Below are 57,671 nucleotides of genomic sequence, written 5' to 3'. Positions count from 1 at the left end.
TAAAGCTTGCCGTCAGGCATTTCATAGCGCTGTGCGAACTCGTAGAAGCAGCTTGGAATTGCAACAGTTTCGTCGCTAAACGCTACGTCAGCACGGTCAGCCATGGTTGACGATTGGGCTAAAAATACGTCTGGACCACCTTTAATTTCGCCGCCTGAGGTGTTTAGCACAAAGCCTGCTTCTTTAAGCAATGTGTTTACGTCGGTAAGCTCGTCAGTACGGGTTAAGTGGTTAACACTTACCGTAAAGTGGTTAGCACGGAAGCCCCATGCCGCCATCCACGCCGCGTATTCTGATTCGTTGAGCAGTGTGTCGTATTCTGCTTTAGTGACGTCCCAATGCTTACCCGAGTACAAGAAGTTATCTGCATCCACTACAGTCTCAGGCATTTGATCAACCATCTTTTTGATAATAGCTTGAGCAGTTTCAGAAAGCTCGTTTACACGAAGCTCGCTAATAAATACTTTTGGTTTAGTATCGTCAGGGTGCTCAAAATGCTTTGCAGTCAGCTTTTTCGCTTCAAAGTCATAGTCGCCTTTAGCTTCATAGCCCAATGCTAAGAAGTGTGCAGCAAGCTTGTCTAAGCGGGTTTTATCAAGCGCAAAAGTTCGAAAAGCTACATGGTCGTTAACGATGTCGTTCGTGTTTTCTTCACCCGCTAACAGAGCATGAATTTTATGTGCAGAGGGAGTGATGGTAACGTAATCGTCCCACATGTTGCTAAACAACGTATCGATGTTGCTATGCATGGTAGTAGGGTCCTTTGTGTCGTTGACTATTTTGAAAGAATAGTTCGTATAGGGTTGGTTCTAAACTGGCCGACACAAACCTCGCATCGGCCTTTTTATAACGTGAAAAACTCAAGTTACATCGACAAACCAGGGCTTAATTTACCTGGCATGGTAACTTTATCAAGTTCAACTGATGCAACTGGGTATGCACAGTAGTCGGCTGCATAAAACGCGCTTGCTCTGTGGTTACCACTGTCGCCCACGCCACCAAATGGCGCAGCGCTGCTTGCACCCGTAATCGGTCTATTCCAGTTTACGATGCCTGCGCGAATACGCGCGAAGAAGTAGCGATAATCTTCTTCGTTGTCACCCAGAAGACCTGCTGATAAGCCAAAGCTGGTGTTATTCGCTTCTGCGATAGCTGCGTCAAAATCGCTGTAACGAATCACTTTAAGTAGTGGTCCGAAATGCTCTTCGTCGGGCAATGAAGCGAGCATGTCAGTAACATCGATAATACCTGGTGTTGCGAAACCTTTGTTTTCGTCTTTTTGTTCAAGGCGAACCAGTACTTTACCACCAAGGTTTTCAAGCTCTTGCTGCGCTTTCACCATAAGAGAAGCTGCATTGCTTGATATCATTGCGCCCATAAATGGTTGATCTTCAGCGTCATAATCACCCACCTTAATATTTTTGGTCACTTCGATTAAGCGAGCAAGGATTGCATCACCCTGTGCATTGGCTGGTAAGAATAGGCGGCGTGCACACGTACAGCGCTGACCGGACGTAATGAAAGCAGATTGAACGATGTCATGTACGGCAGCATCAACATCAGCCACATCTTTAACAATGAGTGGGTTGTTACCACCCATTTCAAGAGCCAAGATTTTACCTGGGTGACCTGCGAACTGCTCGTGCAGGATTTTTCCTGTGCGTGAGCTACCCGTAAAGAAAAGACCATCGATGTCGTTATGCGACGCCAATGCCTTACCAGTTTCAACTTCACCCTGTACTAGATTGAGTACACCAGCTGGCAGGCCAGCAGCATCCCACAGTTTCACCATTTCTTGTGCAACCATAGGCGTCAAATCGCTTGGTTTAAACACAACCGTGTTTCCTGCAATAAGGGCTGGAACAATGTGTCCGTTTGGCAGGTGGCCAGGGAAATTGTACGGGCCAAATACGGCAACAACGCCGTGAGGCTTGTGACGAATGAAGGCTTTACCTACAGGCATTGGGTTTTCAACGTTGCCCGTGCGCTCAAAATAGGCTTTTTCGGAAATACCAATTTTGCCCATCATGGCGCCAACTTCAGTGGCGGTTTCCCACTCTGGTTTGCCTGTTTCTTTGGCCATCACCTTAGCAAGATGCGCTTTAGCTTCTTCTAGCTTAGTGCCATAAACCTTTATAATTTCAAGACGCTCTTCAACGGTTTTCATGCTCCACGCTGGAAGTGCAGCACGAGCGGCGTTAATTGCGTCATCAATTTGAGAGGCTGTCGCAGACTTACCTTCCCAAATCACTTCGTTTTTTGCAGGGTCAACTGACGTTAAGTCATGACCTTGTCCGGCAACCCATTCACCGTTGATAAAATGTGTATGTAGCATAGTGGGTGTCCTTTTAATCTCTGAATGTAACGGGAGCGAAGCGTACGTGCTCTCCCTCTTTGACATTCAATGCAGCAGCGGCTTGGCGAGATAGTACGGCAACTTGCTTTTCTTCGCTTACCGTCATCTCGGTGGCAACTGCACGAAAATCAGATACTGATGTATTAATGATGTAATGCGTTTGGCCTTGGGCAGCAGCGCTATCGTCAATCACTACAGGCAGTTTTAAACTCGACTGAGCCGTGCGGATGTGGCTCAAATTCGCCTCTACCGTCGGGCCAGCGTCGAATATGTCTACGTAGCCGCGGCAAGAAAAGCCTTCTTCTTCAAGAAGTTGAAGTGCAGGACGAGTTTTTTCATGTACTTCGCCAATAACCTCTTGCGCTTCTTTGCTAAGCAGATTTACGTATATCGGGTACTTTGGCATAAGTTCAGCAATGAATACTTTGTTACCAATGCCGGTTAAGTAGTCGGCAGTAGGAAAATCCATCGAGAAGAAATGGGTTTCCAACCACTCCCAAAACGGTGAACGCCCTTCTTCGTCACTTACACCGCGCATTTCAGCAATAACAGTCTCAGAGAAACGTTCTCGGTGCTCCATCATGAACAAGAATCGAACCTTTGAAAGGAAGCGGCCGTTTATACCGCCACGGGCTTGTTCGCGAAGAAACAGGGTACATATCTCAGTAACGCCGGTGTAGTCATTACAAAACGTTAGAATGTCCACTGTATTGTGAATGTTCAGCTCGCGCGAAGCGTGCACGACTTTGCTTAGGTGGTAATGATAGAACGCATCGTCTATACCGACAGCCGCTTCAATACCTGTTGTTCCGACTACCTGCCCGGTAGTGGTATCTTCCATTACAAACAAGTATGACTCATCGCCAGGTTCGGTTACGTTTGGTTTGTTAAACGCAATTTCTGCACGATCAATTTTACGCTGTAGCAACTCGTCGTTGACAGGTAAAGACGTAAAGCCAATACCTGATTCAACGGCGATTTCTTTAAGCGCGTTATAGTCGGCCTTCGTGATAGGGCGAATGATATTCATGTTCGCTACTCGTGTTGTAATTATTCGGCGTTTACAACGGCAGCAACGGCGCGTTCAAAACGTGCAAGACCTTCTTTAATGTCTTCATCAGGAATAACCAGTGAAGGTGCAAAACGAATAACGTTCATGCCAGCAACAAGACACATAAGGTTCTCTTTAGTTGCAGCCATCATGAAGTCACGCGCACGGCCCTGATACTTTTCATTTAACGCACAACCTAACAGCATGCCTTGACCACGTACTTCTTCAAATACGTTGTACTTTTCATTAATAGCACCTAGAAGTTCACGGAAAAGGGCTTCTTTCTTAAGTACACCTTCAAGCACTTCTGGCTGGTTCACGATATCTAACGCTTTTTCCGCAACAGCACAGGCCAGTGGGTTACCACCGTAAGTACTACCGTGGGTACCTGGTTTAAGGTGTGCAGCGATTTCTGCTGTGGTAAGCATGGCTCCAATTGGGAAGCCGCCACCAAGCGATTTAGCAGTTGTTAGGATATCAGGTGTTACGCCAAGACCCATGTAGGCATAAAGGTGACCAGTACGACCAACACCTGACTGAACTTCGTCAAAAATAAGTAATGCGTTGTGCTTGTCACAAAGTTCGCGAACGCCTTTTACGAAATCAACGTCAGGTGGAATAATTCCGCCTTCACCCTGAAGCGGTTCCATCATTACCGCGCAGGTTTTGTCAGAAATGAGTGCTTCAAAGGCCGCTAAATCGTTGTAGTCACAGTGATCAACTGCGCCAGGCTTAGGACCAAAACCATCAGAGTAAGCCGCTTGACCACCTACTGTAACAGTAAAGAAGGTACGGCCGTGGAAACCTTTGTTGAAGGCAATGATTTGGCTTTTATCTTCACCGTGGCTATCAAGAGCCCAGCGACGGGCTAGCTTCAATGCTGCTTCGTTCGCTTCTGCGCCTGAGTTTGCGAAGTAAACTCTATCTGAAAACGTTGCGTCATTTAGCTTTTTAGCTAAACGAAGGGCTGGCTCGTTAGTGAACACGTTGCTTAAGTGCCAAAGCTTGCTGCCTTGTTCATTAAGGGCTTTCACTAGCTCTGGATGACAGTGACCTAAAACGTTTACTGCAATACCGCCTGCAAAGTCGATGTACTCAGCTCCATCTTGATCCCATACGCGTGAACCTTCACCTCGAACAGGTACCATACCTGCTGGGTTATAGTTAGGAACCATTACATCATCAAATGTAGCGCGAGTTACGTTCATCTTTGTTACCTCTGCGTTGGGCGCCTATCACACTGTGTGAATTTGCTTGTCGAATCGATGAGCACATTTTAGTACTACTTTGGTCGATAAGCGTTAATTGGGCGCATAAAAACTAATCGTATTTGTTCTACAGTATGCCATTTTTTTTAACATTTGTCTTCTGTGTAAAGGGCTGTAGCCCTTTATTTATAAGGACTGTGGCTTAATTTGCAGGAAAAGTGAATAACTATTAACTACTGGACTATATCAATAAGTAATAATCATTTCTTACGCTGAGAAGAAGGCTGTGTGGTGATTTTATCTCACATCGTATTAGTAAGAACGCGTAAATGAATGTGGGTGTTTCACCTTTTCAGTGTACTGATAGACATACAAGGCGTCGATCAATCAGCAATATCTAACAGAGGAATATACTCAATGTGATATAGGTGCATAACGAGTGCATGAATATCCACAAAATTTTTTAAATCTTGTCGGAGTAAATTGTATGAAATTCAGTCCAAATGATCCTTTTACAGTCCTATTTAGCACTGTGAAAAAACGTCATGTTTATTTTTTCGGATCATTAGGTATTGCCCTTTGAGACCTTTAACATGTTAAAAAACGCCTCAAGGGTTTAGTGATTTTCTTCGTTTTTCACCAAAAGCAGAGTGAATATATCAATCTCTTTAAGCTTTTCGAGTGCACCAGCAGGGTAGTTTTGCTCAGTTAACAGAGGCTTTACTTCCTTCATTTCAACCAGCTTTAATTGATGCAACATCCGAATTTGCGTGTACGCTCGGGCTTGATGAAGCACTTTGCTTAGCGTTTTTGACTGTGACGGTATGTTATCAGCACACGCTCGCATGGGTTCTGCCACCGATAAACGTGTTAAACGCATCCACTCCATAATGTCCGCACTAATTGCATCGGCAAATTCCTGCTGTAGGGCAATAAGGTGGTTAGCTGACGGAGCCACTCTAAGAAGGGCTTCATATCGCTTTTGTTCTTTGTCTTTTTGGCATTCTTGCAGCAAGTGTAGCTGAATTTTATCAAACAATTTGAAGTACAGTCTTGTAACTACGCACCGCCCTAAATTACTTAGCATAGCAAGGGTATAAGCTTGGTTTTTGTTTAAATCCGTGAGCGTAGCAAGGCGTTTCGCCGTTATAGCAACGCCAGTCACATAAGACGTTAGCTTTTGTTTAATCAACGGGTAAGGATCGGTAATTTGTGGCATGGCGCGCTTTATTATGAGCGACGGTATTAATGTGCGTAAATTCTCAATACCTAAAAAGCTCAATGCCGAGCGCAGCGATTCTACCACAATGATACGTCCACGGGAGTCTTTTCGCCTAAATCTGGGCGTATTTACAACGGCTATCAGTTCTTCATAAAGCCATGGCATGGTCGCGGCAATTGGCTCTAATTTTGAAACAGAGCAGGCTTTAACAGAGAGCGCGTCAAGAAGTTCACCCACATTTTCAGGTAAGTTAAGCACATGTTGAACGAGTTCGCCGGTGTAGCGCAGCTGCTCTGTTAATTCACCAAGTAGGATCTCGTGAAGATAGTGGTTAACTGATTCAATATACGAAGCTTCGGTTTTCTCTTGAAGACGCTTGTTTTCAATAGCCACTTTTTCAACATGAAGGAGCCTCCTACGGGCATGGCCTTGTTCTGATTGCTCGAAGCTTACTACTCCCACCTTGCCTCGTCCTAGCATTTTGAGTACTCGCTCGGGTGAAATGAGCATATTTTCAAAACGATCATCTATAGTGGGCGGTGTGATTGCCCCCATTGTCATATTGAAAGTACTCTTGGTCATAACTTTCTGGTGAACGGCGATATTATCGTACATCAAGGGCCTTTATTACTTTCGCTAAAGAAATGAACAAATTAGTAGCTACGGCTTGAAAGGAGCTTTATTACCCTGCGATGATTGATATTGTGCACGCGACTTTCCACCTAATGCTTATTCAGCGAATCGGTTAAACCGAATTATTAATTCTGAAAATTTAAACGACACATCGGTGAACGGCGAGTAATTTTGGCTCTCAAGTGTAACCTTCTACGCTATTAAAAAGCGTATCGGCATTAACCACATTAACTTAAGCTTTTAAAATGAAGGAAGGCTTCTAGTACGCTGTGACCGTGTTCGGTAAGCAGTGACTCGGGGTGATACTGTACGCCCCAAATAGGGTAGTCTCTATGAGAAATCGCCATTATCTCTTTTGTACCCTGTGCAGTTTCACACCAAGCATCAACCGTCAGTGTGGGCGGTAGCGATGCGGGGTCTAGCACTAATGAATGATACCGTGTTACGTTAAACGGGTTAGGTAGGCCTTTGAACAGGCCTCTGTCGCGGTGCGTTAGGCATGAAACTTTTCCATGCTTTATCTCTTGCGCACCCACTACTTTAGCGCCAAACACTTGCCCTATTGCTTGATGACCTAAACATACACCCAGAATAGGGACTTTGCCGGCGAAATGTTTAATTGCAGATAAACTGATACCCGCCTCGTTAGGTGTGCATGGTCCTGGAGATATAACTAGCTTTGAGGGCGCTAAGTCCGATATATCACTAATAGTTAGGGCGTTATTTCGCACGACTTTAACGTCTACGCCAAGCTCTATGAAATACCGAGCGAGGTTATGGGTGAACGAATCGAAGTTATCAATTAACAGCAACACAGCAGTGCTAATCCTTGGTGAATCTAAGTTGCAAAGGTTGCAACCATGAAGGATTAAACGTATCCCTCATGGCTTTAGAGCAAGATGTAAGAACTTGGTTGCTATGGCTTAGGAATGAAGCCAACTGCTTTATATACCTTAGCTAAAGTGTCCGCCGCCCGCGCTGATGCTTTTTCAGCGCCCTGACGCATTACGTCGTCAAGATATGCTCTGTCTGCGCGAATTTCAGCATAGCGCGCCTGAATAGGTTCAAGTAGCGCAACCACAGCATCTGCTACATCGCCTTTAAGGTGGCCATACATTTTGTCGGTGTACTCAGGTTCAAGTTCTTTAATGGGTTTGCCTGTTGCCAGTGAAAGCAGGGTCAGTAAGTTTGACACGCCAGGCTTTTCAGTTGGATTGAAATAGATATTAGCTTGTTCGTCAGAGTCAGTGACTGCACGTTTTATTTTCTTAGCCAGCTTTTTAGGTTCTTCCAATAAGCCAATGAAGTTATTTGGATTGTTGTCCGACTTTGACATTTTCTTTTCCGGCTCTTGTAGGCTCATGATACGAGCACCAAACTCTGGAATGTAGGGATCTGGTAAACGAAATACGTCGCCGTACAAGTTATTTACTCGTGTTGCGATATCGCGTGTTAACTCAAGGTGCTGTTTTTGGTCCTCACCTACGGGGACTTTATCCGCTTGATAAAGCAAGATATCGGCTGCTTGAAGCACGGGGTAGCTGTACAAGCCCACATTAATATTATTTTCGTTTTTTGCAGACTTATCTTTAAATTGTGTCATGCGATTTAGCTCACCCATTTGGGCATAGCAATTTAAGACCCAAGATAACTGGGCATGTTCTGGCACGTGCGATTGCAAAAACAGCGTACTTTTTTGTGGATCTATACCACAAGCAAGATAAAGAGAAAGGCCGTCTAAACAAGCTTCAGCTAGCTGCTTAGGATCTTGTCGAACGGTGATGGCATGCAAATCTACTATCATATACAGACAGTCGTGGTCGTCTTGCATGGAAACCCACTGTTTAAGTGCACCCATATAATTGCCAAGGGTAAGTTGTCCTGAAGGCTGACAGCCACTTAATACAACGGGTTTATTACTCATTTCTTTTTTACCTGTAATACGTTAAATACTGTGAAAATAAAGCTTGAGAAAATTAAGTTTCAAAAACTATGCTTTAGACAGCGACGCTAGTTCATTGCGCATTTGTTTAATGACATCGCTGTAATCGGGTTGAGAAAAAATAGCCGAACCAGCCACAAACATGTCCGCACCTGCTTCCGCTATTTCGCGAATGTTATCGACTTTTACGCCACCGTCAATTTCAATTCGAATATCGTAGCCACTTTCTAACACACGCTGCCTTACAGCGCGTACTTTATCTAAGGTGCTTGGAATAAACTTTTGACCACCAAAGCCAGGGTTAACCGACATAATAAGAATGTGATGCAGCTTGTCCATAACGTGGTCAAGGTAATGGAGTGGCGTAGCTGGGTTAAATACGAGTCCCGGCTTGCAACCTGCATCGATAATAAGCTGTAGTGAACGATCTATGTGCTCTGAAGCTTCTGGGTGAAAGCTAATATAACTAGCCCCTGCATTCGCAAATTTCTCAATGAGATCATCGACAGGTTTAACCATGAGGTGTACGTCGATAGGTGCGGCAATGCCGTAGTTTCTTAACGCCTCGCAAATCATTGGCCCAAACGTAAGGTTGGGTACATAGTGGTTATCCATTACATCGAAATGCACTACATCAGCACCAGCCTCTAATACCTTTTCTACGTCTTCGCCAAGTCGAGCGAAATTGGCCGATAGTATCGATGGAGCAATTAGGAATGGTTTCATTGCATGTCCTTTCATTCTAAAAACAACAGAGTGCGTTGCCACTTACGTTTCACCTTTGCGAAAGTTTACCCAAATCCGTGCTTCTTTACTATGCGAAGGGGGAAACAGCGTTAATTTCACAAAAATTTAAGATAAACAGACTTTCTCAGTGTATTGCCCAATTTTGGTGAGTGTGCGTTACATTGGTGCATTTTTATGCAGTGCTTTTTAGTCTTTATAAAAGTCTGTTGATTTCATTAATTAAAAAATTTATTTTATTTCAATTGGTTATTTTGTTTTTCGTGAACTTTTTTGATGAACCATAAATGGGCATCAACTTTGCGTTATCCAGTCCAAAAAGAAAACACAGACAGAAAAAACGAATTACAACAAGTTTGAATTTGACTGGAGAACACACATGAAAACATCTACAAAAAGAACAATACTTGCCGCTGCTATTTCTTCAGCGTGTCTGTTAACAGCCATGCCTAGTTATGCAGAAGGCGCATTTACAGCGAATGCGAGCGCCACGAGTAACTACATTTGGCGTGGTCTAACACAAACAACCAACGAAGCCGCAGTACAGGGTGGTATCGATTATGCGCATGAAAGTGGTTTTTATGCGGGTACGTGGGCATCTAACGTTAACTACGGAGCAGGTGACGAATATTCATACGAGCACGATATGTACTTCGGTTTCTCAGGTGAGTCTGACGGCATTGCTTATGACTTTGGCTACCTCTACTACAACTACGATGACGAAGCAAACTTCGATTTTGCAGAAGTTTATGGCTCTGTAGGTATGGGCGGGTTGAGCCTAACGGTTTACCTGCTAGCACACACTGAAGCCGATGAACCTGAAGGGAAAGACTTTGGCTTTGCACAAGCGTCTTACACATCGCTTGATTACAGCATGGAAATTCTAAATGGCACAGAGCTTGGCTTCCACGTAGGTTACCACGAAGGTGACTTTGCAGAAGCGTTCAACACTGTTGAAGGCTACGTTGATTACGGTATTTCACTGTCGAAAGATGGCTTTAGTTTCGCTATTACAGGTACCGATCTAGACGATATGGGTGGTGACGACGAATTTGATAACGACGCAGTTAAGTTCACAGTGGCTTATTCAGTAGACTTCGAACTATAACTACCTTGTAGAGGCCATTGGATGGCCTTTAATAAAACGTTGTGTACTAAAAGCCTAATGTGACTTCATTAGGCTTTTCATATCATAAGCAACGCAATTTTAACTTGTTCATAACCTACTTTTGATTATAATGAGATGGATTTTTAACCGAGTGTAAGGAGTATTCAGGATGAAAGTTCTCCCCTTTTTTGCGATTTGCGGAGCGGTAGCGCTTTTTAGTGTTGCAGTTACAAGTACGCCAAATTCTCACTCGTCAGTATGTGAATTCCAGCCTGTTACGGAATTCAACCCCAAGTTGCCCGCAAGCCATATTCAAAACCAGTGTGCCCGCCATCAAGAGGGTGTTGAAGAAGTTAGCTGGCTGTCATGGATTGCAGGGAAATCTTTATCATTTCAATTTCACTTTTTAGATTTGCTTGAGTTGATGCACAACGACGAAAGTAATCGCGATTTCACTTCACCCGCTAACGACGCTTAGGGGAAAGTGATGCAATCTGGCACTGGTTTTTGGTCAGTACTAGGTAGTGTAATCGCTAGCCTATTCGGTGTTCAAAGTCATAAAAACTACGAACGAGACTTTACCAAAGGCACTTTCATCAGTTTCGCCGTGATTGGCGTACTCTTGGTGGTGCTGTTCGTCGTGTCGCTCTTTATATTTGTAAAATGGTATACGGGTTACAGCGCATAGCGTAACGCATGTAAAGTAAGTGGTGTGCCAGCTAGGCAGAGATTCCCAACAGATGTCTTTCAGATATCAATCACTAGCGTGAAGGGTGTGGACACGTCTTCTTTTTACGAATATTTCGCTTTGGTACTACTTTAGCAGGGGGAAAGTAAGCCAAAATCTCATCTACGGGGAGACGCTTCGCGCCGTTTTGACTTATAGAGCGCTTAACTGACAGCATACTAAAATCTGCGCCGTGATAAAGCGATCGAGTCAACGGTAAATCGTGGTTAGAGATGAGAACTGGAATACCTCGCTTTTTAGACGCGCGGGAGGCGAGTTCAGCCAGCTTTTCTTGTGATTCTTGTCCGAAGCTTCGCGCAGCGTAGCTGGTAAACGCTGCGGTTTTACTGATAGGAGCATACGGTGGATCACAATATATAACGTTACCACGTCTGGCTCTAGAGAATACTTTTTCAAAGGGAAGGCAGGTAAACGTCGCTTTTTGTGACTTTTCAGAAAATACAAACATCTCGTCTTCTGGAAAGTAAGGCTTCTTGTAGCGACCGAAAGGTACATTAAAACGGCCTTGAAGGCTGTAACGACATAATCCGTTGTAACCGTGGCGGTTCAAATAGAGAAAAAGAATGGCGCGGTAATATTCGTCTTCTGTGGCATTAAACTCTTCCCGTAACGCGTAATACATTTTTTCTTCATTGCGCTTTCCGTCGAAGAATGTGCGTGCATCATTAATCAGTGCGTCGGGTTGTGCTTTAAGAAAGTTGTAGAGATTAATGAGATCTGGGTTGATGTCATTAAGCAAGTAGCGTTTATATTGCGTATTCAAAAATACAGATCCGGCACCAACAAACGGCTCTATCAGTTTATTGGCTTGCGGTAATCTGGCCTGAATATGCTCAACCAAGCTGTATTTGCCACCGGCCCATTTTAAAAAAGCCCGGTTTTTTTTCTGCATCATGCTTAAACGTTACTACCTAGACGGAATGAAGACGGTGGTTTTTTTCGTGCGCCGCCGTTCCAAGGGAAAGGGTCGTCTTTCTACTTTTATGTTGAACAGTATCAGATATCACCACGCTAAAAATAGATTGTAACTTTCATCAGTAAAACGGACAACCAACAAGTGCCGCAAGAACAGAATTTTGCTCATTTACTGGAAATATTATGGCCACCCGGTTGCAAAATGACTTAATTTTGCGCTTTACTCATCTCCGAGAGGATTTGGTTTCCTCGCTTTATAAAAGCATTTTGTTTACCTGGATATTCGGGTAAATCTGTTCGTGCTTGTTGCGCTTGAGATAGCGAAGCAAAGATTCGCTTGTCAACGACCACGAACCACTCGCCACCATAACGCATAGTTTTATAAATTCGTGTTTGCTCAGTAAGCTTGTTTTCGCGTAGAAATTCATTAAGCACTGATTCATTCTTCATGGCTAATAGTTGTATAGCGTAGTCATTCTCACCAATCCAGCTTTCCTGATCTTGTGTACGGACTACCGAACTTGGCGCTACGTTGTCATTGGCGTCTGAGGTACTAATTTGTGTCCCTTGAGCCGGTTCCTGGGGATTTAGTGCGCTGTTGCTAGCGACCGTGGTGCCGCTGGAATCAGTCGCACTACTTTCAATTGTGGCAATTTCTGACTTGTTCTTGTCTTCCTGTGCTAAAGACGGCGTGGCTTCATGCAGGGATGAAACCGCACTTTCCCAGTTGGTAATCAACAGCCCCTCTTCTGGCAATTCGCTTTTTAGGGGCTCCCCCACTTTTTCTTCGTTATCATTTGGCGAGGAAACAAGCTCTACGTTACTTATTTGGCTGTTAGGTTGAATCGTTGCGTTTGATGCCACAGCTATCTCGCTCTCTTCTGGTTCACCACTGCCTATAAGCTTGCTATAAGCAGAGCCAGGCTCAACTTGCGTTGTCTCAGCTTCCGGTAAGGACTGGTTAATAGGTGCAAAAATCGATGCTAATTTATCACCGTACTGCCAGTAAATAAGGCCAGAAAATGTAGCGAGAAATACACATATAAGAGTGATATAAAACCACTTTGTCTTTAACGGGTTAACAAAGGTTTGTGTGTTTTCACGTTGTCTATTTTCTAGATGAGCCTGAAAAGCTTCGCGACGTGAGGCAATCATTTTGTCGAGCTCTGACTCGAAGTTAGGCTGTTCGCTAATGACTGACTGACTGCTAATTATAAGTGGGGTTTCTGTATTCTTTGCAGGAAGCCACTGCTTGGCGCGCTCTGCCCACTCGTTATTTGCAAACAAAAGTACATTTAGATGCTGTTTGTTACCAGCAAATCGGCTTTGAAGCACCAGATCCCATAGCTCCTGCAACAGCGCATCGGGGAGATTATGAGCTTGCGTGATGGCTATAAGAATTGGACCTTCGTGGCTATTTAGATCTGAAAGTAGTTCGTTTAGAGGCCTAACGAAGCTACCTACTACTTGACCTAGAAGCTGCCGACAAAGCTGTCGACGGTAGTCGGAGGGCTCCATATTTTCTTGCGCCGTTAAATACGCGATCTCGGTATCATCGTGCTGCTGGAAGACAAAGGCTTCAAGGGTCTTTTGTTGTTGAGCAATAGACTCACCGCTGACAAAAATCAGCTGAGAAGAGTAATTGACCAAATATTCCAAACGTTCATGCAGTTCACTTTGCATGGGAGTTTGCCCTTATTCACCGTTGCTTTAAAAAATTGTCCTGCAACGCACCGTTTCATGATTTCAATTAACGTAGGAAGTCAAGATAGACGCGTTGCTTGGTTGTCGCGAGGGCTAAAGACTAAGAGAGGATGTCAGTAAGAATCGCGTCCGTGACGTCTTTGGTAACAACCGCTTTGCCTATGCCTTGAGGAAGCACAAATCGAATACTGCCTGCTTCCACTTTTTTATCGCGTTTCATATGCTTAACGTAGTCATCCTTTGCCATACTATTTGGACCTGCAACAGGTAAAGCAAATGCTTCAAATAGCGAAGATACGCGTCGTGTTTCTGACGCTTCAAACCACGTTAACGCTTCAGCAGCTTTACAAGCAATTATAGTACCAGCGGCCACCGCTTCGCCATGCAGCCAATTACCGTAGCCTTGTTCGGCTTCAATAGCGTGACCAAAGGTGTGCCCAAGGTTAAGAATGGCGCGTAAACCACCCTCACGTTCATCCTTTGCTACCACATCTGCTTTGATTTCGCAGCAGCGCGAGATGGCTTGGGTAAGGATTTCAGTATCAAGCGACGTAAGTGCGTCAACGTTATCTTCAAGCCACCTAAAAAACGGGGCATCGTAAATGATGCCGTATTTAATAACTTCTGCCATACCGGCAGCAAACTCTCTTGCGGGTAATGTAGCGAGGGTATCAGTATCAATGGCCACGTAAACCGGTTGGTAAAACGCACCAATCATGTTTTTACCGAGCGGATGGTTTACTGCGGTTTTCCCACCAACCGATGAGTCTACCTGAGAAAGCAAAGTCGTAGGGACCTGAATGAAGGGCACGCCGCGTTGGTATGTGGCCGCAACAAAGCCCGTAAGGTCACCAATCACGCCCCCGCCAAGTGCGATAAGCGTTGTATCTCGTGCTGCATTTAGTTCGAGAAGTCGTGTCATGACTACTTCGAATTGTTCTAAGTTCTTATATTGTTCGCCGTCAGGTAAAACAATGGTTTCAATTTGAACATCTCCACACGCTGCCTTGACGGTTTCTAAATAAAGTGGGGCGACAGTTTCGTTAGTTACAATAACGGCAAGTGGGCCTTTTATATATACACTAAAAAGGCCAGGTTGCGAAAGCAGCCCAGCCTCTATCTGTATAGGATAGCTACGTTCTCCAAGTTCCACAGTTAAGGTTGACATTGGCGTAGCACCTCCTATTACATATTTAATTTATAAACCAATTTTACTGATAATCTGATTTGCCACAGCACGCGCGCTTTGGTCGTCTGTATCAACGATATAATCAGCGACTTCTTCGTAAAGCGGGTTGCGCATTTCTGCAAGATCGCGAAGTACTTGTTCTGGATCTTCGTTTTGCAGCAAAGGACGACGTTTGTCGCGTTGTGTACGGGCAACTTGCTTATCGATTGTCGTTTGTAAATAAACAACAATACCACGGGCAGATAAACGATTACGCACTGCTTTAGTTACAATAGAACCGCCGCCAGTAGCAAGTACAATACCTTGCTTATCTGTCAAATCGTTAATGACATTTTCTTCGCGTTTACGGAAGCCGTCTTCGCCTTCGATATCGAAGATCCATGCAATGTCTGCACCCGTGCGGCGCTCAATTTCCTGATCCGAATCAAAAAAGTCTAGGTGAAGTTCGTCTGCCAGATGTCTACCGATGGTACTTTTGCCAGCACCCATTGGGCCAACTAAAAAGATATTACGTTTTTCAGCCATATTTGCTTATATCACAACTTAATCATGTTAGGGGCAGTGCACTGTTGCCTTACCAGCCTACCCATTGACTCGTGCCTATTTAGTGTCCAATAAGCACCACTCCTTAAACCTCGCTTAAATTTCGAGGCGGGGATTATCTCAGTTTCATGCAAGTCGTTGCAAGTTTTGTTACCAACAAATAGCGTATACCTGTAAATTTAGTTACAAAAAAGGGCTGAAAACCCAAAAAAGCGCACCAAGATGCGCTTTTTTGAAAGTAAAAAATGAAGATTAAGGTCTTTCAGTGACTATCTTGGGTGTAACAAAGATAAGCAGTTCTCGCTTTTGCTGAAGCTGTGACGAGTTCCTAAATAAGGCCCCAACGACAGGCAAATCACCAAATAAAGGCACTTTTTTCACACCATCTGAGCTGGTTTGTTGGAATATTCCACCTAATACAATGGTTTCACCGTTTTCTACTAAAACCTGCGTTTTAATTTCTTGGGTATCAATAGCAACAGCATCACCTGTAGATGTGGAAACGGTTTCGCCGCGGGTGTCTTGGGTTACAACTAAGTCTAAGATGATGCGATTATCAGGCGTAATATGCGGCGTAACTTTCAGTGACAACACGGCTTTTTTGAACTCTACCGAAGTCGCACCGCTTGACGTTGCTTGCACGTAGGGTATTTCCGTACCTTGTTCAATGTAAGCTTCATGCTGGTTAGCAACCGTAATTCGAGGGCTGGCTATAATTTCGCCTTTGTTTTCTGATTCCAACGCAGAAAGCTCAAGGTCCAATATAGTGCCGTCTACAAGACTCGCAATTTGAAAACCAATGCTACCGGCGGCGCTGGTAACAGGGAGATTTACGTTGAGGCGATTATCAATACTAGGCACTACGCCACCGGCTATGGTGTCAGCACCCTCAATGCTACCCGACACACCATTATCGTCTTGACGGTCGCTGAACCCCCAGCGGACCCCAAGCTGCTCGCCAACATCGTCAAGTACAGTAACCATTCGGCTCTCAATTAGCACTTGTTTTACTGGAATATCTAAGGCATTGATGGTTTTTCTTGCTTCATCAATAGATGCTAACGTGTCGCGAATAAGTAAAGTGTTGGTTCGCTCGTCTACGGTAACACCGCCTCGTTCAGATAAGATCCCGCCCTCCGTCGATTTCAAAATCGTGGCCAGTGCAGCAGCTTTTGCATAGTTAACAGGAATATTGACTGTATGAAGAGGCGCTAAATCTGAAACTTGCTTTTTAGACTGGAGGGCTTGGGTTTCACGAGCCGATAGCTCTTCAGCCGGTGCAATTAATAAAATATTACCCTCTAATCGCTTGTCCAGGCCTTTAACGCGCAGAATCATATCAAGTGCTTGGTCCCATGGAACGCCTGACAAACTTATCGTTACGTTTCCTGTAACTGTATCGGTAGTAACCAAGTTAAAGCCATTAACCTGTGCAATTATCTGTAGAACTTGTCTTACAGGTACATCTTGAAAATCAAGAGAAATGGGATCGCCTGTGTATACCTTTTCAGCTTCCAAGGCATCTTGCTGCGCACTGTCCATTGGCGTTATCGCCATGCGTATCACGCCGTCCTCGACGGTATTTTGAACCGTTACGGGTCCGGAATAATTAACTTCAATACGAGCGCCATCTTCATCTTCAAATGTTTCAATGGTAGAAACTAAGGTGCCGAAATCAGCAACGTTAAGTTCTACCAATTGATTTTCACCAAGTTCGGTGTCGGGCAAGGTTAGCGACACTTTTCCCTGTGACTCAATAAGCTGTAGTTTTGGATCTTGGCCCTCGAAACTTACGAGCGTTACGGCGGTATTGTTAGCCGCTTGAGTAAAGTCGATGTTTGTGACTGTAGTAAAAGCTGTTGAGGCATTTCGTTTGCCATCAGGGTCGACTAATAAAGGCTCTTGAGCTTTCAATGGCGAGACAAATAAAGTAAACGAAAATACTGTAGCCACAGCCAAGGCTAGCCAATACCATCTAGGCGTTCTACGATTCAGAGATTTTTTAAATATGTATCGTTCGGCCATGCTTACTCTCCCGCCTTCGATGCTGTAGTCATTGTTGTTGTTTTCCTTTGCCAGCAGCCTGCACCATCAGGTAATAACTGTTGAATAGTAATTGAGTTGGTGCTAATTTCCATAATTTTGCCATAAAACAAGCCGATTCGACTCCCTACTTTGGCTTTGTGTAGTACGCCATCGTTACTTTCCAATAATGCCCACTGCTCTCCTTTAACGGCAAAGTTTCCGGTTAACGCAAGGGCGTCCACACCATAGGCCTCCAAAGCGTCTTTAGGGCGTTGGAAGTTTGGTTGTAAACAGTTTTCTACCCGTGCTTTTACGACTGGTGCGGTATTATTTTGTGGACGATCAAAAGGACTTCTCAACGCGCTGGCCGAATAGCTAAAAGGGGGGTGAGCTTTGAATTCTGGATACGGCTCAATTTGAGGCTGAGCGCGTTCTTTAACACTTTGAGTATACGCCTGTAAATCGTCGAGTTTAGGGGAACAGCCCGTAACAAGTAATATAGTGAAAAGAGATAAAAACGAACGACTCATTATTTATCTCCTGCAATGTCTGATGAATTTTCCGAACGATAGGTTTTCGCTTGAAGTTTCAGCGAAAGACCACTTGCTTCACGCTTTATGTCAAAATCGTGAAGTGTGACGATACGAGGTAAATCCGCCACCTTAGAAACGAACTCGCCAAAGTTGTGATAGTCCCCACTTACTTCCATTTCGATAGGCAGTTCCGTGTAAAACTCTTTGGGTATTTCTTGTTGCCAATTAAGCAGCTCGAACGTGAGTCCTGACGAGGTACCAACATAGGTTATATCGTCAAGCAATCCCGGCGTTTCGTTGCTGGTTGGCAAACTTTTTAGCATCGATGAGAAGTCTTTTTTGATTTGTGCAAGCTGCGCTTGGTAGGCTTCTAAATTAGCGGCAATACGGTACTTAGCTTCAAACTGTAGTTTGAGCTCTTGCTCTTTTAGTTCAGCGGCATCTTTAATAGGTAACTTGGCGCTTATTAACATGTAGTAGCTTAACGCGCCTACTACTATTGCGACAAACGCAGCAACCACGATGCGAACTTCGTTTGGCCAAATAGCAATTTGTTCAAAATCGAGTTCATTCAGTTCTTTAAGTTTAGAAACGTCAAACTTCATGATTATTGCGCCTCACTACTTTGAATTTCTAAGGGAGCAACATTGGGATTTATCGAAAAAGTAAGAGTAAAGTTGCTTACAGCTCTTGCTGCACTACTGTCAGACTTAATAGTAGAAAGCTCTGCAGCAACAAATACTTTCGAATTTTCTAGTGCACGCATAAAGTCGGAAAGGCGATTGTTTGAATCACTTGTACCTTCAATTTTAATGCGATTATTGCTTCTGATCATAGATTCGAAAGACACACCGGGAGGGACAAGTCTGACAAGTTCATCAAATACTATAGGGGCCACGTTGCGGCTTGCTTGTAGTTGCTCAATTAATGCCATGCGCTGTTCAATGGCATTTTTGCTATCTTTAACTTTCTTAATCTCAGCAATTTGCGCATCTAAAACCGCAATTTCTCGTTCAAGATATTGGTTACGTGAATTTTGATTGCTGATTTGCTGGTCAATGGCTTGACCAATAAACCAAAAGATTAATCCTACGATGGCGGCTACAGCAAGTAAGCCTGCTAAGTATTGTTGTTTCTGATGTTGACGCTGTTTTTCTCGCCAAGGTAGTAAATTTACATGTGCCATGGCATAAAGCTCCGGCTTGCTAGACCTGCGGCTATCGCAAGCTGGGGTGCAACTTTGCTGAGTCTTGTGACATCAAGTTTAGGATTTATCGACATAGTGCTAAAAGGATTAAAGCAATCAACTTCAAGGTCTAGATCTTGTTTTAAAATGTCGACCAACGGCGCAATAGTTGCTGCACCGCCGCTAAATAGTATTTTGGTCGGACGCTGTGCATGTAGTGTGCTCATGTACATTTGAAGTGCACGGTTTATATTTTGTTGAAGATTGGCGGCAAAAATGGGAAGCGTATCTTCCACCCAATTTCCAGAAAGTGTGCCATCAATTAGCTGTCGCTCTGCGCTTTCACGCTCAACCATATGGATAGCGCTGATGTCGCTAATCAATTGATTAAGTCCAAAAGCGTGCTCTTTTGTGTATATAACATCGCCATTTTTTACTACGCATATCTGAAGAAGAGAAGCCCCAACGTTAATGCAGCAAAGTGGCACGTCTTCAGCCTGAAGCGAATGGAAAAAGTTGATGGCGTTGCCGATGGCATAATTTTCTATATCAACAATCTTAGGTTCGAAGTTGGCTTCTCTTGCCAGTAACAAGCGGCTCTCTACCAAGTCTTTATGCGCAGCGGTAAGCAAGACATTCACTTTACCAGTATGAGTAGCACTTGGCCCCATTTCTTCAAAATCCAAATACACTTCTTCAATGGGATAAGGAATGAGACTGTCTGCCTCAATTTCAATTTGATTTTCCAACTCATAATCGCTTTGCTCTGGGTCCATATAGACCACTTTACTGATCACAGAAGTACCAGCGACAGCAACATTTGCCAATTTCAATTTTGTTTTTAACGATTTTCGAATTTTTTTGAGGGCAATGCTTACTGGCTCATAATCCTTTATATCACGCTCAGAGAAAGCAATTTTGTTTATTGGCTCACAGGCATAGCCTTGAAGGACAAACCCGTCTTTCGATTGCTCTAACCACACCGCTTTTATTTGACGCGTGCCTATATCTAAGCCCACAATGGGAGGCAGCTTTTTCTTAAACAGCGATTTCATGTGCAAGTGTCCAGTTTCAAAGGTAGTTGCTCTAAAGTACAATATTACTCTATTAGTATTGTGCGTATGGTTCTACAGATAACACATACGTATAGAATATACGTCATTTCAACAAAATGTCTTGGTATCCGTTACAGTGAAGTACATCAAACCACTTATTTTATTTAGTTTTCTATCAGGCCTTCTTGGTTTTGCTGCACTGGTAGGTATTTACTTTTATATCAAACCAGACCTACCCACCGTAACTGTGCTTAAGGATGTAAGGTTGCAAACTCCCATGCAGATCTACACCAAAGACGGAAAACTTATTTCGCAGTATGGAGTTAAACGGCGGATCCCTGTAAAACTTGAGGAAGTTCCGCAAGAATTAATTAATGCCATTCTTGCAACCGAAGATAGTCGCTTCTACGAACACCACGGTATTGATCCCATCGGCATAGTGCGTGCTGCGGTAAGTTTAGTGCTAACAGGCGAAAAGCGTCAGGGGGCGAGTACGTTAACCATGCAGTTAGCGCGAGGGTTCTTCCTTACTCGAGAGAAAACGTATATTAGAAAGGTCAAAGAGATCTTTATAGCACTGCACATGGAGCAAGAGCTTTCTAAGCAGGAGATTCTTGAGCTTTACCTCAACAAAATTGAATTAGGCCACAGAGCCTTTGGATTTGGTGCGGCCGCGCAAGTGTATTACGGAAAACCGCTCAACGAACTTTCGCTAGCGCAAATCGCGACGATTGCAGGCTTACCCAAAGCCCCTTCTTTGCTAAACCCCATTAGTGGACCACAGCGTTCGGTCGAGCGTAGGCGTGTCGTGCTTCTTCGTATGCTAGATGAAAAGTATATTACTAAAGCGCAATTTGATGAAGCCGCCAATGCACCGATTACGGCTAAAAAGCACGGTGCCGAAATTGAAGTTGATGCACCGTACTTGGCTGACACCATTTACAACGAAATGGTCGAAATATATGGCAAAGAAGAAGCAGAAACGGGTGGCTACCAAGTATTCGCAACAGCAACATCGGACCTTCAACTAGCCGCACAGCGAGCGGTAGTGAGAAATCTTCACGACTATGATGAGCGTCATGGTTATAAAGGCGCGTTGGGGTACTTATGGGATATGCCGAAGCAAGAAGGCAAAGATGACGTAATTCCCCAACTTTCGCTAAGCGTTGACATAAGTAACAAAATAACACGAGAAGAATGGGATAATGATTCACTTATACAAGTACTAGAAGAAATCCCTCACATTAAGCCCCTGTTACCAGCGGTGGTTACAAAGGTAAATGAACAGTCAATTGATGTACTTGCCGTTGATGGAAGAGTCATTACGGTAGAGTGGGACGGCCTCGATTGGGCTAGACACTACATTACGGACTTTAGGCAGGGCAGTGACCCTAAGACCGCTTCAGATATCACTCAAGAAGGAGCGGTTATTTACATCAGGCAGCAAGAAGGACAATGGCGCATTTCGCAGCTTCCTGAAGTAAGCGGAGCCTTTATTGCGCTTAATCCAAAGAACGGTGCGGTTGAAGCGGTTGTTGGTGGCTACAGCTTCTATCAAAGCCAGTTCAACAGAGCAACGCAGGCCAAGCGCCAAGTGGGCTCAAACATTAAACCTTTCGTTTACTCAGCGGCGTTAGACAGTGGCTACACCCTGGCTTCTATTATAAACGACGCGCCTATTAACCAGTGGAACGCCGCTACAGGTGTAGCGTGGCGCCCTCAAAACTCGCCAGCAGAATACGATGGCCCAATCAGAATGCGTAAAGCCCTTGGTAAATCTAAAAACGTGGTGTCGGTTCGATTACTTCGCGGTGTTGGCCTCAGGGAAACGGCTGATTATTTAACGCGCTTTGGATTTAATAAAGAAGACATCCCGCTTGATGAAACCGTGTCCCTCGGTTCAAGTTCGCACACGCCGCTTGAAGTGGTAAGAGGCATGTCTGTCATCGCTAACGGTGGCTACTTGGTAAACCCTCACTTTATTAGCAAGGTACTTGACGAAAACGGTGATGAACTTTGGAAAGCAAACCCTGTTTGGGCATGCAATCGTTGTGAGAATCAAAGCGATCCGGAAATATTACCTGAAGACGAAGAAGCGGATATTGAAGCCTTACTTGCCGCTGAACTGAATCAAGATATTTTGCTTGGCGATACCAATGAAGATGAGAGCGAAGAAAAAGTGTTGGCGCCTCAGGTAATTTCAGCTCAAAACTCCTTTTTAGTGGCAGAGATGATGCGTACTGCTGTTCGAGCGAATGGAAACTGGAGTAAGAAGACATATTGGTTGGGCACCGGCTGGCGTGCTCGTAATATTCTTCAGCGTACTGACATTGCAGGGAAAACGGGTACAACTAATGACTCGCGTGATACATGGTTCAGTGGTTTCCATAAAGATTTGGTGGCAACAGCGTGGGTAGGCTTCGACAATATGGGGCGTCAGTTGGGGCGTGCCACACGTAATCAAAATTTGATTAACAAAGACCCCGAGAAGTTTAATTGGATAGGCAATGCCATGATTGGCATTGAAGATGGCGCTAAAGCAGCGGAGCCAGCTTGGATTAGATTCATGCAAGAGGCGTTAAAAGATAAACCTCACACGCCAATGCCTGTACCAGAAAATATCGTGCGGGTTCGCATTGATCGTACCAGTGGAAAGTTGACCCGACGGACAGACCATACGACACTATTCGAATATTTCCTGCAGGGCACTGAACCAACGACTTACGTTCGCGATGACGAAGTATTGGATCCGGCCACGCAGGATACGACTACTGCGCCTGAGCCAGAAGAAATATTCTAATTACTAACAGGCACGTTGTGCGCGTGCCGCTTCAGGCTTAGGTGATGTATTTGCCTGAACAAATTATCGGAAAACCAATGTCAGAAGATTCACAGCGATATCTTTATATTCCACATGCCGGCCCTTCATTGCTGGAAACCCCCCTACTGAATAAAGGCAGCGCCTTCACAGCGCGGGAGCGCGCGGCGTTTAACCTGACCGGTTTGGTGCCGCCTAGGTACGAAACCATCGAAGAGCAGGTTGAACGCGCCTACATGCAGTACAGCAGCTTCGATGAGGCGTTAAACAAACATATTTATCTGCGCGCCATTCAAGACAACAACGAAACCTTGTTTTACCGCTTAATTCAAAAGCACATCGATGAGATGATGCCCATTATCTACACCCCGACAGTAGGTGATGCATGTGAGCAGTTTTCTGATATCTACCGCAGTTCGCGTGGTTTGTTTGTGTCGTATGAAGAACGTCACCAGCTCGACGACATTGTCCGTAATGCCACTAAACGCAAAGTGAAAGTGATTGTTGTTACTGACGGCGAGCGTATTCTGGGTTTGGGAGACCAAGGTATTGGTGGCATGGGAATCCCTATTGGAAAGCTGTCGCTGTACACTGCATGCGGCGGTATCAGCCCAGCATATACTTTGCCTGTCATGTTAGATGTGGGTACTAATAACGAAAAGCTGCTAAACGACCCGATGTATATGGGTGCGCGCCATCCGCGTATTGGACAGGAAGAATACGACGAATTCGTTGATATGTTTATTAACGCGGTGAAGCGACGTTGGCCTGATGTCATGATTCAATTTGAAGATTTTGCGCAACCAAACGCTATGCCGTTATTAAACCGCTATCGCAACAACGTGTGCTGTTTTAATGACGATATACAAGGTACAGCAGCTGTCACCCTCGGTACTATATTGGCGGCATGTAAAACTAAGCAGCAAAAACTACGCGACATGAAAGTCGTTTTCGTGGGGGCGGGTTCGGCAGGCTGCGGTATAGCGGAAATGCTCATTCAACAAATGGTGTTCGAAGGCCTGACTGACGAGCAAGCACGTAAGCAAGTGTTCATGATTGACCGATTTGGCTTGGTAAGTGAAGGCATGGAAGGGTTACGAGACTTCCAACAAAAACTTCAACAGAAAAACGCAGACTTGGCTGATTGGACCTTCAGTGGAGATTACGCGTCACTGCTAGACGTTATGTACTGCGCACAGCCAGACGTACTTATTGGTGTTTCAGGCCAGCCAGGCTTGTTCACTGAACAAGTTATTCGTGCCATGAAACAAGGCTGTGAACTGCCAATCATCTTCCCGTTAAGTAATCCTTCACGCCAAGTAGAGGCGCGTCCTGAGCAAGTTATTGAATGGACTGAGGGGGAAGTGATCATTGCTACAGGTAGTCCGTTTAAACCTGTTGAGTACAATGGCAATATATTTCCTATCGCGCAATGCAACAACTCTTATATATTCCCTGGCATTGGTCTTGGTGTTGTTGCATCTAAAGCGAAGCTTATTAGTGATGAAATGTTGATGGCCGCAAGTAACGCTCTTGCTTCAGCGTCGCCATTAGTCAACACGGGGCAGGGTTCACTATTACCACCACTTGCTGCGATCGCAGAAATTAGTCGAGAGATTGCATTTGAAGTAGGTAAAGTTGCTATGGAGCAAGGGCTAGCGCTTGAGATGTCTGACGATGCACTGCGCGCCAGCATTGAGCGCAACTTCTGGAAAGCAGAATACCGCCCTTACAAGCGGGTAAGCATCTAGTATCCATTAACGTTATAAAAAGCAGGCTAAGCCTGCTTTTTTTGTACTTGTGAACAACGCTTTTACCACGACTTAAAACTCAAAAACCGAAGTAACCAACCGCCTAACCGCTCGAACTTCATCCATTTCGCGGCCGAACACCAATCAAATGTAATATGGTGTTACCTATGCGCAACATTTTCTTCGTATTAGTCACACTTGTTATCTTTGTTATTTGATTAAAGCTTTGATATTTAGAGGTTATTTTTAATTGGCACAATGATTGATATACCTCCCTATAAATACATCAGGGAGCAAGAGGTGTTGATGATGACCAAGTTAAAAAACAAGGCAAGTCCTTTCTACGCGCGAATTATTAAGCGCTCATTTTCTACGTCATTAGTTATGGCTGCTCTTACAACACTCTCTGCTTGTGATGCACCCAATGCGGAAGTTGCCGCACAAGATGAAGACGCCAATAAAACGGCAACTAATACGGTTTTACAAAGTTCAGCGGATGAGCGACGTGAAACGTTAACTTATTTGGATAATGTTGAGCCAATTGATACCAATAACGATGTTTAATTGATTCACGTCTCCCCTTTTTTACAGACTATCGATATTGCCATAATTATTGTTGGTAACCATTGAATAGTTCCAGTTTGCGGGCAATGGACTGCTCGCCTTTTATTCATAAGGCCGCGCTCTGGATAAAGCCAAAGCGCGGCTTTTTATGTTAATAAACGTATATCGCCGTTTATTAGTCGACACCGTTGAGCTATAAGTATTTAAAAGCTGTTCTTAGTAGCTATGTATTGCACTAACCTTAACGACAACGTTATTTAAAGGAATTGCTATGTCGACAGAAAGTAACTACACACCACCCGAAATTTGGACTCAGGCTGAGGATGATGGCAACAAGTGGGCCAGCATTAATCGTCCTGTGTCAGGCGCTACCCATGAAAAAACACGCCCTAATGGTGAACATGGTTTGCAGCTTTACTCATTAGCCACACCCAACGGCCAGAAAGTTACCATCATGCTAGAAGAGTTGCTGGCTGCTGGCGTGAGCGAAGCAGAATACGACGCCTGGCTAATTAATATAGGTGAGGGCGATCAGTTTTCTTCTGGGTTTGTTGACGTTAATCCGAATAGTAAAATTCCTGCTATGGTCGACACGACGACGTCGCCAGAAACCAAGCTATTCGAGTCGGGGTCAATCTTAGTTTACTTGGCGGAAAAATTCGGTAAGTTCATTCCGCAAGACGCCCATGCAAAGGCGGAATGTTTCAACTGGCTGTTTTGGCAGGTGGGGTCAGCGCCTTACTTAGGCGGTGGTTTCGGGCACTTCTACAGCTATGCGCCTTATCCAATGGAATATCCTATCAATCGCTTTACCATGGAAACTAAGCGTCAGCTAGATGTGCTAGACAAGCACCTAGCAAACAATGAGTTCATGGCAGGTAGTGAGTACAGTATCGCCGACATGGCTATTTGGCCATGGTACGGCAACTTGGTGCTAGGCAATTTATACGACGCAGCGACTTTCCTTCAGGTGCATGAGTACACTAATTTGGTCCGTTGGGCAAAGCAACTAGAGCAGCGAGAAGGCGTTAAACGTGGCCGCATCGTCAACAAGACGTGGGGTGACGATGGCCAGTTAGAAAACCGCCACAGTGCAAAAGATATCGACGACGCACTCACCAACACCTAAATAAAGGGGTCAGAGTACATTACTCAAATGACGGGGTCAGAGTACTTTAGTTATGTTAATCACTTTTTTGCATCGGAACGGCTAAAGACGGGCAACGATAAAAAGCGGCACCCAAAAGTACTCTGACCCCAATTTTTAGATGAGCTCAGCCACACTCTTTAAATAGGCTTGTTGAAGTGGAGTGAAATCCCGCTCATTCAGGGCCTCGTTGAATTCAAAGTTGCCCACGCGGCCTCGCCATCGTTCGGTGGGGGCAGCTGGCCAAGTTTTCATATACACGAGTTTTCCGTGAAGACAATGAAGCACCTCAAGCCCTGGCTGTTCAGTGTCGTTGTATGTTACATGCTCAGTGACAACTGCGCCTTCTTCGCAATCTTGGTCAAAAAATACAAAACCTCGATAGCCGCCCTTTTCGGTAATAGTCACGAGTGATGCATATTCTTTACTCTCGGATACTTTTCTCAGCGCAGGCAAATAGCCATCGACTCGCTTTATTTGAAGTCCCAGTGATTTGTCATGCCACTGCCAACCCGAACTGCCCATAAAAGTAAGCTCGTCATTTTTATCGTCGAAATGGCTTAATATTTCAAAGGTTTTCCAAGACGCAAAAGTGATAATGCACAGCATTAAAAAACCAGTAATGAAGGTGAGCGGCTTTGTCATCATTCAAACCTTATTAGTTTTTAACATTGATATGATTTGATTACGAACTAAGACTCATGCCAGACCTTAATTGCAAAAAAGTAATACGCCTTGTCTGGCCCTGTATGCTCGCTATACGCGCTTTAATAGAAAAGCCATACTGGTTTAAGCGCCCCGCAACCTATTAACCTCTGATGCTTATAATCTGCCTTCGAGCAGTAAATAATTGAGCGTGATTTAAAATCACGATTAGGACTATCTATTTTGTTAACTTTAATTGCTTAATCGAATCGGCGAGTATTCTTTTAAACGAAATACGTGATTAGTGAGGCTTCGTCAATCACGTATAAAGCCTAGTTTTAGCAAGGCTAAAAGGTGGCAGAGAAACAAAATAGAAGGAATTCGCAATGAGTAAGTGTCCATTTTCAGGTTCAGCTATAAACTCTACTACGCTAACGTCTAGCAATGGTGCGCCCGTTGCTAATGACAATCAAAGCCGAACGGCGGGTCCACGCGGGCCGGTTACTTTCGACAATCATTATTTGTTTGAGAAGCTCGCGCACTTTAATCGCGAGCGAATTCCAGAGCGCGTAGTTCACGCCCGGGGCAGCGCAGCGTACGGTACTTTTACGCTAACTAAAAGTTTGTCTAATTATACTATTGCTGACTTCCTGCAAAAAGAAGGGCAGCAAACCGATGTGTTTTTGCGCTTTTCTACGGTAGGCGGGGGACAGGATTCAAGTGATTACGCCCGTGATCCCCGTGGTTTCTCAGTGAAGTTTTATACCGAACAGGGAAACTGGGACATGGTAGGTAACAATACCCCAGTATTCTTCTTACGAGACGGTATCAAATTTCCTGACTTTATTCACAGTCAAAAGAAGAACCCGCGCACTAATTTGCCAGATCCACAAGCGGTCTATGAGTTTTGGGCGAACAACCCACAGTCACTACACCAATCAACGATTTTGATGTCTGACCGCGGTATACCGCTTTCCTATCGTCACGTGAATGGCTATAGCTCACATACTTTAAGCTTTTGGAATAACGCCGGTGAGCGCTATTGGGTGAAGTGGCACTTTAAAACGAACCAAGGTATCAAAACGCTTTCTAACGAAGAAGCAGCAAAAATGCCTGCCTTTGGTGCCCAGCAAGACCTGGTTGAAAGCATTGATAACGGTGATTTTCCATCGTGGACAGTGAACGTGCAGATTATGACCGAAGAGGAAGCACGTAATTATCAAATCAACCCGTTTGATCTGACCAAGGTATGGCCGCACAGCGACTTTCCGTTAATTGAAGTAGGACAGTTGGAGTTAAACCGCAATGTTGATAACTACTTTGCAGAAACTGAGCAAGCAGCGTTCGCGCCGAGCAATTTGGTACCAGGTATTGGTGCGTCGCCAGACAGAATGCTTCAAGCGCGACTAATTGGATATCAAGATGCACACAGATACCGTATTGGTGCGAACTACAATCAAATTCCGGTAAACGCGCCGCGTTGCCCTGTTCACAATTACCAGCGAGACGGCGCTTTTGCAGGGATTAACCCAGCACTTGCGGGAAGTGGAGCGAACTTCTATCCAAACAACCGCGCGCGAGTTGGAGAGCCTGCTGAAGCGCCAGAGGTCCAAGAGCCGCCGATGCCATTAGAGCAAGATGCATGGTTAGATATTTATGATAACCGTGACGAAGATAACTATTCACAAGCAGGTGACTTGTACCGCATTATGAGTGAAGATCAAAAGCAGCAGTTGGTAAACAATATCGCAGATGGCCTAAGCCAGGCTACGCAGGATGTCCAAGAAGCCATGTTCGTGCAATACGACCTAGCTGATAGCGACTACGGCGCACGAGTAAGAAAGGCGGTAGCCAGCGAATAGAGTAAATGGGGTCAGAGTACTTTATTAAAAAGTACTCTGACCCCGGTCTGCTACTGGGTAGCGACGAGAGCGTAAACGTGCAGTCGTATGGCCTGAAGCGCGCGTTCTTTCCAATTGTTCCAAGTAATACGGTTGCTAATTTCGTGCTGATTCAACGTAATATAACCATGATTTAGCGCCCACACCTGCATAGCCACATCTTGTTTTTCTTCAACAGACAGGTCCTTTTTAATTAACGCGGCAGTAAGCTTTGTCAGCGTGATAAACGCTTTTTCACCCGCCTCGATAGCTTCATCTGATGGCGTATAGTCTTTCAAATTTGAAGCAAAAATTAGCCGGTAATGGGCAGCATGGGTTTCTGAAAACGTCAAAATACGCTCGCAGCCATTAATCACTTTTTCTGCTGCAGTATTGCCATCTGCCGCCAGCATTTCACGCTCGACCAGTTCGAAACCTTCAATGTACAGCGCATCTAGAATACCTTGCTTACCTTTGAAATGGCTATAAATACCAATAGTTGACATACCTGCACCATCAGCAATAGCGCGCACGCTAAGTGCGTTCGTTCCGCCTTTCAAAAACAGTGCTGAGGCAGCGTCTAAGATCTTTTGTCGCGTATCTTTTTTCATTTACACATCATTTACATGTTGCGCAATATAACACCGTTATGTAAAGTGGTTTTATAACGCCGTTATATCTCTTGGTTTAACACTTAACCTGCCTGCCCGCAGGTTATTCATAAGGACACTATATATGAAAACTGAGCAATTAACCTGCGATTATTTAATTGTTGGTGCTGGCGCGGTAGGGATGGCTTTTGCTGATGTACTGCTTCACGAAACTAACGCTAACATTCTGATTGTAGATAAAAACGCGAAGCCCGGAGGGCATTGGAACTATGCTTATCCCTTCGTCACCCTGCACCAGCCTTCAGCTTTTTATGGAGTATGTTCAAAAGAGTTAAATCGTGGCGTTATTGATAAAACAGGATTGAATGAAGGCTTGATGGGGTTAGCTTCAGGCCAAGAAGTGAGTGCGTATTTCGATGCGGTAATGAACGAAACCTTTTTACCTTCAAACCGAGTGCAGTATTACCCGCTTTGCGAATATAAGGGCAATAAACAGTTTGTTTCAACCTTAAGTGGCAAGCACTATAACGTTACGGTTAACAAAAAAATTGTTGATGCCACTTATCTAAACACTAATATTCCGCTTACCCATACCCCAAGCTTTACCCGCGACGACGACGTTGCCTTTACGCCGGTTAATACCGTGGTTGAAAATATCAAAGGCTTTAACAACTATGTGGTTGTCGGCGGTGGTAAAACGGGGATTGATACCTGCCTATGGCTGCTCGAAAATCACGTCGCCCCGCATAATATCCACTGGGTAGTATCGCGAGATGCATGGTTACTAAACCGAAAAAATACGCAGCCTTTGGGTGACTTTTTCTTTGATTCTATTGGGGCACAAGCTAATCAGATGGAAGCTATTGCTGCGTCAAGTTGCTTCGAGGATATGTTCGACAAATTGGAAGAGCGGGGCGTTTTACTGCGTATTGATAAGAAAGTAAGACCCAGTATGTTTCACGGTGCAACGGTAAGCGAATTAGAACTTAAAGCCTTACAAACGCTTTCATCTGTCGTTAGACAAGGTCGTGTTAAACATATCAGCCGCGAAGAACTGCGTTTTAACAACACAACATGGAAGATGCCAGAGAACACGCTGGTTATTGACTGCTCTGCTTCAGCGCTAACTAACTTAGAGATGAAAGCGGTGTTCGATGGCGACACCATCACCCCTCAAACAGTGCGTGCTTATCAACCTGTTTTTAGTGCCGCACTTATTGCCCACGTTGAGGCCGCTTATAGCGATGAACGTCAAAAGCAAATGCTGACACAAGTGGTCCCGCTACCTAATCGCGACGTCGATTGGTTACCAATGACTGCCGCCATGTTACGAAACATGCAAATTTGGGGTGAAGACCCAGCGCTTAAAGCGTGGATCTACCAATGTCGACTAGATGGCTTTTCAAAAATAGTACACGGCGTGGCAAAGGACGATATGCAAAAAATGCAGGTGTTAGGGCGTTTGAAAGAAGCAGCGGTACCGGCCATGCAAAAGCTGATGACTTACATACAGGGCTTAAAAGCGAGCGGACAACTTTAAAAGGTTATAAATAACGATGAAACAGTTTCAAATAGACAAAATAAACCCAAACTGCTTTCGAATAATGCAGGCAGAAGGTAGCCCCGATAACGCGCAAATAGAGAATACTGAGAACACAAAAAGCATAGTAATCAAAATTGAAAGGTTCGCGTTTACTGCCAATAACCTAACCTACTATATGGTGGGTGACAGGCTTGGTTATTGGCAGTTTTTTCCAGCAATTAACACCAGCAGTAATGAAAATTGGGGTGTCATTCCAGTATGGGGTGTGGGCCAAGTAATAAGCTCAAATAATGATTCGGTAGAAGTTGGACGTCGTTTTTTAGGCTATTTCCCGCCCGCTGAGTATCTGGTTATGGCTAATACAACGATGACAAACAACAATTTAATAGACTGTAGCCCTCATCGCTTGAAGTTGCCCCAAGGTTATAACGTCTATCGCCCTCTTCCTGCACATGCGGCCGATGCTAGCGCTGAAGTTAACGCCAAGCAGCACGAGCAAGAAAACTTTCAGATGTTGTTGTGGCCGCTCTATGCAACGTCTTACTGTTTATCAGAAGAGGTCGATACTATACCTGCGTCACAAAGAGAACAGTTATTAGTACTAAGTGCTTCAAGCAAAACCAGTTTAGGGCTTGCTTTTGCGTTAAAAGAAGCCGGCATGAAAGCAATAGGAGTAACCTCTGAAAAGCGTATTGCATCCCTAGAAACGTTGGGTGTATACAGCACCGTTATTAGCTACGAACAACTGGAAACGTTGCAATTGAAAAGCACTGTTGTGGTCGACATGTCAGGTAGTGCACAGGTCAATGCATCAATCAAACATAGACTTGGTGCGCATCTAACAAGATACATCAACGTTGGGCTTACACATTGGCAGGACGTTAAGCCCTCAAGCGACGAGGAATTCTTCTTTGCTCCTGCTCATATACAGCGGCGTATGTCTGAGATTGGGGCTGCTGAGTACCAGAAATTGAGTAGCGGCTTTGTATCAAAGGCCATTGCGTGGAGCGCAAGTTGGTTGAACGTGAAAGAGCGTGAAGGGTTGAGCACGTTACAAGATGACTTTAGCCAGCATCAACAAGGTCAAATCCCCTCAAACGAAGGAAGAATTTATACACTCGTTTAGTGTGTAACCCAGGCACTTGCATTGAGTTCGAGCGCTTTGAAAAAAGCGCTCATTCGAAGGCGTTTTCACACGTATTGCTTGAAATACTCGGTAACTTTGGGCCATAGGTGCTGACATTTTCGTGAGAAAAACTTCATGTGGCCTATTTCTTTTACGTTATGGGCCTGTGGGTCTAGTTCCTCAACTTCTGCTTCCATATTGGGGAAAACGCTGATCATATCGTGAACGTTGCGAATATTAGCAATGTCGTCGTCGTTAGCGAGTAACCACTTAGAAGGAATCTGAATGGTGTTGTAGTAATGCTGGTTGACATCGCTGCCAAAGCCTGTTTTTACATAGCCTTTACCGTTACACCATTTCTGCCATTGGCGCGCCACTTTTTTAGGTAGTGGCTCTCCCATGCCTACCCACTGAGATTTAGTATGACCAAATAGCAAATTACTCATGGGAATATAAACATTCATAAAGAAGTGAGCTTTAAGCAGATAGCTTTGACGCATGTTTCTGAGGCTACCTGATGAACTACCAAAATTACAGAAGGCAGTGAGGTCTTGGACATTGTGCATTAAACCCAGCAGCTGACCACCAGCACTATGACCAACAAGAAAATACGGCACATTAGGGAAGTGAATCTTTAGTGTTTCGAGCACCGCTGGCATATCTTGCTCGCCCCACGTCACCAACGACGCATCACTTTGTTTAACACTGCCTCTAATTGAACCGCCAATACCTCGATTATCGAAGGTGATTACGCCGTATCCTTGCTCACATAAATAAGTGGCAAATGCACTGTAAAATTGACGTTTAATACCTGTTGCGGGTCCAACCATGACTGCCGCTATGGCAGGGGATTGTGATGTGTAGAGTGAAGCTGTCAGATGAGTGCCATCTTCACAAACCACTTGAATGTCCTCTATTATAGTCTTGCTCACAAGGCATACCTTAATTTACATTGTGCGTCTGGTCATACCAGTAAAGCGACGATTATTAAGATTTGCAATAGTATGACTATTTCAATTTTTGATAATTACGCATGATTGAGTGCGAGTCATTATTTTGATGTAATTAGGCGAGAGCTTTTGAGGTCTCAACCCAATGTTCAATAGGTGCTGGTTTTCCAAATAGATAGCCTTGAAAAATAGTAAACCCCATATCTTTTAGTACATGTAACTGCGCCTGTGTTTCCACACCTTCTGCAATGGTCTGCATTTCTAAACTCTTAGCAAGGTCTAAGGTCATCTTAACAATTTTGCGATGCCGCTCAGATGTTTCCACACTCTCAACAAACTCTCTATCTACCTTTATAACGCTGGCAGACATATCAATAAGCTGTGAAAGTGAAGCGTGGCCGGTTCCGAAATCGTCAATGATAATGGTTGCCCCCACATTTGCTAACGACGTTAAGCGTCGTTTAGTTTCATTATGGCTGGCTAATACAGATGTCTCTGTTAGCTCTAATTTAAGGTGATCACCGAGTTCTGGAGTCTCTGAAAACCGACGTAAGAGCTTTTCATAAAAGAGGTCGCTGAGTAATTCTGGCCCTGACAAGTTAATCGCCAAAGGAACTTTTGCTAGGTTGCTAGGCCACTTGTCTAAAAGTGCCAAGGTGCCATCGATAATTTTTTGCGTGAACAGTACTTCCCATTTGTTTTCTTCAACCAAAGGCAGGAACTGATATGGTTGAAGAATTGTCCCGGATGTTGGCTCTATCAATCTAGCCAGTACTTCGTAGCCCACAGTAATACCAGAGAGCGACACCTGAGGCTGCAAATACAAGGCAAGGCATCCGTTATCAAGAAGGGCTTTTACCTTATCTTTTTGTTGCGTGTTTTCTCTAATAGTTTTTACTGTATTAACACTGAATGAGATGTATGGCGCGAAATCATCGCTTTGGGTTAACGCTATTGCGCAGCATTCGACGGCAGCATCTAGGCTAATTTCACGACTAATATGATAATGCCCCGCACGCCATTTAAGCGGGTGTTCTACGCTGCCTTGCGCTGAATTGACAACTGTGCTGGTGGGCAATCGACGTTCTAGATAATGTTCAATAGTTTGCGTTGAAAGGTGTTTGCCGTTTACGGCAAATAAAAATTTAGCGCCAGGGAATTGGTAAACCGCGACATCACTAGCGAATTCGCTTTGTAATAGCGACGCTACGCTTAAAAGTAACTGGTCACCCTGACTGTAACCGTATTGCAAATTCACTTCTCTGAGGTTAGCCAATTTCAACAAAACAATGTGTCGATTTAAAATACTCTCGCTTGATTCCGCTCTTTTCCAAAAGTGGTGATTTTTAAGGCCAGTTAGTTCATTAAAGTAGTGCTTCTCATACTGCTGCTTCTTAAACGCATCAAACTCCATCAAGCTTTTCTTATTAGCTGACACGTCATGGCAGTGTATGAGCTGTTTTTTATGATGCTCAAGGCTAGCGGGTTGAAGTTTAAATTCTCTTTCGGGTGCATTACAAATGGAAGCGTGCTGGTTCACGCCCTTTGTGATGGGGTGAGACAAAGAGAAAAGTTCTTGAATATACTTGCTCTCTGGCCGGTACTTTTTGACTAGCGCTCTTGCAGCCTTGTTTGCCTGAATTATTCGTCCTTGTTCATCACAAAAGAAAGAAGGGGTGCCACCGTTGTTAAAAATTTCCTGGTAACGGCTAACGAGCATATTAAGCTTTTTGCTTTGTAATAAATTGTGCTCAGACTGTTTCTCTAGTGACGACATAACCCGTAACACCGCCATTGGGATACAAAAATTGAAGAACAAGAAAATCAGAGAAGCCAAATACGTGTGGGTATCGGGCAACGTAATATCAACGCCGAACAAAGGAGACATTTGTGTATTGTTCAGCAGTAAGTAATACGGAATGAGATTAAGCAGCATGGTAGCAATAGAAGCCTTCACTCCGTATAAAATGCGAACGATAATGGGCAGTGTGAACAACAAAAGTAGGCCGTAACGCGCCGATTCTAAGTCTATAGTGAAAAAGAGTATGCACAGTGAGGCTCCAACTACCGCAACCACTAGGCACGCAGAGGCAAACTTTACGTGCTTCAGGCCTAATAAAAGTGTTGCGAAGAGAAACGCGGTGAAGCTTAGCGTTAAGTACATAACATAATAAAGTTCCTGTACATACGCAGTGTATGAAGAGTGCGCCACGATGGCCGAGGTAAGGACAATGCCTATGAGTAGAATAGTGCGCAGCACACTAAGACGCCATACATTAGCATCGGGAGTTCTTAGGTTATCTTCATCAAATAACAGATAGTGCTTTATAATTCTTGTTGTTCGAGAAATCACTCGTAAACCGCTGACGTTTTAAATAAGTTTAATACTAGAGTGTTGCAAATAATTCACCGAGGCGAATAGTTTAATATACCCATTTACTGGTGTTAGTGATAGTAATAAACGTAGTCATAACACTAATATATTCAACATGATATGAAAAGGTGAGGGACGTTTCCTTACAAATTAACAATAAGGAAACATCTTAATTGATTTAGCTTAGTGTGTAAGGCCTTATACCGGTAGAGTAAATACTTTAGAATTGCGCTGGAAGTTATACAGCTCTTTCTTTACGGCCGGTAATACACCGATATCTGCAGGTTCAAACCCTTGTTCCAAGAACCAGTGTGCGGTAACTGTGGTCAGTACGAAAATGCTATTTATACCGGCTTCTTTAGCACGCGCTCGCACTTCGTCTAAAATCCGTTCGCCACGATTTTTGCCGCGATAGTCTTGGTGGGTCGCCACACAAGCTAATTCTGCACAGCCATCTTCAGGGTATAAATACAAGGCTGCACAGGCGATGATCATGCCGTCGCGCACTATCACAATAAACTGGTTAATTTCGCTTTCTAAACGCTCACGAGAACGCTTCACTAACACGCCGCTTTCTTCTAGCGGTTTTATTAGCTTTAAGATACCGCCCACATCTTCTATGGTGGCTGCACGCAGTTGTTCGTAATGGTGCTCCATCACAAGCGAGCCCGTACCGTCGCGGGTGAAAAGCTCTTGTAGCAATGCGCCGTCTTTTTCAAAGCTGATGCAGTGAGCGCGAGGAACGCCAGCAGCCACGCTGGTGGTAAGGGCGCTTAAAACCGTGTCTTCGGTGGTAATATCGCCCGCCATCATCAACTGCTCTAACTGAGGGCGTTCAATGGTGCGAAGTAAACGACCTTCGCGGTTATATACGCCATCGAAGTTCGAGAATACGATAAGCTTGTCAGCTTTAAGGGCAATAGCCGCCTGTGTGGCCACATCTTCGTGAGACAAGTTAAATACTTCACCTGTCGATGAATAGCCCATAGGCGAAAGCAGCACAATTGAGCCATCGTTTAAATGATCGTTAATGCCGGTGGTATCAATTCGACGCACTAAGCCTGTGTTTTCAAAATCTATACCGCCTCTTACGCCCATCGGTTTTGCAACCACCAAGTTACCCGAGCACACGCGTATTTGCGAGCCATGCATAGGCGAGTTGGGAAGCCCCATGGTAAGTAGGGCTTCCACCTGAGAACGTACCGAGCCGGCGGCATCTTTCACGCACTCAAGGGTTTGTTTATCGGTTATGCGTACGCCACTTTCAAAGCGACCTTCGATGTTGCGAAGCGTAACGCGCTGATCTATCTGCGGGCGGGCACCATGCACCACTACCACACGCACACCCAAGCTGTTAAGCAGGGCAATATCGTGAATTATATTGGGGAAATTAGGATGCTCAATGGCTTCGCCACCGAACATCAATACGAAGGTCTTTCCCTGATGAGCATTAATATAGGGCAGTGAACTGCGAAACAGTTTTATGCCGTCATGATGCGCTAATACCATCTAAGCCGTTCCTTGTCGTTACCCTTGCTTATCTAAGTCTTCCAGCTCTTGATACAGTGCTTTCGTCACGGTTTCTTTGCTGGTACCGCCCAAGATATTGCGTTGATTCACGCCGTACTCTAGCAGTAATATCGGGTATACGTCGTCTTCAATTTTGTCGCAAATCGCCTGCATGTCGCTTAATGACAAATCTTCAATGGCACAGCCTTTGTCGATAGCCTGAAGCACAACGCGCCCCGCAATGTCATGGCCTGTTCTAAACGGCACACCTTTACCTACCAAGTAATCGGCAAGCTCAGTAGCGTTAGAGAAACCTTGGGTTGCGGCGACGCGGCAGCGTTCTTCATTAAGCTGTAACGAGTCAAGCACTTCGCTGGCAATGCATAAACAAATGTGCCACTGATTTACCGTATCGATAGCACCTTCTTTGTCTTCTTGCATGTCTTTGTTATAAGCAAGAGGAAGGCCTTTCATGGTAACTAATAGCGCCTGCAAAGAGCCAAACACTCGGCCACATTTGCCGCGCATTAACTCTAGTGCATCAGGGTTTTTCTTCTGCGGCATAAGCGATGAACCTGAGGTCACACTATCGCCTAACTGTAAGAACCCTGCTTCACCAGAGTTATAAAAAATCATATCTTCTGCAAGACGTGACAAGTGCATCATGCTAGTGCTGCCTACAAATAAAAGCTCAAGCACAAAGTCTCTGTCAGATACAGCGTCTAAGCTGTTGAGGCACGGAGAATCAAAGCCTAGTTCTTTAGCAATGGCGTGACGATCTACAGGAAACGTAGTGCCTGCCAATGCGCCAGAGCCTAAAGGGCATTGATTCATGCGGACTTTAAGGTCGTCTAAACGGCTTAAGTCACGCTTTAGCATTTCAACGTACGCTAAGCACCAGTGTGCAAAGTGAATAGGCTGTGCACGCTGTAAGTGGGTGTAACCTGGGATGATCGCTTCTTGATGACGGCTAGCGGCATTAAGCAGCGATTTGATCACACCTAAAACATCAGCGCGAAGTGAGGCAATATGTTCACGTACCCACAGGCGAAAGTCGGTAGCAACCTGATCGTTTCGGCTTCGCCCTGTGTGAAGCTTTCGACCAATGTCGCCCAGTTTCTCTATAAGCGCAGCCTCAACAAAGCTGTGAATGTCTTCTTCGCTAGATGCGTTAAAGTCTAATTCACCTGCATCAGCTTTCGCTTTTAACTCGCTCAGTGCCGATTCAAGCTGGACTTGTTCGTCAACGGTCAATACGCCTGCTTTTTGCAGCGCACGCGACCAACTGATAGAGCCTTGAATATCTTGGCTTGCCATAACTTGGTCAAACGGAAGCGAGTCGTTAACCTGTTTAAACATACTACTTGCACCGGATTCAAACCGGCCACCCCACAACGCCATGTGATGCTCCTTAAATGCTGTTCTGACTTAAGCTTTACTATTGTAGGTAACGCTTACTGTTCACCTTGTTTTTTCAATGCTTCGATACGACTTGAAAGGCTGAACAGGCGGATAAAGCCTTCAGCGTGCTTCTGGTCGTAAACATCGTCTGCACCAAAGGTAGCAAAGTCTTCAGAGTAAAGACTATTTGGCGAACGGCGCTGTGTTACCGTAGCTTGGCCTTTGTATAGCTTAACCACGATATCGCCCTTTACTTTCTTGGCAAAAGAAGCAGCACCAGCAAGTAGCGCATCGTTAAGGGCCGTAAACCAACGGCCGTCGTACATTACATGCGAGAACTCAAGGCCAATTTGCTCACGGTATTTAAGCGCCGCTTTGTCTAGCACCATGGTTTCCAGCGCTTTGTACGCTTTAAGTAAAACTGTGCCTCCTGGCGTTTCATAACAGCCACGAGACTTCATACCTACAAGGCGGTTTTCAACAATGTCGATACGTCCAACACCATGCGCCGCAGCTACAGTATTAAGTTTTACTAGCGCCTGATAAGGCGAGAGTGCTTCACCATCAACGTGAGTTAGTTTACCTTCGTCAAAAGACAGGGTTACGCGCTCAGGAGTATCTGGGGCATCTTCAGGGTCAACGGTCATGGTCCACACTTGCTTGGTAGGCTCTTGCCATGGGTCTTCAAGCTCGCCGCCTTCGTGTGAAATGTGCCATGCGTTTGCATCGCGGCTGTAAATCTTTGTTGCTGACGCTGTGGTTGGAATATTACGTTCTGCTAGATAAGCCAATAGGTCTTCACGGCTTACCATATCCCACTCACGCCATGGAGCAATAACTGTAAGATCAGGGGCTAGAGCCGCAAAGGTGCTTTCAAAGCGTACTTGGTCGTTACCTTTACCCGTACAGCCGTGACATAATGCGTCGGCACCCACTTTACGCGCAATCTCAACTTGCGCTTTGGCGATGACCGGGCGCGCCATTGACGTACCAAGTAAATATTCGCCTTCGTACACCGCACCGGTTGTGATAGTTGGGAAGATATATTCGCTTACGAACTCTTCTTTTAAATCAACAATGTGGCACTCGCTCGCGCCAGATGCGATGGCTTTTTCGTGAAGACCTTCTAGCTCTTCATCACCTTGACCTACGTCGGCCGCGAACGCGACAACTTCACAGCCATAGTTTTCTTTTAGCCATGGAATGATGGCTGATGTATCAAGCCCGCCTGAATAGGCCAGCACGATTTTTTTAACGTTTTGCATCTAAGTAAACCTCTTAAGCGCCTGCTTAGGCATTAAGTAATTGAGTAAGAATGGCGTTTTGGCCATGCATTCTATTTTCTGCTTGCTGCATTAATAGCGATTTATCGCTATCAATCAACGAGCCTGTAATTTCTAAATCGCGATGGGCAGGTTGGCAGTGCATAACATACCTTGCACCGGTTGCCTCCATCAGCGCTTCATTTACCTGGTAAGGCATGAACTTTTCTTTGATCACTTCAAGTGGCGTATCGTCACCCATTGAAAGCCATGTATCTGCATAGATAACGTCTGCGCCGTTAGCGGCACTAAGCTTCGTGCTTTCAACAATTGATACCCCAGTCTTTTCCGCAATCGCTTTGGCTTGCGCCACAATTTCAGGTGCCGCTTCGTGACCCTCTGGTGTGACGACAACTTGGTTGCAACCTAGCAGGGCACCAACAATTAATAGTGAGTGAGTCACATTATTGCCATCGCCTACGTAAGCCATGGTAAGCCCTTCGGTTTTGCCGAAGCGTTCAAACATAGTGAGGTAATCGGCAAGGCCTTGGCATGGATGATATTTATCACACAGTGCATTGATAACTGGCACATTTGCAGCCTTAGAAAAGGTTTCCAGCGTATCGTGAGAAAACACACGAGCGACGATAGCGTCAGCCCAGCAGGCTAGGTTAGAGGCAGTATCCACAGCATCTTCTCGGCCGGCTAACTTGCCCGACTGTGCATCTAAGTACACCATATGACCGCCAAGCTTATTAATACCAATATCAAAGCTTACGCGGGTTCGCAAAGACGGCTTTTCAAACAGGGCAACAATAGATTTCCCCGCTAGCACGTTGTTGTAACTTGCTGGGGCTTGTTTAATTTCTACAGCCAATTGCAGCAAGTTTTTCATTGCGTCGGGTGTCCAGTCTGCAAAGGTGAGTAGGTCCTGTTTCATTGTACTTCTCCGGCATTGCCTTTTGTAAAGTCGGTATTGGGTAAGTCAGCGTTTGTCGACAGTGTACTTGTCAGCGCTGCGGGCAGAATTTGTGTACCCGTTTTTTTATTTAAAATGTCGTTGATGTCAGCAGCCCAACTCGCGATGTACACCGCACGGCCCAAGTTTTCAGCAGACGCCAGTGCCGCATCCACTTTCACTTTCATCCCGTCGGTAATAACACCATCACAGGCGTATTGCGCAATGCTTGTAGCGTTAAGTTCGCTAATGAGCGTTTTATTACCATCCAATACGCCATCAACGTTAGAAAGCAGCAAAAGTTCGGCGTTGAGAAGCTCAGCGATAACCGTTGCTGCTTGGTCGGCATTGACATTCAGCAGTCTACCCTGTGGGCTAGAACCGATTGAGCTAATGATAGGAAGCGTTGACTGCGCCAAAACGTTTTTTAAGAACGAAGCGTCTGCCGTTGATGGCACGCCAACGGCGCCATACTGGTCAGCCAGTGGCTCACACACCACCATATTGCCGTCTAGCAACGACAAGCCAACTGGAGTTAAGCCAGAAGCCAATGCCGCAGCACAAAGCTGTTTGTTGGCAGAGCCTGCTAGCGCGCCGCAGATATAAGGCATGTGCTCGTCCGGTGTAACGCGCAGACCATCAATTTTTGTGCTTCGAAGGCCAAGGCTCGCCATTAGTGTTTCCACTAGCGGGCCGCCCCCGTGAACTACCACAACCGGGCGTCTTGCTTGAACGTCTTTTACGCTTAGAAATAAGCGAGTCATTGCCGCCGCATCATCAAGTAATGCACCGCCAACCTTAATCACAATAGGTGAAACACTCATAGTACTAACCCTGTCTCTACTGGCTGTTTCGTCATTATGTTTAGGCACTGTATAGCTTGAGAGGCAGCGCCTTTCATTACGTTGTCTATCGCCGCTGTTACTACAGCGTATCCAGATGCTTCGTCCAGCTTCCAGTGAAGATCAACAAAGGGAGTGTGAGCAACGTCATCAATTTTTGGAAAACTTGTGCGCAAACGCACAATAGGTTTATCAGCATAGGCGTCAGTGTACGCTTGTTCAAGTTGGGCGCTGGTGGTACCAGCTTTAACTTTAACGGTTACGGTCGCCAATATTCCTCTTTTGAAGTTTCCTAAGTGCGGCGTAAAGATAACCGGGGTGCCTAAATATACTTCTATTTCAGGCGTATGACGGTGGCCTAGTACGCCATATGCTTGCAGGCTTACTTCGAAAAAGCTGGTGGTAAGGCTAGCTTTTCTGCCCGCACCGGATACACCTGATACGGCGTTAATTACAGGGCGAACGCTTTCATCCAGCAAATTATTGTGAGCAAGGGGTTTAAGTGCACTCAGGCTCGCCGTGGGATAGCAACCCGGTACAGCAATAACGTCAGCAGTGGCAATTTGCGCTTCATGCCATTCGGCAAGACCATAAACAGCCTGATCCAGGCTTTGTTCTTGAGTATGGGGAAAGCCATAAAACTGTTCGAAAACTTGGGTATCTTTTAGCCTGAATGCGCCGGATAAATCGAGTACTTTGGCTTTACCTGAAGATAACACTGGCATCCAGTCGTGGCTGGCCTCGTGAGGCGTGGCTAAGAAGATAAAATCAACGTTATCCGCCATTTCTTTTAATGCCGCATCCGAAATAGGGGTAAGCGTAGCGTTAACGTGAGCCAAGTTGCCGTGAAGCTCTGCAATACCTTTACCCGCATCACTACTATTTTCTGATACGTAAATACTCGCTAAAACTAGTTTAGGATGTTGAATAACCAACTGAACAAGTTGTGCCCCTGTGTAACCACTGGCACCAATAATTGAAACGCTATACATAATTTAAAAATTCAATAAAAGGAGAAAAAAATCACTTTTTACCTTTGTAAACTGGTTGGGCGTAAATCCTTGCCTAACCGCGACCACATTACAAAGGTAAAAAGTGTGCTACAGAATGCGCATAGGAGTGCACACGCATCGTCGTGCGCTATGCAAGGTGTAGCCAGCCAGGGAAGAGGTAAACTCTTTATCGTTGTTAGTGGTTGAACCAACAAACCGAGTTGGTTGTGTCATCATCAATTCCTATCAAGTTGCAACTCAAAATTGTGAGTTGGATGCTTTAACCGTCGACTAGTGTATCTATTCTGAATGTTTATGCAATAAAAATGTATAAATATTTTAAGTTGGCGGCATGGCGTCTACGCAATAAAAAATATAGCTAATAATATATTTATAGTTGTGACAGTAAGTTGACAAGTTGCCCGTTAGAACTGAATATTTATACTCACTTCGGCATACGGTGCGTTAACAGACTTCGTTATCGATGAACATTGCTTGTAATAATGCGCGAGGAAACTATTGGCAGTAGCTTTTAACAGAACTCATATGGGACGTTAATGTCTGTCGTCAGTGGACGTGAGTATTGGTTGTTAGGATTAACTCGGAAAATAAAATGGGCAAACTTACTTTGGCGCTAGTGGCGCACGATCATAAAAAGCCTGAGCTACTAGCTTGGGTTAAGCAGCACATAGAGGTGCTTAAACAATGTAATTTAGTTGGCACAGGCACCACAGGCGGCTTGGTTGCCAAAGAAACTGGACTGGAAGTTACACGCTACAAGAGTGGTCCGCTTGGTGGCGATCAGCAAATAGGAGCGCTCATAGCTGAGAATAAGCTAGATGCACTTTTCTTTTTCTGGGATCCGCTGAACCCGGCGCCCCACGACCCTGACGTTAAAGCACTGTTGCGCCTGTGTTCGGTATGGAATGTACCCGTCGCTTGCACACCAGCAACAGCAGATTTAGTAATAACGTCGCCGCTCTTCTTGTCACCCGACTACAAGCCTGTTAAGCCGAACTTTTAAGATTGACTATGTCAACAGGTCTTGTAGTTTGGCGGGTAATATATCGTCTTTACGTTAGTTGAAACTTCGTTGAACGAATTGGTAGGCTGCATCTGTCCCCCTGTTAACGAGTCCGGTGGCTATATCATCAGTCTCAATGGGTGTGGTGGCCTTTATCGTCTGCGATTGTGGCGTACCTGAGGTATCAGTATCTACATTACTGTCGCTGCTTACATTGTTGAAAACTGACGCGAGTAAAGACTGGCCCATCGTCCATATATGGTTTGAGATACTTTGCCCTGAAACATTTTCTACGGTCAAGTCAATGGCGTTATACATTAATCCGCCTATACCGCCATATAAAAAGCTTCCGGCCAAACTTGCCGCTGCGGCAGTTTGATTGGATGTGGTTTCCTCATAAATATCCGACACTACGGGTAGGTGATTTGCAATGTTTAACACATCAAACCCGTCTCTAAGATCAAGCCCGTCTTCACCAAAAGCACCGGTATATAGACTATCGAATAGTGTTGAGGGAGCATCACTTTGATTACTACTGACGGTGTGGCTGTCACTATTGACTTGAACGCCTGAAGTCGCATTTACGGTTGTGTCATTGTTAGCGACTAGCGATTGAAACACACTGTTTTGCAATGCATTTAACAGCGTATTTTGCATGATAGCAATTGCATCATCAGATAAAGCACTATTGGCGTTAGTAATAGCTGAAATTAGAGGCAAAGCATCTTGAGTATTGCTTACGGTATTGGTGAGATCTTTAGATTGTGTTGAAAGATAAGCATTGCTTGATATTTCACCGTCGCTTGCATCAGCACCACCCGATTGATTTTCTATTGAGAGTAATGATGCGAATAAAGACGGCAAAGATTGACCGCTTGTTGCCGCCTCGTTACCTATTTCTGGTGAACTTGCCGATTGATTTTCGTTGGCAGTAGTGTGTAAACCAAGTTTTGAAAGTAGCGCGCTAACGCCACCTTTTACCGCGTTAGCTGTTGTGTTTTCTATGGCCATAATATCCCTTACCCGCAGGCATCTATTTGATTTGTAAAGGTTTTGCAAATACGGCAAGCGAACAGTATTTTTTTTATTTGTTCGTTTACACTTGCTCCTGTTAGGTCATGGATGGCACTTAATTTACACACTGCATAAAAACGAATACTGAGCAATGTTATGAAAGTTCGATGCCAAATACACACACTCATCGCAATCTTTACACTTGGTGGTTGTGCCCAACCACTCACTGACGAAGAACAGGTTGTTCAAAGTAGCCCGACCAACCCAAATGTGTCGCAAAGGGCTGTGAAGCCTGAAGAGGAAGCGCCGTCGCCTGGTGATCCTCGCTACTCTCCCCCGAGGATGGAGCCAACGTCGACCTTGCACGTCCCCACAGGGTCGCTATTCAACCCTGAACAATCTGTAGGGCTTTACGTCCGTCATGCAAGTTTCAAAGTGGGTGACATGATTTTAGTTAAGCTTGAAGAGCAGACGCAGTCGGAGAAATCACTCGATTTTAATACAGACAAAAACACATCCTTCGATTTATCGCCCGTAACACTAAAAGTGGGTGGAATACGAATTGGCGACGATGACGTTGAAGTGGAGCACGAACAGGACAGTGAGTTCGCCAGCTCAGCTAAAACTAAGCAATCAAACTCAATGAGTGGCAGCATTACAGTATACGTGACAGGCATCACGCCTGCGGGGAATTTACTTGTGACGGGTGAAAAGTGGATAACCATGAACAAAGGAAAGGAATATATTCGCTTTTCAGGAGAAGTCAGAAAAAACGATGTTGATGAAAGCAATACCGTTTTGTCTTCTAAAGTTGGTAACGCATTAATTGAGTATAGCGGTACGGGGGAGCTGCAAGATAATCAGCAGCGTACCGTAATAGGCAAGCTGTTTTCGATATTTGGATAAACGCCATGAAACGCACCATTTTGCCAAGCTTACGGATTAGCCTTGCTACTTCGCTTATTTTATTATTCTCTTTGATTAGTCAGCACGCGCGGGCTCAATGGGTGCAGGGTGAAGCTACGATGGCGCTTGCAGGTGCAGATCTTAGTGATGTACGAACCAGCGCCTTACAAAATGCTATTGCTGACGCTGCATTTAATAGCGGTAGTACTATTTCCGCGCAAGATATTACGGTAGATGGGCTACTTCTTTCCAGTAAAGCCGAGATTCGCTCTCAAGGACGAATACAGCGGGTTGAGATCATAAGTGAAACACTCAAAGACGACACACTTACGGTGGTGGTGAATGTAAACATTACGCCTCTGTTCAATTGTTCAAACAACGGACTTGCCCATCGCATTTTAGTTACAGATTTTCCTTTAACCTCACCACAACAAGCCGCCACTGGTATGCTTTATTCATTTGGTAGTCATGTTTCTCAACGCTTTGCTCAGCAACTTAACGGTCTTTATCAAACTGGAGGTGTGAGCCAAATACCCGCTTCTCTTATTAACGCGAATACGTGGTTAACCTCTAGTCTTTCAGATATTGACTTAACTGCAATGTCTACGTTTCTTCGAAGTGAATATGGCCAGCAGTTCGTGGTATTCGGGTTTGTAAAAGACATTTCACTTTTTGAGCAGGTATCGCAAGCTACGTCGGTATTTGAAAGCGATGGTGTTGCGCTTCGTCGGAATTTTACCGTTCAGGTTTACGTACTTGATACTTTCAAAGCCAAAGTGATTTTCAATGATAGCTATCACAGCGAGGCCGATTGGCCCTTTTCCCAACATTATTTGGTCGATATAAACAACAGCCTGTTATGGCGCAGTGACTTCGGACGAATGGTACTTAATACGGTGCACGCTGCTGTTACTGATATTCACGCGGCCCTTCAATGTGAAACCACCTATGCGCAGGTAATTGATACATCGCCTGACTACATCGCTATAGACCTAGGAAAAAATAGTGGATTGGTAGTGGGTGATGAGTTCTCTTTAGTGAAACGACTGGCGCTGCCTGCGTTGGGTTTATCAAGAACATCGGGTTTGTTTTCAACAAAGGCCCTGACTTTGCAGGTGTATGAAGTTTCTGATGAAGTCAGTTTGCTAAAAGCGGAATCAGGGAGTGATAGTGTACATATTGGTGATTTTGTCACGCCGTCAACACACGCGGCGAAGCGAAGTTTAATAGAAAGTCAACGGGTCGAAAACCAGCCATAAAAAAGGCTGGCCAGGGCCAGCACTTTTTACGGTGGGTTAGGGTGTTACTGAAGATTATGAACGCAGTAACTCACGTAGTTTTCGGCCATCTTCGCGCTGGGCTTTTAACTCAGCTTGCTGTGCAGGCGTTAATACAGCAAGCATGGCTTGGCGCTGCTTGGCCTTTTCAACGCCAGCGCTGACAAGGTCGTCTTTGTACTCGGCAACAAGCGCGTTCCACGTATCTTGTGAGAAAGACGAACTTCTAATCAGGGTGCGCTGGGCATCCTTGAAGCTTTGCAATATTTCGCTATTTGCTTTGGATGTATCCTTAAAAGATTTACGAAGCTTAGCAAGGTTTGCCAGTTGATCATCGGTCAGGTCAATGCCTTTGAACGGCATACCATTGTGCTGATGTCCCCTACCGCCTCTTTCACCTTTACTGTGACCGCGGAATTTCTTACCTTTACCTTCAGCATCCATGCGTTTTGCAAACTGTGATTTTTGCTCGTTAGGCGCGTTGCGGCGCTTGTCGCCTTGCGCTTCTCTTTTTTCTTTCCTGCTTTCCTCTCGAGCCAGAACTTTCGATTGCTGCTCTTCACTTAGCACGTTAAATATATTGTGGCGTAGTTGAGCAAGCGCAAATTGTTTCGACTCTCGCTCTTCAAACTGAGTTTCTATAAAAGCACTGACTTGTGCCTCAGAAGCGGTTTCAAAATCGAAATCTGGCTTTTCACTATCTTGATATTCAGGTCGAGGGTTAGCGTCTTTAAATGCGCTTACGAGTGTTTTTATCTCTTCGCGCTGTGTGTCGCTTAAGCTTAAACCGCGAAGGTGTTTAACAATTTCTTTAACCGGTTCGTGGTGACGCATACCAGGACCAGCTGGCTGAGCCAATGCAAGTCCACCCAAGCTAATCGCCGCTACCGTTGCACTAGCAATTAATAACTTTTTCATTGTCGTCTCCTTTTTGTTCGGACACGCTAATCCTAACGTGATAGATACAAAAAGCAGTCAACGCACTGTAAAACTTCTGTAAAGGTGATGCCGTTTTGTGATTGTAAAGGTCTGAAAAGATATAGTATGCGTTTGTCAGTGTTTTTCATTGAATTTAGATAAAACTCACCACAAGCGTAGGTTGAAGTTTATAAAAATTACAGGCACTTTCATGAATCAAAGGTCAGCAGTTCCAACCGTTAAAGAGTTTAATACCATGAGTTCAGATTTTCATTTGCAGTCTATCCTTGTTATTGATGATGACCTTGAGTTAACGGAGATGCTTTCCACGTACTTGTCGAGCATGGGATATCAAGTGAACGTGCGTAACGATGGCGAAGAAGGGTTATCTGAAGCCGTGTCTGGACGACACTACGATCTTATTTTATTAGATGTAATGATGCCAAAGATGGATGGCTTCGACGTATTGAAAAAGCTTCGTGCTAGCCACAGCACACCAGTACTCATGCTGACTGCAAGAGGCGATGATTACGACCGAATACTAGGTCTGGAAATGGGCGCAGATGATTATTTACCGAAACCGTTTAACCATCGTGAGCTGGTGGCGCGAATAAAAGCGATTGTGCGTCGTCACAATATTTCCTCTACGGGAGGAGCGGTTGAACAAGACTTACATGTGAATGGAATCTTTTTAAGCCCAAGTAGCCAGCTTGCCAAAGTGGACGGTGTGGAGTTAACGCTAACCACAACTGAGTTTTTAATTTTGCGCTTACTAATGCTTAATGCCGCTCATCGGGTGACGAAAGAAGAAATAAGCTTAAAAATACTTGGCAAGCCACTGCAAGCTTTTGACAGAAGTATTGATATGCATGTAAGCAACCTGCGAAAGAAAATCAGTGTAGTAGCCTTAGATGAGAAAATTAAAACTATTCGCGGGGTTGGGTACATGTTAATAGCTGGAAGCCATCAATGGTAAAACTGTTAAGCAGTATCAGCCCAACGCGGGCCATAATGGGCCGCTTATTTCTTTGGTTTTGGGCAACATTCATTGTCACATCGCTTTTGGCCATCTGGGGGAGTCGTCTCTTTTTTGAAGACCTTCAAGTTGTGCAAATAAAGCCTCGTGAAGTAGAAGAGTTGAATCAAGCCATTGAGCGAATGCAGCGAAGCCGTTTTCAGAGCTTACCGCTACAGGAGGCACTCGATCGCAATTCTCGCGGCGTAAGAGGTCGACTGGTTGCCGTAAATATTCGCGACAACCGCCTTAATTCAGGTGGTGGCCCTCCGCTTCGTGACAACGATAAAGAAGATTTGCTACGTTTAGTTAACCAAACTTCCCCGATCGCGGTAAAACGCGGGGCATTTAAAATTCTGGGGCCGGTTTTCTTTGAGCGAGATAATTCACGCTTTGCGCTTTTTGCGGTGAAGCTTGATATGCCCGAGAAGCAAACTCCTCCAGTTCTGTTATTTTTGGCGATTGCACTTATTACTACAACGCTTTTAAGTTGGCTATTTGCCAAAACGCTGACAAACCCTATTTTACATATTCAAGGTTCTGTAAAACGCTTAGCAAGCGGTGATTGGCAAACACGGGTGGGCAAGGCCGCTAAGCGTCAGGATGAGTTAGGTCAGTTGGCGCGCGATTTTAATAAAATGGCCGAGCAGCTCGAATCCATGTGGGGTGCACAAAAGCGGTTGTTGGCTGATGTTTCTCACGAGCTTCGCTCACCACTGGCGCGACTGCAAATGGCGTTAGGCCTTGCGCATCAGCAAAATGTGGATCCAGCCACCTTATCTCGTGTAGAGCGAGAAGCTGACCGTATGGAAGCGCTGGTAAGGCAATTGCTTACTCTTAGTCGTGCTGAAGCTGGCGAAGCTAATATGCAAAAATACTCCTTGTCTCTCGTGCTCAACGACGTATTGACTGACGCTAATTTTGAAGTGGCAAACAAGAACAAGCAGTTAAAAGTTGACGATGTACCTAAAACGACGGTAGTTATCGACAGTATGATGTTTTGTCGCGCTGTCGAGAATGTCCTTCGCAATGCCATACGTCATAGCAAGCTCGTCACGCATATTGCGTTTAGCGAAGATGCGCAGCATTGGTGTATTCACATTACAGATGACGGCGACGGACTAACCAGAGACGAATGTGAGCGCATATTTTCTCCGTTCTACAGAGCTACCCTTGCCAGAGAACGTGAGTCAGGTGGAGTAGGCTTGGGGTTATCCATTGCAAAAGCGGCTGTTGAGTTGCATCATGGGCGTATTATCGCTGAACCTGCTGAGCGCGGTGGGCTCCGAGTCACTTTGTCATTTCCCAAGTTATAGTTGAGAACATTGATACTGCTCTGTAGCCTTTCGAAAAGCGCAACTTGACTGTAATAGGGTATTTATGAACTGGACGTTCACGTCTGAAAATAACTTAGCCAGCACCTTTGCCACGTCTATTAACCCTTTTTGGCAAAATAGTGTTACTCAAGGCCACTTCTCCGGGAAAGACAATATCAATGTGCGCTTTGCGCACTGTATCCCCGAGTCGCCGCGAGCAACGATTGTAATTTGCTCAGGACGCATCGAGTCATATTTAAAGTATAAAGAGTTTATATACGATCTTTATCAAAATGATTTTGCCGTATTCATTTTAGATCACAGAGGCCAAGGTTTGTCAGACAGGATGACCCGAGACCCTCAGCATGGTTATGTTGCCCATTTTGATGACTACGTCGATGACTTCGTCATGTTTGTAGAAACTATTGTAAAGCCACTACAGCAAGGTCCGCTAAACCTGATATGCCATTCAATGGGGGGCGCCATTGGTGCGCTGACGCTTCTGCGCCTCCCTAATTTGTTTTCAAAAGCCGTTCTGGCTTCCCCCATGTTTGGCATTAAACCCGCGCTGCCCAACTGGTTGGCGAATGGCTTAATTCGTACAGGTCTTGCGGTAAATAGAATGAAAAAGAAAGATGCGGGCTACTTTTTTGGGCAAACACCATATATCGCGTTTCCTTTTTCACTAAATAAACTCACTCACAGTAAAACTCGCTATGCCCTGTTTCGTGAACTGTATGACGAAGAGCAGGAGATTCAACTTGGTGGCGTCACTACAGAGTGGTTGGCGGCGGCGCATCAGGCAATGAATAAAATTGAAAGTAGCGCACGCGCTATCACAACGCCTTCGCTTGTATTAAGTGCAGACAATGACGCGATTATTGATAATAACCGTCAGCGCCGCGTGGCGCAGCTTATGCCAAATGCAAAACTTGAAATAGTGCCCCGCGCTTACCATGAGCTATTTACCGAGTCTGACGACATTCGCGAGCGCTCTGTGGCGCGTATTCTCGACTTTCTAACAGAAGACTCGCCTACATAAGTGCGGCCAAAGCTAAAATTTAGTTAAGTAATCGTACTTAAGAGCAGCGCTTTTTATTTCACAGGTAATAAAAGTGTGTGCAAGGGTGATGAAGAACGGCATTTCGGTATAAAATAAGCGGGTTGTTAACTGTTAAGGTAATTTAAAAAAGCATGCTCGATATCGTACTCTATCAGCCAGAGATCCCGCCCAATACGGGAAACATCATCCGCTTGTGTGCAAACAGTGGCTTTATGTTGCACTTGATTGAGCCTTTGGGGTTTGAATGGGACGATAAACGCGTTCGACGCGCAGGTTTAGATTATCACGAATTTGCTCACGTTAAGCGACACGCTAGTTTAGAGGCTTACCTGAACGATGCTAAACCAAAACGGGTATTCGCTTGCACAACGAAAGGCAAAGCATTTCACAGCGATGTGTCTTATCAAAGAGGCGATGCGTTAATTTTTGGACCGGAAACCCGTGGTTTACCAGACGACTATATTCAATCGCTTCCTCCAGAGCAGCGTGTTCGCATCCCTATGTTGCCAGACAGTCGTAGTATGAACTTGTCTAATGCAGTATCGGTATTTGTGTATGAAAGCTGGCGTCAGTTTGGTTATGAAGGCGCGCGATAGCATTAACCTTCCCACATCCTGTATTTCTAAAAACGCTTTTAACCACTTAATTCAAACGCTTATCTAGCTAAAAAGAAGTCTGTAAAGATAGCGTAAATGTAAAGATTGTCCCTCGTGGCGAATCTTTACATTCGCTATATTGCATTCAGTTTTTTTTATGGATCGAATGCTTTGAAACTCCCACTACCCCTTAAAGTACTGTTCAGTGCAACTATTTTTTTTGTGCTCACTTACGCTGTTTATGCATGGCTATATTCACCTCAGTCAAATACCGAATATCTCTTTCAACGTGCGGAGATACGTGACATAGAATTGAACTTGGTATCTACAGGCCAGCTGGAGCCTAAGCGCTACGTAGAGGTAGGTGCGCAGGTTTCAGGTCAGGTAGACAATATTCACGTAGAAGAGGGGGATATTGTTAAAGAAGGCGATTTGCTGGTGGAGATTGACGCCCGTGTGTTTGAAACACAAGTACAGAATTCTCAAGCGGCGCTGGACAGCAAAAAAGCTCAGCTGGCTCAGCTGCGGGCAGAGCGAGAACTCGCCGAAGTCAGAGCGATACGCAATCAAAATCTGTTTAAGCAGAATGCAGTCAGCCAAGATGTAGTGGTAAGTAGTGATACCAACCTCAAAGTTATCGATACCAAGATCACAGCGAGCATCGCGCAAATTAAAGCCGACGAAGCCTCGCTGGAAGGGGATATTACGAAGTTAGGGTTTGCGAAGATATTCGCGCCAATATCCGGAACTGTCGCTACGTTACAGGTGCGCGAGGGGCAAACCCTTAATGCGAACCAGAACGCGCCCGTGTTGCTTCAGATTTCCGATTTATCAGTAATGACGCTTCGGGCTGAAGTCTCCGAAGCCGATGTGCAGAAAATTAAGCGCGGTATGCCAGTGTATTTCTCTACTTTAGGCGATAACAAAACCTTCTACCACTCTACTGTACGTCAAGTGCTACCTACACCCACTGTACTTAACGACGTCGTGTTATACCAGGTGCTTATCGATGTTGAGAATCCTGATCGCACGTTAATGGATGCTATGACTACCCAAGTGTTCTTTGTGCAAGAGCAGGAGAAAAGCGCGCTTTCTGTGCCGTTAGCGGCAGTAAAAGGGCGCGGTAGTAATCAATTCGTGATGCTTAAACAAGGCGATGATGTGGTTCGTACGCCAGTAAAGGTAGGCATAAAAAATAGAACCCATATTCAAATTATAGAAGGCCTGTCAGAAGGTGATGAAGTTGTTGTGGGTCTAGCAGACGGCACTGCAATGCCGGCCGCGGGTATGCGCAGAGTGCCGGGTGGGCAGCCGCCATCAGGTCCACCGCGTCGCCGTGACGGATTCTAATATGTCGTTAATACAGCTTAATGGCGTGTCACGCCGCTACAAAACAGAAGGGTTTGAAGTCACCGCATTGGATAACGTTTCGTTATCAATCGATAAGGGGGAATTTGTCGCCATTATGGGGCAATCAGGATCAGGAAAGTCGACCTTGATGAATATCCTAGGATGTTTAGACACACCTTCAGAAGGAGAGTACCGTATCCACGGACAATCGGTCTCCTCGTTAAACCCCGATCAACTTTCTGCCCTTCGCTTGAAAACGTTCGGGTTTGTCTTCCAACGCTATCAGCTCCTATCATCGCTAAACGCCACTGAAAACGTGGCACTGCCAGCAATATACAGCGGTACGCCTAGCGAAGAGCGCACTCAAAAAGCGCAACAGCTGCTTAATAAACTTGGTCTTTCAAGTAGAAAAGAGCACAAGCCTGGAGAGCTTTCTGGTGGTCAGCAACAGCGTGTCTCGGTAGCGAGGGCCTTAATCAATGGTGCCGAAGTGATATTAGCCGACGAGCCCACGGGGGCGCTTGACTCGGCCAGCGGAGAACAGTTACTGGCATTGCTTCGCGAGCTTCACGCAGAAGGGGTGACTATTATTCTTATTACCCACGATAGTGCAGTGGCTGAACATGCTGACAGGCAAATACACTTGCTTGATGGGAAAATTGTAACTGATGCCAAAACCGCTGGGCCTAGCAAAAGTGAATCAGTTGAAAAGAATACGGCTTCAGTGCAGCACGCACATTCTCAAGATTCCGCGCCAGTACCGGCAATCAAACCTTTTCCAAGTATCTCACTTTTTTCTGCGCTATCTATGGCCTTCACTGCTCTTAGAATGAATTGGTTTAGAACCTTGCTCACACTCTTGGGTATCATTATTGGTGTCGCGGCAGTGGTGACCATGATGGCCATCGGTGAGGGAGGCAAACAGCAAGTACTAGAGCGCATTGAAACCATTGGCACGAACTTAATATCTATAAGGCCGGGTGGGAAAAACATGCGTTCATCAGGTGATATCGCATCGCTGACGTTAGCTGATGCCACCGCATTAAAAAGTGTGCCGGGTGTGGCTTATGTCGCGCCGGAAAGAAGTGCAAGGGCAACCATCCGATACAGCGAAAACGATTTCTCAGGACGTATTACAGGCACCACGCCTGACTACTTTCATGCTAAAGATTGGGAGATGGCGCAAGGTGTGTTTTTCAGCGATGAAGACGTAACAAATTATGCACCGGTGGTGGTAATTGGAGATACGGTAGCTGAGACCCTGTTTGAAGATAAATACCGAGCAGTAGGCGAATATATTTTGATGCAAAATGCCTTCTATCAGGTTGTAGGTGTGCTTCGTTCTAAAGGCGCCAGTGCAGGTGGAAACGATATGGATGACGAGGTACTCATCCCGGTTACAACTGGCCGCTTAAAGGTATTTGGTCGGGATTACTTAAGTAGCATTACCATAAAGGCAGAAAGTACCGAAGTAGCCAGTCAGGTAAAAGACGATGTGCTGGCACTGTTGGTAGAGCGTCACGGACAAGAAGACGTGATGGTGCGTACTACTGAGTCGTTGGTAGAGGCGGTCACGGAAACGCAAGACACCTTAACCTGGCTTTTGGCGTCTGTCGCTGCCATATCTCTGTTTGTTGGCGGTATCGGTGTAATGAACATTATGCTGGTCAACGTATCTGAGCGTAAACGGGAGATTGGACTGCGCATCGCCACGGGCGCAAAGCCTCGCGATATCTTGCGCCAGTTCAATATCGAGGCATGGGTAGTGTGTATATTGGGAGGTATATTCGGTATTCTTCTGGGCTATTTTGTTGTACTAATTGTAGCCTCATTCAGTGTGCCTGTCGCCTACACCCCAATGCCACCCGTTTTGGCTTTTGTTACATCACTCGCCGTGGGGCTCATCTTTGGTTATGCCCCTGCTCAAAAAGCATCAAAGCTTAACCCCATTGACGCGTTGGCAGAGGAGTAACGCCATGCATTCTTTACGTTTTACTATACCTCTTGTTGCTCGTTCATTACTGTGCTCGTTCTTTTGTATAGTGCTGACAGCAAGCTGCGCTTATTCACCTTCTACAACGTTGCCCGAAACTGACACGCAGGCGCTACAAATAGCGAAGTCTGTGGACGCTACTAATCGAATAACAACATCATGGTGGAAGGTGTTCGAGGTGGACGAATTAGTGCCCGTTATGAAGACGCTTGAAAGCCAAAATTTAACCCTTAATCAAGCCAAGCAGAGGGTGAAGCGAGCGCAATTTTTATTAGCACAAGTTAACGCAGGTGACGTTCCGACCATAACGGCGAGAACATCTGGACGTAGTGGAAGAGACTTAGAGAGTGGTCGTTCAAGTCACTCTACTTCAGGTGGACTGGGGGTGAGTTATGACGCGGACATATGGGGTACACGAGATGCTCAGCAGCGCAGCCGTCAGTTAGGTATTGATACTGTACAGTATCAATTTACCGATGCACTGTTAGACACTCAGGCATTGTTTATAAATACTCTGCTAGAGCAAATTTCACTGCAGTCGCGGCTGTCTATTGCGATGCAAAATGTAGAGATTAGCGAAGCGCTATTGAAGCTAGTTCAAATACGCTTTGAAGAAGGCGATACCTCGGGTATTGAAGTTTCCCAGCAGCGCAATACGCTGATCAGTGCACAGTCAGAGGTGTTGCGACTTCGCAATAGCCTGACTCTGAATGAACGGGCATTAGCGGAATTGTTAGGAAATGAGTCTATGCAGCTTAATACGCCTGAACAAAAAGCGCTGCTTTCCCTATCGCTTACCGATTTTTCATTGCCCGAAGTGACACCTGTGCTAAGTGCTGAGGTGTTGATGCAGCGCCCAGATATTCAGTTAGCCATAGCGCAATTTAAGCAGGCTGATTTGGCATTTTACGAAGCGTCAGTGGCGGGCCTTCCAGGAATGAGTTTAAGTGCAGATATTGGTGTTAGTGATTTACTGGATTTAGCGCAAGGGTGGACCTTGAGTGCTGCAATAAGCTCAGCAGCAACCCTGTTCGATGGGGGACGGTTAGAAGCTGCAGAGAAGGCGGCGAAAACCGACGTGGATTTAGCGATATTACAGTATCAGCAGACTGTGCTTAGTGCGATAGAAGCGTTGTTAAACAGTCAAACTAACTTGGCATTTAATCAACAAAACTACCGCTACGCGTTAGCGTCACTCGAGAATAATCAGCAGCTTTATCATCTTGCGGATATTCGCTACAAAGCAGGCGATACCGATTTTTTGAATCTGCTTAATGCCCAACGTAGCTTTTTCTCGGCAAGACAATCTGTGATCAGTAATTATCAAGCCGTACTCTCTTCTGTCATTGCCACCTACAGAGAAAGCGCAGGCGCCGACATCACTTCGCCATAGCATTTAGATTTTCTCAAGCAGCAAAACAAAAGCCCTGTGAACAGGGCTTTTTGTGCGTTACGCTTCTTTTTTGAGGTCTCGACCAAGCAGGGCTAAGGCCGCCTCTGTGGGGGATTTTCCGTGATAAAGCACAGCATAAATTTGTTCACAAATAGGCATTTCTACGCCTACTTTCTTAGATAAAATATGTACTTCTTCAGTATTGCGATATCCCTCTACTACCTGTCCAATTTCTTCAATAGCCACATCAACACTTTTGCCTTGGCCTAAAGCCAGCCCAAAGCGACGGTTGCGCGACTGATTGTCAGTACAGGTTAACACCAAATCGCCAAGGCCTGCCATTCCCATAAAGGTTTCGGGATTTGCTCCCAGCTTCACGCCCAAACGGGTAAGCTCTGCCAACCCTCGTGTGATCAGTGCCGTTCGCGCGTTTGCGCCAAAGCCAAGGCCATCGGCTAAGCCCGCGCCAATAGCGATAACGTTTTTAACCGCACCACCAAGCTGAACGCCAGTAAAGTCTGAGTTTTTGTATACGCGAAACGACTTTGCGCAATGAAGCTTTGCTGCAAATTCGTCACTCAGAGAATCGTCAGCGGAAGACAGCGAAATCGCAGTAGGTAAGCCTGCTACCATTTCTTTAGCAAAGGTAGGGCCTGATAACACAGCTAAGGGGTAATCAGTCCCTAGAATTTCTTCCGCCACATCGCGAAGCAAGCGACCGGTTTTAGGCTCTAACCCTTTGGTGGCCCAGATAATGCGTTGATGCGGTTTAAGCAAAGGCTTTAAACTCTGAAGCATGGATGCAAATGCATGGCTAGGTACAACCACTAAAATATCTTGGCTGGCAGCGACCACTTCTTCTAAATTAGCATTAACCACCAAGGCATCTGGAAATGTAGCACCGGGAAGATAACGTGTATTCTCGCGGCTCGCTTCCATTTCAGCAATGTGCTTTTCATCACGCCCCCAAAGCAGTGTAGGGTTGCCATTTCTGGCAAGACAAAAAGCAAGGGCGGTGCCGTAAGACCCCGCCCCTAATACTGAAACAGACTCTGAAACCGCATGCGACTTCATGTCCACGCCTTTCATGTTCACCGAATTAGGCGTCCATTTTTGGCGCTTCGCCTTGCGCTTGCTGTGCACGTTTTTGCACGTAAGCTGCAAAGATAGCGTCGAAGTTTACAGGCGCAAGGTTAAGTGGAGGGAACGTACCACGGTTAACCAAGTTAGAAATAGTTTCACGCGCATATGGGAAAAGCATGTTCGGGCAG

51 protein-coding genes (2 of these 51 running past the window's edge) are annotated in these 57,671 nt (G+C 45.2%); 20 read left to right on the top strand and 31 right to left on the bottom strand.

Annotated elements, in window-relative coordinates:
* The 8 genes from V7R42_RS17105 to rpe form a co-directional block, all read right to left on the bottom strand.
* A protein-coding gene (locus tag V7R42_RS17105) for a DUF1338 domain-containing protein (protein WP_334021536.1) crosses the window boundary here: on the bottom strand, positions 1 to 749 show its 5' portion. It extends 58 nt beyond the left edge of the window; 749 of the gene's 807 nt are visible here — the first part of the coding sequence; its start codon is at positions 747 to 749; its stop codon lies off the left edge, out of view.
* A gap of 116 nt (positions 750 to 865) precedes the next feature.
* Positions 866 to 2,335 (bottom strand): succinylglutamate-semialdehyde dehydrogenase, encoded by a 1,470-nt coding sequence (gene astD, locus V7R42_RS17100; protein WP_334021535.1) that lies wholly within the window; start codon positions 2,333 to 2,335, stop codon positions 866 to 868.
* A 13-nt stretch (positions 2,336 to 2,348) separates the two neighbouring features.
* Entirely contained in the window at positions 2,349 to 3,386 is a 1,038-nt protein-coding gene (gene astA, locus V7R42_RS17095) for an arginine N-succinyltransferase (RefSeq protein ID WP_334021532.1), read from the bottom strand.
* Positions 3,387 to 3,406: 20 nt separating this feature from the next.
* Positions 3,407 to 4,615 (bottom strand): aspartate aminotransferase family protein, encoded by a 1,209-nt coding sequence (locus V7R42_RS17090; protein ID WP_334021531.1) that lies wholly within the window; start codon positions 4,613 to 4,615, stop codon positions 3,407 to 3,409.
* A gap of 616 nt (positions 4,616 to 5,231) precedes the next feature.
* On the bottom strand, positions 5,232 to 6,452 hold the full coding sequence (locus V7R42_RS17085) for an HDOD domain-containing protein (RefSeq protein ID WP_334021530.1): 1,221 nt from the start codon (positions 6,450 to 6,452) through the stop codon (positions 5,232 to 5,234).
* A 245-nt stretch (positions 6,453 to 6,697) separates the two neighbouring features.
* Positions 6,698 to 7,285 (bottom strand): anthranilate synthase component II, encoded by a 588-nt coding sequence (locus V7R42_RS17080; RefSeq protein ID WP_334021529.1) that lies wholly within the window; start codon positions 7,283 to 7,285, stop codon positions 6,698 to 6,700.
* A 101-nt stretch (positions 7,286 to 7,386) separates the two neighbouring features.
* A complete protein-coding gene (gene trpS / locus V7R42_RS17075) occupies positions 7,387 to 8,394 on the bottom strand; it encodes a tryptophan--tRNA ligase (RefSeq protein ID WP_334021527.1) in 1,008 nt (335 codons plus the stop codon).
* 66 nt (positions 8,395 to 8,460) lie between these two features.
* On the bottom strand, positions 8,461 to 9,138 hold the full coding sequence (gene rpe / locus V7R42_RS17070; protein WP_334021526.1) for a ribulose-phosphate 3-epimerase: 678 nt from the start codon (positions 9,136 to 9,138) through the stop codon (positions 8,461 to 8,463).
* Between the two features lie 397 nt (positions 9,139 to 9,535).
* Here rpe and V7R42_RS17065 point away from each other — a divergent pair, with 397 nt between their 5' ends.
* The 3 genes from V7R42_RS17065 (at position 9,536) to V7R42_RS17055 (ending at position 10,952) form a co-directional block, all read left to right on the top strand.
* Entirely contained in the window at positions 9,536 to 10,264 is a 729-nt protein-coding gene (locus V7R42_RS17065) for a TorF family putative porin (protein WP_334021525.1), read from the top strand.
* 169 nt (positions 10,265 to 10,433) lie between these two features.
* Positions 10,434 to 10,742 (top strand): hypothetical protein, encoded by a 309-nt coding sequence (locus tag V7R42_RS17060; protein ID WP_334021524.1) that lies wholly within the window; start codon positions 10,434 to 10,436, stop codon positions 10,740 to 10,742.
* Positions 10,743 to 10,751: 9 nt separating this feature from the next.
* A complete protein-coding gene (locus V7R42_RS17055) occupies positions 10,752 to 10,952 on the top strand; it encodes a DUF2970 domain-containing protein (RefSeq protein ID WP_334021522.1) in 201 nt (66 codons plus the stop codon).
* Between the two features lie 73 nt (positions 10,953 to 11,025).
* Here V7R42_RS17055 and V7R42_RS17050 read toward each other — a convergent pair whose 3' ends face one another.
* The 9 genes from V7R42_RS17050 to pilM all read right to left on the bottom strand — a co-directional run bounded on the left by V7R42_RS17050 (position 11,026) and on the right by pilM (position 20,162).
* The gene (locus tag V7R42_RS17050) at positions 11,026 to 11,907 is read right to left on the bottom strand and encodes a Dam family site-specific DNA-(adenine-N6)-methyltransferase (protein WP_334021521.1); all 882 of its coding nucleotides are present in this window, start codon (positions 11,905 to 11,907) and stop codon (positions 11,026 to 11,028) included.
* A gap of 227 nt (positions 11,908 to 12,134) precedes the next feature.
* Positions 12,135 to 13,610 (bottom strand): SPOR domain-containing protein, encoded by a 1,476-nt coding sequence (locus V7R42_RS17045; RefSeq protein WP_334021520.1) that lies wholly within the window; start codon positions 13,608 to 13,610, stop codon positions 12,135 to 12,137.
* Positions 13,611 to 13,731: 121 nt separating this feature from the next.
* Positions 13,732 to 14,799 carry a 3-dehydroquinate synthase gene (gene aroB / locus V7R42_RS17040; protein ID WP_334021518.1) on the bottom strand — a complete coding sequence of 356 codons (1,068 nt, stop codon included), beginning with the start codon at positions 14,797 to 14,799 and terminating at the stop codon, positions 13,732 to 13,734.
* Between the two features lie 30 nt (positions 14,800 to 14,829).
* Positions 14,830 to 15,345, bottom strand: a complete 516-nt coding sequence (gene aroK / locus V7R42_RS17035) for a shikimate kinase AroK (RefSeq protein WP_334021517.1) — start codon at positions 15,343 to 15,345, stop codon at positions 14,830 to 14,832.
* 270 nt (positions 15,346 to 15,615) lie between these two features.
* Positions 15,616 to 17,388, bottom strand: a complete 1,773-nt coding sequence (locus V7R42_RS17030; protein ID WP_334021516.1) for a type IV pilus secretin PilQ — start codon at positions 17,386 to 17,388, stop codon at positions 15,616 to 15,618.
* A gap of 2 nt (positions 17,389 to 17,390) precedes the next feature.
* Positions 17,391 to 17,918 carry a pilus assembly protein PilP gene (locus V7R42_RS17025; protein WP_334021515.1) on the bottom strand — a complete coding sequence of 176 codons (528 nt, stop codon included), beginning with the start codon at positions 17,916 to 17,918 and terminating at the stop codon, positions 17,391 to 17,393.
* Positions 17,918 to 18,526 carry a type 4a pilus biogenesis protein PilO gene (locus tag V7R42_RS17020; protein ID WP_334021513.1) on the bottom strand — a complete coding sequence of 203 codons (609 nt, stop codon included), beginning with the start codon at positions 18,524 to 18,526 and terminating at the stop codon, positions 17,918 to 17,920. The genes V7R42_RS17025 and V7R42_RS17020 overlap by 1 nt, the downstream gene beginning before the upstream one ends.
* A gap of 2 nt (positions 18,527 to 18,528) precedes the next feature.
* Positions 18,529 to 19,107 carry a PilN domain-containing protein gene (locus V7R42_RS17015; protein WP_334021511.1) on the bottom strand — a complete coding sequence of 193 codons (579 nt, stop codon included), beginning with the start codon at positions 19,105 to 19,107 and terminating at the stop codon, positions 18,529 to 18,531.
* Positions 19,095 to 20,162, bottom strand: a complete 1,068-nt coding sequence (gene pilM / locus V7R42_RS17010; RefSeq protein ID WP_334021509.1) for a type IV pilus assembly protein PilM — start codon at positions 20,160 to 20,162, stop codon at positions 19,095 to 19,097. The genes V7R42_RS17015 and pilM overlap by 13 nt, the downstream gene beginning before the upstream one ends.
* Positions 20,163 to 20,298: 136 nt before the next feature.
* Here pilM and V7R42_RS17005 point away from each other — a divergent pair, with 136 nt between their 5' ends.
* The 4 genes from V7R42_RS17005 to yghU all read left to right on the top strand — a co-directional run bounded on the left by V7R42_RS17005 (position 20,299) and on the right by yghU (position 26,424).
* Positions 20,299 to 22,962: a penicillin-binding protein 1A gene (locus V7R42_RS17005; RefSeq protein WP_334021508.1), complete on the top strand. Its 2,664-nt coding sequence runs from the start codon at positions 20,299 to 20,301 to the stop codon at positions 22,960 to 22,962.
* 77 nt (positions 22,963 to 23,039) lie between these two features.
* Positions 23,040 to 24,731, top strand: a complete 1,692-nt coding sequence (locus V7R42_RS17000) for an NAD-dependent malic enzyme (protein ID WP_334021505.1) — start codon at positions 23,040 to 23,042, stop codon at positions 24,729 to 24,731.
* Between the two features lie 306 nt (positions 24,732 to 25,037).
* Entirely contained in the window at positions 25,038 to 25,295 is a 258-nt protein-coding gene (locus V7R42_RS16995; protein WP_334021502.1) for a hypothetical protein, read from the top strand.
* A gap of 271 nt (positions 25,296 to 25,566) precedes the next feature.
* Positions 25,567 to 26,424: a glutathione-dependent disulfide-bond oxidoreductase gene (yghU, locus tag V7R42_RS16990; protein WP_334021500.1), complete on the top strand. Its 858-nt coding sequence runs from the start codon at positions 25,567 to 25,569 to the stop codon at positions 26,422 to 26,424.
* A gap of 135 nt (positions 26,425 to 26,559) precedes the next feature.
* Here the strand turns inward: yghU and V7R42_RS16985 are convergent, their stop codons facing one another.
* Positions 26,560 to 27,087, bottom strand: coding sequence for a hypothetical protein (locus V7R42_RS16985; RefSeq protein WP_334021499.1), 528 nt, complete (start codon positions 27,085 to 27,087; stop codon positions 26,560 to 26,562).
* Between the two features lie 386 nt (positions 27,088 to 27,473).
* Between V7R42_RS16985 and V7R42_RS16980 the strand changes: the two genes are divergently transcribed.
* Positions 27,474 to 28,949, top strand: a complete 1,476-nt coding sequence (locus V7R42_RS16980) for a catalase (protein WP_334021498.1) — start codon at positions 27,474 to 27,476, stop codon at positions 28,947 to 28,949.
* A gap of 50 nt (positions 28,950 to 28,999) precedes the next feature.
* Here V7R42_RS16980 and V7R42_RS16975 read toward each other — a convergent pair whose 3' ends face one another.
* Positions 29,000 to 29,578 (bottom strand): TetR/AcrR family transcriptional regulator, encoded by a 579-nt coding sequence (locus tag V7R42_RS16975; RefSeq protein ID WP_039219244.1) that lies wholly within the window; start codon positions 29,576 to 29,578, stop codon positions 29,000 to 29,002.
* A gap of 124 nt (positions 29,579 to 29,702) precedes the next feature.
* Between V7R42_RS16975 and V7R42_RS16970 the strand changes: the two genes are divergently transcribed.
* Together V7R42_RS16970 and V7R42_RS16965 are read left to right on the top strand one after the other, a co-directional pair.
* Positions 29,703 to 31,118 carry an NAD(P)-binding protein gene (locus V7R42_RS16970; RefSeq protein WP_334021496.1) on the top strand — a complete coding sequence of 472 codons (1,416 nt, stop codon included), beginning with the start codon at positions 29,703 to 29,705 and terminating at the stop codon, positions 31,116 to 31,118.
* Between the two features lie 16 nt (positions 31,119 to 31,134).
* The gene (locus tag V7R42_RS16965) at positions 31,135 to 32,247 is read left to right on the top strand and encodes a DUF2855 family protein (RefSeq protein WP_334021495.1); all 1,113 of its coding nucleotides are present in this window, start codon (positions 31,135 to 31,137) and stop codon (positions 32,245 to 32,247) included.
* A 65-nt stretch (positions 32,248 to 32,312) separates the two neighbouring features.
* Here the strand turns inward: V7R42_RS16965 and V7R42_RS16960 are convergent, their stop codons facing one another.
* From V7R42_RS16960 to argC, 8 genes are all read right to left on the bottom strand, one after another.
* Positions 32,313 to 33,167, bottom strand: a complete 855-nt coding sequence (locus tag V7R42_RS16960; RefSeq protein ID WP_334021597.1) for an alpha/beta hydrolase family protein — start codon at positions 33,165 to 33,167, stop codon at positions 32,313 to 32,315.
* Positions 33,168 to 33,312: 145 nt separating this feature from the next.
* Entirely contained in the window at positions 33,313 to 35,550 is a 2,238-nt protein-coding gene (locus V7R42_RS16955) for a bifunctional diguanylate cyclase/phosphodiesterase (RefSeq protein ID WP_334021492.1), read from the bottom strand.
* A 219-nt stretch (positions 35,551 to 35,769) separates the two neighbouring features.
* On the bottom strand, positions 35,770 to 37,080 hold the full coding sequence (argA, locus tag V7R42_RS16950; protein ID WP_334021490.1) for an amino-acid N-acetyltransferase: 1,311 nt from the start codon (positions 37,078 to 37,080) through the stop codon (positions 35,770 to 35,772).
* 18 nt (positions 37,081 to 37,098) lie between these two features.
* Positions 37,099 to 38,481: an argininosuccinate lyase gene (argH, locus tag V7R42_RS16945; RefSeq protein ID WP_334021488.1), complete on the bottom strand. Its 1,383-nt coding sequence runs from the start codon at positions 38,479 to 38,481 to the stop codon at positions 37,099 to 37,101.
* Positions 38,482 to 38,534: 53 nt separating this feature from the next.
* Positions 38,535 to 39,746 (bottom strand): argininosuccinate synthase, encoded by a 1,212-nt coding sequence (locus V7R42_RS16940; RefSeq protein ID WP_334021485.1) that lies wholly within the window; start codon positions 39,744 to 39,746, stop codon positions 38,535 to 38,537.
* A gap of 25 nt (positions 39,747 to 39,771) precedes the next feature.
* A complete protein-coding gene (locus tag V7R42_RS16935; protein ID WP_334021483.1) occupies positions 39,772 to 40,683 on the bottom strand; it encodes an ornithine carbamoyltransferase in 912 nt (303 codons plus the stop codon).
* Positions 40,680 to 41,525: an acetylglutamate kinase gene (gene argB / locus V7R42_RS16930; RefSeq protein WP_334021482.1), complete on the bottom strand. Its 846-nt coding sequence runs from the start codon at positions 41,523 to 41,525 to the stop codon at positions 40,680 to 40,682. Before argB ends, V7R42_RS16935 begins: the two co-directional genes overlap by 4 nt.
* Positions 41,522 to 42,535 carry an N-acetyl-gamma-glutamyl-phosphate reductase gene (argC, locus tag V7R42_RS16925; protein ID WP_334021480.1) on the bottom strand — a complete coding sequence of 338 codons (1,014 nt, stop codon included), beginning with the start codon at positions 42,533 to 42,535 and terminating at the stop codon, positions 41,522 to 41,524. Before argC ends, argB begins: the two co-directional genes overlap by 4 nt.
* A gap of 613 nt (positions 42,536 to 43,148) precedes the next feature.
* On the opposite strand from argC, the gene V7R42_RS16920 reads away from it, so the two are divergent.
* The gene (locus V7R42_RS16920; RefSeq protein ID WP_014978142.1) at positions 43,149 to 43,559 is read left to right on the top strand and encodes a methylglyoxal synthase; all 411 of its coding nucleotides are present in this window, start codon (positions 43,149 to 43,151) and stop codon (positions 43,557 to 43,559) included.
* Between the two features lie 54 nt (positions 43,560 to 43,613).
* Here V7R42_RS16920 and V7R42_RS16915 read toward each other — a convergent pair whose 3' ends face one another.
* Positions 43,614 to 44,570 carry a hypothetical protein gene (locus V7R42_RS16915; RefSeq protein WP_334021478.1) on the bottom strand — a complete coding sequence of 319 codons (957 nt, stop codon included), beginning with the start codon at positions 44,568 to 44,570 and terminating at the stop codon, positions 43,614 to 43,616.
* A gap of 159 nt (positions 44,571 to 44,729) precedes the next feature.
* Here V7R42_RS16915 and V7R42_RS16910 point away from each other — a divergent pair, with 159 nt between their 5' ends.
* Together V7R42_RS16910 and V7R42_RS16905 are read left to right on the top strand one after the other, a co-directional pair.
* On the top strand, positions 44,730 to 45,479 hold the full coding sequence (locus tag V7R42_RS16910) for a flagellar basal body L-ring protein FlgH (RefSeq protein ID WP_334021477.1): 750 nt from the start codon (positions 44,730 to 44,732) through the stop codon (positions 45,477 to 45,479).
* Positions 45,480 to 45,484: 5 nt separating this feature from the next.
* Positions 45,485 to 46,738, top strand: a complete 1,254-nt coding sequence (locus V7R42_RS16905; RefSeq protein ID WP_334021476.1) for a flagellar assembly protein T N-terminal domain-containing protein — start codon at positions 45,485 to 45,487, stop codon at positions 46,736 to 46,738.
* A gap of 54 nt (positions 46,739 to 46,792) precedes the next feature.
* On the opposite strand, the gene V7R42_RS16900 is transcribed toward V7R42_RS16905, so the two are convergent.
* Positions 46,793 to 47,674: a Spy/CpxP family protein refolding chaperone gene (locus tag V7R42_RS16900; protein WP_334021475.1), complete on the bottom strand. Its 882-nt coding sequence runs from the start codon at positions 47,672 to 47,674 to the stop codon at positions 46,793 to 46,795.
* A gap of 256 nt (positions 47,675 to 47,930) precedes the next feature.
* On the opposite strand from V7R42_RS16900, the gene V7R42_RS16895 reads away from it, so the two are divergent.
* From V7R42_RS16895 to V7R42_RS16865, 7 genes are all read left to right on the top strand, one after another.
* Positions 47,931 to 48,650, top strand: coding sequence for a response regulator transcription factor (locus V7R42_RS16895; RefSeq protein ID WP_334021596.1), 720 nt, complete (start codon positions 47,931 to 47,933; stop codon positions 48,648 to 48,650).
* Positions 48,644 to 50,005 carry an ATP-binding protein gene (locus tag V7R42_RS16890; protein WP_334021473.1) on the top strand — a complete coding sequence of 454 codons (1,362 nt, stop codon included), beginning with the start codon at positions 48,644 to 48,646 and terminating at the stop codon, positions 50,003 to 50,005. Before V7R42_RS16895 ends, V7R42_RS16890 begins: the two co-directional genes overlap by 7 nt.
* A 64-nt stretch (positions 50,006 to 50,069) precedes the next feature.
* Positions 50,070 to 51,047 (top strand): alpha/beta fold hydrolase, encoded by a 978-nt coding sequence (locus V7R42_RS16885; RefSeq protein WP_334021471.1) that lies wholly within the window; start codon positions 50,070 to 50,072, stop codon positions 51,045 to 51,047.
* Positions 51,048 to 51,199: 152 nt separating this feature from the next.
* Positions 51,200 to 51,664 (top strand): tRNA (uridine(34)/cytosine(34)/5-carboxymethylaminomethyluridine(34)-2'-O)-methyltransferase TrmL, encoded by a 465-nt coding sequence (gene trmL, locus V7R42_RS16880; RefSeq protein ID WP_334021469.1) that lies wholly within the window; start codon positions 51,200 to 51,202, stop codon positions 51,662 to 51,664.
* 171 nt (positions 51,665 to 51,835) lie between these two features.
* Positions 51,836 to 53,014, top strand: coding sequence for an efflux RND transporter periplasmic adaptor subunit (locus V7R42_RS16875; protein ID WP_334021467.1), 1,179 nt, complete (start codon positions 51,836 to 51,838; stop codon positions 53,012 to 53,014).
* 1 nt (position 53,015) lies between these two features.
* Positions 53,016 to 54,986 carry a MacB family efflux pump subunit gene (locus V7R42_RS16870; protein ID WP_334021465.1) on the top strand — a complete coding sequence of 657 codons (1,971 nt, stop codon included), beginning with the start codon at positions 53,016 to 53,018 and terminating at the stop codon, positions 54,984 to 54,986.
* 4 nt (positions 54,987 to 54,990) lie between these two features.
* Positions 54,991 to 56,400 (top strand): TolC family protein, encoded by a 1,410-nt coding sequence (locus V7R42_RS16865; protein ID WP_334021462.1) that lies wholly within the window; start codon positions 54,991 to 54,993, stop codon positions 56,398 to 56,400.
* 57 nt (positions 56,401 to 56,457) lie between these two features.
* On the opposite strand, the gene gpsA is transcribed toward V7R42_RS16865, so the two are convergent.
* Together gpsA and secB are read right to left on the bottom strand one after the other, a co-directional pair.
* On the bottom strand, positions 56,458 to 57,489 hold the full coding sequence (gpsA, locus tag V7R42_RS16860; protein ID WP_334021594.1) for an NAD(P)H-dependent glycerol-3-phosphate dehydrogenase: 1,032 nt from the start codon (positions 57,487 to 57,489) through the stop codon (positions 56,458 to 56,460).
* Between the two features lie 10 nt (positions 57,490 to 57,499).
* Positions 57,500 to 57,671, bottom strand: partial view of a protein-export chaperone SecB gene (gene secB / locus V7R42_RS16855; RefSeq protein ID WP_334021461.1) — the 3' portion only. The gene runs 338 nt beyond the window's last position; the window shows 172 of its 510 coding nt (coding positions 339-510); its start codon lies off the right edge, out of view; its stop codon occupies positions 57,500 to 57,502.

Origin of the sequence: Alteromonas sp. S015, from assembly GCF_036864485.1 — a bacterium.
Lineage (GTDB): Bacteria > Pseudomonadota > Gammaproteobacteria > Enterobacterales > Alteromonadaceae > Alteromonas.
Note: the sequence above shows the minus strand (reverse complement) of the source record. Positions and strands in the feature narration are given on the sequence as shown.

Coding starts and splice junctions, on each gene's coding strand:
- V7R42_RS17000 (WP_334021505.1), top strand. CDS start 23,040: ATGTCAGAAGATTCACAGCGATATCTTTATATTCCACATGCCGGCCCT.
- V7R42_RS16895 (WP_334021596.1), top strand. CDS start 47,931: ATGAGTTCAGATTTTCATTTGCAGTCTATCCTTGTTATTGATGATGAC.
- V7R42_RS16865 (WP_334021462.1), top strand. CDS start 54,991: ATGCATTCTTTACGTTTTACTATACCTCTTGTTGCTCGTTCATTACTG.
- V7R42_RS17020 (WP_334021513.1), bottom strand. CDS start 18,526: ATGAAGTTTGACGTTTCTAAACTTAAAGAACTGAATGAACTCGATTTT.
- V7R42_RS17085 (WP_334021530.1), bottom strand. CDS start 6,452: ATGTACGATAATATCGCCGTTCACCAGAAAGTTATGACCAAGAGTACT.
- V7R42_RS16935 (WP_334021483.1), bottom strand. CDS start 40,683: ATGAAACAGGACCTACTCACCTTTGCAGACTGGACACCCGACGCAATG.
- astD (WP_334021535.1), bottom strand. CDS start 2,335: ATGCTACATACACATTTTATCAACGGTGAATGGGTTGCCGGACAAGGT.
- argB (WP_334021482.1), bottom strand. CDS start 41,525: ATGAGTGTTTCACCTATTGTGATTAAGGTTGGCGGTGCATTACTTGAT.
- argC (WP_334021480.1), bottom strand. CDS start 42,535: ATGTATAGCGTTTCAATTATTGGTGCCAGTGGTTACACAGGGGCACAA.
- V7R42_RS17060 (WP_334021524.1), top strand. CDS start 10,434: ATGAAAGTTCTCCCCTTTTTTGCGATTTGCGGAGCGGTAGCGCTTTTT.
- V7R42_RS16985 (WP_334021499.1), bottom strand. CDS start 27,087: ATGACAAAGCCGCTCACCTTCATTACTGGTTTTTTAATGCTGTGCATT.
- aroK (WP_334021517.1), bottom strand. CDS start 15,345: ATGGCTGAAAAACGTAATATCTTTTTAGTTGGCCCAATGGGTGCTGGC.
- gpsA (WP_334021594.1), bottom strand. CDS start 57,489: ATGAAAGGCGTGGACATGAAGTCGCATGCGGTTTCAGAGTCTGTTTCA.
- V7R42_RS17015 (WP_334021511.1), bottom strand. CDS start 19,107: ATGGCACATGTAAATTTACTACCTTGGCGAGAAAAACAGCGTCAACAT.
- pilM (WP_334021509.1), bottom strand. CDS start 20,162: ATGAAATCGCTGTTTAAGAAAAAGCTGCCTCCCATTGTGGGCTTAGAT.
- aroB (WP_334021518.1), bottom strand. CDS start 14,799: ATGTCAACCTTAACTGTGGAACTTGGAGAACGTAGCTATCCTATACAG.
- V7R42_RS17025 (WP_334021515.1), bottom strand. CDS start 17,918: ATGAGTCGTTCGTTTTTATCTCTTTTCACTATATTACTTGTTACGGGC.
- V7R42_RS16940 (WP_334021485.1), bottom strand. CDS start 39,746: ATGCAAAACGTTAAAAAAATCGTGCTGGCCTATTCAGGCGGGCTTGAT.
- V7R42_RS17045 (WP_334021520.1), bottom strand. CDS start 13,610: ATGCAAAGTGAACTGCATGAACGTTTGGAATATTTGGTCAATTACTCT.
- astA (WP_334021532.1), bottom strand. CDS start 3,386: ATGAATATCATTCGCCCTATCACGAAGGCCGACTATAACGCGCTTAAA.
- V7R42_RS16970 (WP_334021496.1), top strand. CDS start 29,703: ATGAAAACTGAGCAATTAACCTGCGATTATTTAATTGTTGGTGCTGGC.
- V7R42_RS16905 (WP_334021476.1), top strand. CDS start 45,485: ATGAAACGCACCATTTTGCCAAGCTTACGGATTAGCCTTGCTACTTCG.
- trmL (WP_334021469.1), top strand. CDS start 51,200: ATGCTCGATATCGTACTCTATCAGCCAGAGATCCCGCCCAATACGGGA.
- V7R42_RS16975 (WP_039219244.1), bottom strand. CDS start 29,578: ATGAAAAAAGATACGCGACAAAAGATCTTAGACGCTGCCTCAGCACTG.
- V7R42_RS17090 (WP_334021531.1), bottom strand. CDS start 4,615: ATGAACGTAACTCGCGCTACATTTGATGATGTAATGGTTCCTAACTAT.
- argH (WP_334021488.1), bottom strand. CDS start 38,481: ATGGCGTTGTGGGGTGGCCGGTTTGAATCCGGTGCAAGTAGTATGTTT.
- V7R42_RS17055 (WP_334021522.1), top strand. CDS start 10,752: ATGCAATCTGGCACTGGTTTTTGGTCAGTACTAGGTAGTGTAATCGCT.
- V7R42_RS16980 (WP_334021498.1), top strand. CDS start 27,474: ATGAGTAAGTGTCCATTTTCAGGTTCAGCTATAAACTCTACTACGCTA.
- V7R42_RS17065 (WP_334021525.1), top strand. CDS start 9,536: ATGAAAACATCTACAAAAAGAACAATACTTGCCGCTGCTATTTCTTCA.
- V7R42_RS17050 (WP_334021521.1), bottom strand. CDS start 11,907: ATGATGCAGAAAAAAAACCGGGCTTTTTTAAAATGGGCCGGTGGCAAA.
- yghU (WP_334021500.1), top strand. CDS start 25,567: ATGTCGACAGAAAGTAACTACACACCACCCGAAATTTGGACTCAGGCT.
- V7R42_RS16900 (WP_334021475.1), bottom strand. CDS start 47,674: ATGAAAAAGTTATTAATTGCTAGTGCAACGGTAGCGGCGATTAGCTTG.
- argA (WP_334021490.1), bottom strand. CDS start 37,080: ATGGTATTAGCGCATCATGACGGCATAAAACTGTTTCGCAGTTCACTG.
- V7R42_RS16885 (WP_334021471.1), top strand. CDS start 50,070: ATGAACTGGACGTTCACGTCTGAAAATAACTTAGCCAGCACCTTTGCC.
- V7R42_RS16870 (WP_334021465.1), top strand. CDS start 53,016: ATGTCGTTAATACAGCTTAATGGCGTGTCACGCCGCTACAAAACAGAA.
- V7R42_RS16995 (WP_334021502.1), top strand. CDS start 25,038: ATGATGACCAAGTTAAAAAACAAGGCAAGTCCTTTCTACGCGCGAATT.
- V7R42_RS16965 (WP_334021495.1), top strand. CDS start 31,135: ATGAAACAGTTTCAAATAGACAAAATAAACCCAAACTGCTTTCGAATA.
- V7R42_RS16910 (WP_334021477.1), top strand. CDS start 44,730: ATGAAAGTTCGATGCCAAATACACACACTCATCGCAATCTTTACACTT.
- trpS (WP_334021527.1), bottom strand. CDS start 8,394: ATGAGTAATAAACCCGTTGTATTAAGTGGCTGTCAGCCTTCAGGACAA.
- V7R42_RS16890 (WP_334021473.1), top strand. CDS start 48,644: ATGGTAAAACTGTTAAGCAGTATCAGCCCAACGCGGGCCATAATGGGC.
- V7R42_RS16915 (WP_334021478.1), bottom strand. CDS start 44,570: ATGGCCATAGAAAACACAACAGCTAACGCGGTAAAAGGTGGCGTTAGC.
- V7R42_RS16920 (WP_014978142.1), top strand. CDS start 43,149: ATGGGCAAACTTACTTTGGCGCTAGTGGCGCACGATCATAAAAAGCCT.
- rpe (WP_334021526.1), bottom strand. CDS start 9,138: ATGAAACCATTCCTAATTGCTCCATCGATACTATCGGCCAATTTCGCT.
- V7R42_RS17030 (WP_334021516.1), bottom strand. CDS start 17,388: ATGGCCGAACGATACATATTTAAAAAATCTCTGAATCGTAGAACGCCT.